At 69.1% G+C, this 55,113-nt stretch carries 54 protein-coding genes and 1 riboswitch (1 of these 55 only partly in view); of the genes, 18 read left to right on the top strand and 36 right to left on the bottom strand.

The window, feature by feature from the left end:
* From I7X39_RS18215 to ybiB, 12 genes are all read right to left on the bottom strand, one after another.
* Window positions 1–280, bottom strand: the 5' end (the start) of a protein-coding gene (locus I7X39_RS18215; RefSeq protein WP_198112599.1) for a TonB-dependent siderophore receptor. It extends 1,823 nt beyond the left edge of the window; only the first 280 of its 2,103 coding nucleotides appear in the window; its start codon is at window positions 278–280; the stop codon falls past the left edge of the window.
* A 35-nt stretch (window positions 281–315) separates the two neighbouring features.
* Window positions 316–415: riboswitch (TPP riboswitch) on the bottom strand.
* A gap of 64 nt (window positions 416–479) precedes the next feature.
* Window positions 480–2,063, bottom strand: coding sequence for a COG3904 family protein (locus tag I7X39_RS18210; protein ID WP_198112598.1), 1,584 nt, complete (start codon window positions 2,061–2,063; stop codon window positions 480–482).
* Window positions 2,064–2,155: 92 nt separating this feature from the next.
* Window positions 2,156–3,244 carry an NAD(P)/FAD-dependent oxidoreductase gene (locus I7X39_RS18205; RefSeq protein WP_198112597.1) on the bottom strand — a complete coding sequence of 363 codons (1,089 nt, stop codon included), beginning with the start codon at window positions 3,242–3,244 and terminating at the stop codon, window positions 2,156–2,158.
* Window positions 3,244–3,567 (bottom strand): ferredoxin FdxA, encoded by a 324-nt coding sequence (gene fdxA / locus I7X39_RS18200; RefSeq protein WP_127681772.1) that lies wholly within the window; start codon window positions 3,565–3,567, stop codon window positions 3,244–3,246. The genes I7X39_RS18205 and fdxA overlap by 1 nt, the downstream gene beginning before the upstream one ends.
* 40 nt (window positions 3,568–3,607) lie before the next feature.
* Window positions 3,608–4,369, bottom strand: a complete 762-nt coding sequence (gene cobA / locus I7X39_RS18195; protein ID WP_198112596.1) for a uroporphyrinogen-III C-methyltransferase — start codon at window positions 4,367–4,369, stop codon at window positions 3,608–3,610.
* Window positions 4,369–5,658, bottom strand: a complete 1,290-nt coding sequence (locus I7X39_RS18190) for a sulfate adenylyltransferase subunit 1 (protein ID WP_198112595.1) — start codon at window positions 5,656–5,658, stop codon at window positions 4,369–4,371. The genes cobA and I7X39_RS18190 overlap by 1 nt, the downstream gene beginning before the upstream one ends.
* On the bottom strand, window positions 5,658–6,623 hold the full coding sequence (cysD, locus tag I7X39_RS18185; protein ID WP_198112594.1) for a sulfate adenylyltransferase subunit CysD: 966 nt from the start codon (window positions 6,621–6,623) through the stop codon (window positions 5,658–5,660). The genes I7X39_RS18190 and cysD overlap by 1 nt, the downstream gene beginning before the upstream one ends.
* A complete protein-coding gene (locus I7X39_RS18180) occupies window positions 6,620–7,375 on the bottom strand; it encodes a phosphoadenylyl-sulfate reductase (RefSeq protein ID WP_198112593.1) in 756 nt (251 codons plus the stop codon). The genes cysD and I7X39_RS18180 overlap by 4 nt, the downstream gene beginning before the upstream one ends.
* Window positions 7,372–7,866, bottom strand: coding sequence for a DUF934 domain-containing protein (locus tag I7X39_RS18175; RefSeq protein ID WP_198112592.1), 495 nt, complete (start codon window positions 7,864–7,866; stop codon window positions 7,372–7,374). Before I7X39_RS18175 ends, I7X39_RS18180 begins: the two co-directional genes overlap by 4 nt.
* A gap of 8 nt (window positions 7,867–7,874) precedes the next feature.
* Window positions 7,875–9,596: a nitrite/sulfite reductase gene (locus I7X39_RS18170; RefSeq protein WP_198112591.1), complete on the bottom strand. Its 1,722-nt coding sequence runs from the start codon at window positions 9,594–9,596 to the stop codon at window positions 7,875–7,877.
* A 4-nt stretch (window positions 9,597–9,600) separates the two neighbouring features.
* A complete protein-coding gene (locus tag I7X39_RS18165) occupies window positions 9,601–10,590 on the bottom strand; it encodes a sulfite exporter TauE/SafE family protein (RefSeq protein WP_198112590.1) in 990 nt (329 codons plus the stop codon).
* 67 nt (window positions 10,591–10,657) lie between these two features.
* Complete coding sequence (gene ybiB, locus I7X39_RS18160) at window positions 10,658–11,599, bottom strand: DNA-binding protein YbiB (RefSeq protein ID WP_198112589.1); 942 nt, start codon at window positions 11,597–11,599, stop codon at window positions 10,658–10,660.
* A gap of 33 nt (window positions 11,600–11,632) precedes the next feature.
* Here ybiB and I7X39_RS18155 point away from each other — a divergent pair, with 33 nt between their 5' ends.
* The gene (locus tag I7X39_RS18155; protein WP_198112588.1) at window positions 11,633–12,523 is read left to right on the top strand and encodes a patatin-like phospholipase family protein; all 891 of its coding nucleotides are present in this window, start codon (window positions 11,633–11,635) and stop codon (window positions 12,521–12,523) included.
* Window positions 12,524–12,526: 3 nt separating this feature from the next.
* On the opposite strand, the gene mobA is transcribed toward I7X39_RS18155, so the two are convergent.
* From mobA to I7X39_RS18140, 3 genes are read right to left on the bottom strand one after another with little or no spacing between them, the layout of a single operon-like run.
* Window positions 12,527–13,141, bottom strand: coding sequence for a molybdenum cofactor guanylyltransferase MobA (gene mobA, locus I7X39_RS18150; protein ID WP_310739943.1), 615 nt, complete (start codon window positions 13,139–13,141; stop codon window positions 12,527–12,529).
* Window positions 13,134–14,213, bottom strand: a complete 1,080-nt coding sequence (gene moaA / locus I7X39_RS18145; RefSeq protein WP_198112587.1) for a GTP 3',8-cyclase MoaA — start codon at window positions 14,211–14,213, stop codon at window positions 13,134–13,136. Before moaA ends, mobA begins: the two co-directional genes overlap by 8 nt.
* A gap of 48 nt (window positions 14,214–14,261) precedes the next feature.
* Entirely contained in the window at window positions 14,262–14,876 is a 615-nt protein-coding gene (locus tag I7X39_RS18140) for a C40 family peptidase (protein WP_198112586.1), read from the bottom strand.
* Window positions 14,877–15,123: 247 nt separating this feature from the next.
* Here I7X39_RS18140 and I7X39_RS18135 point away from each other — a divergent pair, with 247 nt between their 5' ends.
* Both I7X39_RS18135 and I7X39_RS18130 read left to right on the top strand, forming a co-directional pair.
* Window positions 15,124–17,025, top strand: coding sequence for a propionate--CoA ligase (locus tag I7X39_RS18135; RefSeq protein WP_198112585.1), 1,902 nt, complete (start codon window positions 15,124–15,126; stop codon window positions 17,023–17,025).
* 130 nt (window positions 17,026–17,155) lie between these two features.
* On the top strand, window positions 17,156–17,767 hold the full coding sequence (locus I7X39_RS18130; protein ID WP_198112584.1) for a PEP-CTERM sorting domain-containing protein: 612 nt from the start codon (window positions 17,156–17,158) through the stop codon (window positions 17,765–17,767).
* A gap of 60 nt (window positions 17,768–17,827) precedes the next feature.
* On the opposite strand, the gene I7X39_RS18125 is transcribed toward I7X39_RS18130, so the two are convergent.
* From I7X39_RS18125 to I7X39_RS18110, 4 genes are all read right to left on the bottom strand, one after another.
* The gene (locus I7X39_RS18125; RefSeq protein WP_198112583.1) at window positions 17,828–19,450 is read right to left on the bottom strand and encodes a PhoH family protein; all 1,623 of its coding nucleotides are present in this window, start codon (window positions 19,448–19,450) and stop codon (window positions 17,828–17,830) included.
* A gap of 121 nt (window positions 19,451–19,571) precedes the next feature.
* Window positions 19,572–21,701, bottom strand: coding sequence for an alpha-amylase family glycosyl hydrolase (locus I7X39_RS18120; protein ID WP_198112582.1), 2,130 nt, complete (start codon window positions 21,699–21,701; stop codon window positions 19,572–19,574).
* A 282-nt stretch (window positions 21,702–21,983) separates the two neighbouring features.
* Window positions 21,984–22,472 carry a peroxiredoxin gene (locus tag I7X39_RS18115; RefSeq protein WP_198112581.1) on the bottom strand — a complete coding sequence of 163 codons (489 nt, stop codon included), beginning with the start codon at window positions 22,470–22,472 and terminating at the stop codon, window positions 21,984–21,986.
* A gap of 151 nt (window positions 22,473–22,623) precedes the next feature.
* Window positions 22,624–22,995 (bottom strand): Mth938-like domain-containing protein, encoded by a 372-nt coding sequence (locus tag I7X39_RS18110; RefSeq protein ID WP_198112580.1) that lies wholly within the window; start codon window positions 22,993–22,995, stop codon window positions 22,624–22,626.
* A gap of 113 nt (window positions 22,996–23,108) precedes the next feature.
* Between I7X39_RS18110 and I7X39_RS18105 the strand changes: the two genes are divergently transcribed.
* The 6 genes from I7X39_RS18105 to speD are packed head-to-tail and all read left to right on the top strand — an operon-like array spanning window position 23,109 to window position 28,903.
* On the top strand, window positions 23,109–24,338 hold the full coding sequence (locus I7X39_RS18105) for a pyridoxal phosphate-dependent aminotransferase (RefSeq protein WP_198112579.1): 1,230 nt from the start codon (window positions 23,109–23,111) through the stop codon (window positions 24,336–24,338).
* Window positions 24,339–24,346: 8 nt separating this feature from the next.
* On the top strand, window positions 24,347–25,663 hold the full coding sequence (locus tag I7X39_RS18100; RefSeq protein ID WP_198112578.1) for a homoserine dehydrogenase: 1,317 nt from the start codon (window positions 24,347–24,349) through the stop codon (window positions 25,661–25,663).
* Between the two features lie 2 nt (window positions 25,664–25,665).
* On the top strand, window positions 25,666–27,069 hold the full coding sequence (gene thrC, locus I7X39_RS18095; protein ID WP_198112577.1) for a threonine synthase: 1,404 nt from the start codon (window positions 25,666–25,668) through the stop codon (window positions 27,067–27,069).
* Window positions 27,070–28,284, top strand: coding sequence for a molybdopterin molybdotransferase MoeA (locus I7X39_RS18090; protein WP_198112576.1), 1,215 nt, complete (start codon window positions 27,070–27,072; stop codon window positions 28,282–28,284). It begins immediately after the preceding gene.
* A gap of 7 nt (window positions 28,285–28,291) precedes the next feature.
* On the top strand, window positions 28,292–28,540 hold the full coding sequence (locus tag I7X39_RS18085; protein ID WP_310739941.1) for a MoaD/ThiS family protein: 249 nt from the start codon (window positions 28,292–28,294) through the stop codon (window positions 28,538–28,540).
* Entirely contained in the window at window positions 28,541–28,903 is a 363-nt protein-coding gene (gene speD, locus I7X39_RS18080; RefSeq protein WP_198112575.1) for an adenosylmethionine decarboxylase, read from the top strand. It abuts the gene before it with no gap.
* 266 nt (window positions 28,904–29,169) lie between these two features.
* Here speD and I7X39_RS18075 read toward each other — a convergent pair whose 3' ends face one another.
* Window positions 29,170–31,239: a dipeptidyl-peptidase 5 gene (locus tag I7X39_RS18075; protein ID WP_198112574.1), complete on the bottom strand. Its 2,070-nt coding sequence runs from the start codon at window positions 31,237–31,239 to the stop codon at window positions 29,170–29,172.
* Between the two features lie 75 nt (window positions 31,240–31,314).
* On the opposite strand from I7X39_RS18075, the gene I7X39_RS18070 reads away from it, so the two are divergent.
* The gene (locus tag I7X39_RS18070) at window positions 31,315–31,632 is read left to right on the top strand and encodes an ArsR/SmtB family transcription factor (protein ID WP_198112573.1); all 318 of its coding nucleotides are present in this window, start codon (window positions 31,315–31,317) and stop codon (window positions 31,630–31,632) included.
* Here I7X39_RS18070 and I7X39_RS18065 read toward each other — a convergent pair.
* The 6 genes from I7X39_RS18065 to I7X39_RS18040 form a co-directional block, all read right to left on the bottom strand.
* Entirely contained in the window at window positions 31,607–33,157 is a 1,551-nt protein-coding gene (locus I7X39_RS18065) for a flavin monoamine oxidase family protein (protein WP_198112572.1), read from the bottom strand. The two genes, I7X39_RS18070 and I7X39_RS18065, sit on opposite strands and share 26 nt — an antisense overlap.
* A gap of 151 nt (window positions 33,158–33,308) precedes the next feature.
* The gene (locus I7X39_RS18060; protein WP_198112571.1) at window positions 33,309–34,865 is read right to left on the bottom strand and encodes a polyamine aminopropyltransferase; all 1,557 of its coding nucleotides are present in this window, start codon (window positions 34,863–34,865) and stop codon (window positions 33,309–33,311) included.
* Between the two features lie 156 nt (window positions 34,866–35,021).
* A complete protein-coding gene (locus I7X39_RS18055) occupies window positions 35,022–35,240 on the bottom strand; it encodes a DUF350 domain-containing protein (protein ID WP_198112570.1) in 219 nt (72 codons plus the stop codon).
* A gap of 24 nt (window positions 35,241–35,264) precedes the next feature.
* Window positions 35,265–36,827 (bottom strand): DUF4178 domain-containing protein, encoded by a 1,563-nt coding sequence (locus I7X39_RS18050; RefSeq protein WP_198112569.1) that lies wholly within the window; start codon window positions 36,825–36,827, stop codon window positions 35,265–35,267.
* A complete protein-coding gene (locus I7X39_RS18045) occupies window positions 36,824–37,405 on the bottom strand; it encodes a methyltransferase domain-containing protein (RefSeq protein WP_198112568.1) in 582 nt (193 codons plus the stop codon). Before I7X39_RS18045 ends, I7X39_RS18050 begins: the two co-directional genes overlap by 4 nt.
* A 65-nt stretch (window positions 37,406–37,470) precedes the next feature.
* A complete protein-coding gene (locus I7X39_RS18040) occupies window positions 37,471–38,523 on the bottom strand; it encodes an SPFH domain-containing protein (protein WP_198112567.1) in 1,053 nt (350 codons plus the stop codon).
* Between the two features lie 120 nt (window positions 38,524–38,643).
* Between I7X39_RS18040 and I7X39_RS18035 the strand changes: the two genes are divergently transcribed.
* Complete coding sequence (locus I7X39_RS18035; RefSeq protein WP_198112566.1) at window positions 38,644–39,330, top strand: response regulator transcription factor; 687 nt, start codon at window positions 38,644–38,646, stop codon at window positions 39,328–39,330.
* Complete coding sequence (locus I7X39_RS18030) at window positions 39,327–40,745, top strand: sensor histidine kinase (RefSeq protein ID WP_198112565.1); 1,419 nt, start codon at window positions 39,327–39,329, stop codon at window positions 40,743–40,745. The genes I7X39_RS18035 and I7X39_RS18030 overlap by 4 nt, the downstream gene beginning before the upstream one ends.
* Window position 40,746: 1 nt before the next feature.
* On the opposite strand, the gene I7X39_RS18025 is transcribed toward I7X39_RS18030, so the two are convergent.
* Complete coding sequence (locus I7X39_RS18025; protein ID WP_198112564.1) at window positions 40,747–41,544, bottom strand: ParB N-terminal domain-containing protein; 798 nt, start codon at window positions 41,542–41,544, stop codon at window positions 40,747–40,749.
* A 207-nt stretch (window positions 41,545–41,751) separates the two neighbouring features.
* On the opposite strand from I7X39_RS18025, the gene I7X39_RS18020 reads away from it, so the two are divergent.
* Window positions 41,752–42,390, top strand: a complete 639-nt coding sequence (locus I7X39_RS18020; RefSeq protein WP_198112563.1) for a PEP-CTERM sorting domain-containing protein — start codon at window positions 41,752–41,754, stop codon at window positions 42,388–42,390.
* A 67-nt stretch (window positions 42,391–42,457) separates the two neighbouring features.
* Here the strand turns inward: I7X39_RS18020 and I7X39_RS18015 are convergent, their stop codons facing one another.
* The 6 genes from I7X39_RS18015 to I7X39_RS17990 form a co-directional block, all read right to left on the bottom strand.
* Window positions 42,458–44,131, bottom strand: coding sequence for a M10 family metallopeptidase C-terminal domain-containing protein (locus I7X39_RS18015; protein WP_198112562.1), 1,674 nt, complete (start codon window positions 44,129–44,131; stop codon window positions 42,458–42,460).
* 142 nt (window positions 44,132–44,273) lie between these two features.
* A complete protein-coding gene (locus tag I7X39_RS18010; RefSeq protein WP_198112561.1) occupies window positions 44,274–45,116 on the bottom strand; it encodes an alpha/beta fold hydrolase in 843 nt (280 codons plus the stop codon).
* The gene (locus I7X39_RS18005) at window positions 45,113–45,817 is read right to left on the bottom strand and encodes an SDR family oxidoreductase (protein WP_198112560.1); all 705 of its coding nucleotides are present in this window, start codon (window positions 45,815–45,817) and stop codon (window positions 45,113–45,115) included. The genes I7X39_RS18010 and I7X39_RS18005 overlap by 4 nt, the downstream gene beginning before the upstream one ends.
* Window positions 45,818–45,873: 56 nt before the next feature.
* Window positions 45,874–46,875 carry an NADP-dependent oxidoreductase gene (locus tag I7X39_RS18000; protein ID WP_198112559.1) on the bottom strand — a complete coding sequence of 334 codons (1,002 nt, stop codon included), beginning with the start codon at window positions 46,873–46,875 and terminating at the stop codon, window positions 45,874–45,876.
* 137 nt (window positions 46,876–47,012) lie between these two features.
* A complete protein-coding gene (locus I7X39_RS17995; protein WP_375140802.1) occupies window positions 47,013–47,621 on the bottom strand; it encodes a TetR/AcrR family transcriptional regulator in 609 nt (202 codons plus the stop codon).
* A gap of 103 nt (window positions 47,622–47,724) precedes the next feature.
* Window positions 47,725–48,615 carry a LysR family transcriptional regulator gene (locus I7X39_RS17990; protein ID WP_198112557.1) on the bottom strand — a complete coding sequence of 297 codons (891 nt, stop codon included), beginning with the start codon at window positions 48,613–48,615 and terminating at the stop codon, window positions 47,725–47,727.
* A 97-nt stretch (window positions 48,616–48,712) separates the two neighbouring features.
* Here I7X39_RS17990 and I7X39_RS17985 point away from each other — a divergent pair, with 97 nt between their 5' ends.
* Together I7X39_RS17985 and I7X39_RS17980 are read left to right on the top strand one after the other, a co-directional pair.
* The gene (locus I7X39_RS17985) at window positions 48,713–49,702 is read left to right on the top strand and encodes an NAD-dependent epimerase/dehydratase family protein (protein WP_198112556.1); all 990 of its coding nucleotides are present in this window, start codon (window positions 48,713–48,715) and stop codon (window positions 49,700–49,702) included.
* Window positions 49,699–50,172: a DUF4188 domain-containing protein gene (locus I7X39_RS17980; RefSeq protein ID WP_198112555.1), complete on the top strand. Its 474-nt coding sequence runs from the start codon at window positions 49,699–49,701 to the stop codon at window positions 50,170–50,172. Before I7X39_RS17985 ends, I7X39_RS17980 begins: the two co-directional genes overlap by 4 nt.
* Window positions 50,173–50,445: 273 nt before the next feature.
* On the opposite strand, the gene I7X39_RS17975 is transcribed toward I7X39_RS17980, so the two are convergent.
* Complete coding sequence (locus I7X39_RS17975) at window positions 50,446–51,444, bottom strand: zinc-dependent alcohol dehydrogenase family protein (protein ID WP_198112554.1); 999 nt, start codon at window positions 51,442–51,444, stop codon at window positions 50,446–50,448.
* Window positions 51,445–51,564: 120 nt separating this feature from the next.
* Here I7X39_RS17975 and I7X39_RS17970 point away from each other — a divergent pair, with 120 nt between their 5' ends.
* Window positions 51,565–52,500 (top strand): LysR family transcriptional regulator, encoded by a 936-nt coding sequence (locus I7X39_RS17970; protein ID WP_198112553.1) that lies wholly within the window; start codon window positions 51,565–51,567, stop codon window positions 52,498–52,500.
* Between the two features lie 27 nt (window positions 52,501–52,527).
* On the opposite strand, the gene I7X39_RS17965 is transcribed toward I7X39_RS17970, so the two are convergent.
* Window positions 52,528–53,532, bottom strand: coding sequence for an integron integrase (locus tag I7X39_RS17965; protein ID WP_198112653.1), 1,005 nt, complete (start codon window positions 53,530–53,532; stop codon window positions 52,528–52,530).
* A gap of 270 nt (window positions 53,533–53,802) precedes the next feature.
* Here I7X39_RS17965 and I7X39_RS17960 point away from each other — a divergent pair, with 270 nt between their 5' ends.
* Both I7X39_RS17960 and I7X39_RS23830 read left to right on the top strand, forming a co-directional pair.
* Window positions 53,803–54,078, top strand: coding sequence for a hypothetical protein (locus tag I7X39_RS17960; RefSeq protein WP_198112552.1), 276 nt, complete (start codon window positions 53,803–53,805; stop codon window positions 54,076–54,078).
* 76 nt (window positions 54,079–54,154) lie between these two features.
* Window positions 54,155–54,547 (top strand): pentapeptide repeat-containing protein, encoded by a 393-nt coding sequence (locus tag I7X39_RS23830; RefSeq protein ID WP_198112551.1) that lies wholly within the window; start codon window positions 54,155–54,157, stop codon window positions 54,545–54,547.
* Between the two features lie 325 nt (window positions 54,548–54,872).
* Here I7X39_RS23830 and I7X39_RS23325 read toward each other — a convergent pair.
* On the bottom strand, window positions 54,873–55,113 hold a 241-nt coding region (locus I7X39_RS23325; protein WP_232352046.1), incomplete at its 5' end, for a hypothetical protein.

Below are 55,113 nucleotides of genomic sequence, written 5' to 3'. Positions count from 1 at the left end.
TGTAGTAGCCGATGCTGTTGTAGCTGTCGCTCACCGAGGCATCGAGCTTGGGCAGTGCGCCCAGGCCGTCCAGCCCGAGGTCTTGCAGGCGCTCGGCGTCGATGCGCAGGGCCTGCAGCGGCAGGCGGGCGGCGGGGGTGTCGCCAAAGCCGCCCAGGCTCACGGGGGCGTTGGCGTTGCGGCCGCTGACGGAAACGGTGGGGAGCTGCTGCTGGGCCTGCGCTTGCAGGGCCAGGGTGAGCAGAGCGAAAGGAAGGGCGTACTTCGGTGTCATTGCCATCGGTGGTGATGGCAGGGGGCGGGCAGGGCGCCGCGGGCGCCTTGGCCACGCTTCCCTGCGCGAGGATTACCTCAATCAGGTTCCAAGGGTTTGTCTCAGCCGGCGGCAAGGCCACCAGCACCCCTAGCGTGGGTCGCGCTCGGGAAGATCCCGATGCGCGAAGCCGCAGATTGTAGGGCGCGGCGTTTCCGCGCCCGGTTCAGCGCGGCTGGAACAGCAGGCGATCGACGAGATCGCGGCGCAGGGCCGGCTGGCTGGGCAGGTGGTCGAGGAGGGCAATGGTGCGGTCGCAGGACGCGGCGCCATCGCGCACCGGGGCATCCGGCGCGTCGGCCCATAGCCGGCTCAGCATGCCGATGGCGGCCGAGCCCACCGAGCGCTCCAGCACTTCCATCTCGAGCGGGCTGGGCGGCTTGGCGCGCCAGCTCTTGGCGGCGCTGCCGGCCGCGTCCAGCAGCCACTCGCTCTCACGCACCTGCAGGGGCAGGGGCAGTTGCTGGCGCACGCCCAGTCGGCCGTCCAGCAAGTCCCTGCAAGGCAGGCGCTCGCCGCGCTTGGCCGGGGCTTTCAGGGACTTCAGTTGTTCGGCCACCAGTTGCACATAACGGCGGCGCAGCACGGCATCGCTGCCGCCAATCAGCGCGGGCATCAAGGTGGCCAACTGGGGCATGGCGGCGGCTTGCACCTCTTGGTCCGAAGCGCCTTCGACATGGGCGGCTCGGACGCGCGTGGCCACTGCGGCCAGGGTGCCGGGCGCGTGTTGCTCCAGGGCCTCCCAGACCGGGTGCTGATGCAGTGCATCCTTGTACTCGGCCTCGGACGAACCGATGGGGGGCAGGTCGATGGCCAGGGTCTCGGGCAGCGGAGGGATCAGGCGGTGCAGCAGCAGGTCCTTGCGCGGCGCAAACCAGATGCTGTGCGAGGGCGTGCTCAGGGTCTGCTCGATCAGCGGCTCCGGCAGGCCGAGCTTGCGGTAGATGCGGGCTAAATCCTGGTTGGCCAGTTCGTCGATGACGGGGTTGTAGGTGCCCGTGCTGGCGCGGTGGAAGCCCAGTTGCGCCCCGTTCATCACCTGGCGCGGCTCGCCAGCCAGGAACAGCAGGGTGCAGGCGCTGGCACAGGTGCCCACCACCCGGCTGGAGTGGCCATGCTTCTTGAGCGCCTCGGCCATCTTCTCGGCCTCGCGCACACGCCCGCCGGGCGAGCTGAGCTCGATGCGGCGCAGGCCCTTGGCGCGCTCGCTGGCCAGCAGGGTGCGCAGGCGCTCGCCGTCACCCAGTCCGATGGTGCCCTCCAGCTTCAGGCTGCGGCCGTCGTCCGACAGGCTCAGCGTGGCCTGGCCGATGGGGTCGATGCCGCGCGCCATCTGCCAGAACGAGCCGACCTGGGGCAGGAAGCCGAACAGCACGGACACGATCAATTGCAGGGCACCCAGGCCCAGGGTCAGGCGCGCAAGGAAGCTCCACAGGCCCGAGCCACCGTCCTCGCGGTAATGGCCTGCCGCGCGCCAGCCGCCCACCACGCACCAGGTGTCCAGCAAGATCAGCAGGGGCACGCCGATCAGCAGCACGATGGCGCTGACCTGCAGCGAGTCACCCTTGGCGCTGATCCAGGCCATCAGGCCGGTGAGCAAAAAGGCCAGCGGCGAGGCCACCAGGATGTTGTTGACCCAGTAGCTGCGCACCAGGCTCTGCTCGCCGCGCCAGTGGCTGGCGAAGTAGCCGGGTCGCTCGGGTCTGAATGGGGTCTGCGCGGCCGGGCCGCGCGTGGAAACCGGGTTCATGTGGGCTGCAGCCTCCCTCAGGCTCTTGTGGAATCCAGAAACGGCAACGCCGCCCCTCAGGGCGGCGTGCTCTTTTTATTCTTCTGTCCGGCTCAGTCGAACACCGGCGTCTCGACGCCCAGCACCTTGTGCAGCTTCGGGCTGGTGGTCGTGTACTGCAGGTGCACACGCTTCTCGGGGTTGATGATGGGCATCGCCCCGAAGGCGGCGAGGGCCGCTTCGTGGAAGCCGCTGAGGATCAGCTTCTTCTTGCCCGGGTAGGTGTTGATGTCACCCACCGCGAAGATGCCCGGCACCGAGGTGCTGAATTTTTCGGTGTCAACCAGGATCTGCTTGCGCTCCAGCGCCAGGCCCCACTCGGCGATCGGGCCCAGCTTGGGGCTGAGGCCGAAGAACACCAGCACCTCGTCGCAAGGCACCACGCGGGTGACGCCGTCACCGCCGGTGACCTTCACGCCCTTGAGCAGGCCGTCCTCGCCCTCGTCCAAATCAGTGACCTGGCCGACGATGAATTGCATCTCGTACTGCTCGCACAGCTCGCGCATCTTGGCCACCGAGGCCGGCGCGGCGCGGAAGCCATCGCGGCGGTGCACCAGGATCACGCTCTCGGCCTTGTGCGGGTTGCCATCGGCATTGCCGGCGCAGAAGTTCAGCGCCCAGTCGAGCGCCGAGTCGCCACCACCCACGATGACCAGATTCTTGCCGGCGAACTGGCTCGGATTCTTGACCCGGTAGTGCACCTGGCTGCTCTCGTGCTTGTCGATGCCATCGACCTTCAGCGTGCGCGGCTGGAACGAGCCCACGCCGCCGGCGATGAAGATGGTCTTGGTGAGGAACTGCGTGCCCTTGCTGGCGGCGACGAAGAAGCGGCCGTCTTCCTGCTTCTCCACCGTGGTCACTTCCTGACCGAGGTGGAAGGTCGCGCCGAAGGGCTCGATCTGCTTGAGCAGGTTGTCCGTCAGTTCCTTGCCGGTGACGACGGGCAGGGCCGGGATGTCGTAGATCGGCTTGTCGGGGTAGAGCTCGATGCACTGGCCGCCCGGGTAGGCGAGCGAGTCAATGATGTGCGCCTTGATTTCGAGCAGGCCGAGTTCGAAGACCTGGAACAGGCCCACGGGGCCGGCACCGACGATGACGGCGTCGGTCTCGATGACGCCGGCGTGAGGAGTAGCTTGGTCCATTACTTGATCAACTCGGGGAGCTTCCCGGTCTTGTCCTTCCAGTCATCCGCATCGGGCAGCGGGGCCTTGCGCTTGGTGATCGAGGGCCATTTCTTGGCCAGATCGGCATTCAGCTTGATCATGTGCTGCTGGTCGCCGGGCACGTCCTCTTCGGGGACGATGGCGTTCACCGGGCACTCGGGAATGCAGACGGCGCAGTCAATGCACTCGTCCGGGTCGATGGTCAGGAAGTTCGGCCCTTCCCGGAAACAGTCCACGGGGCAGACATCGACGCAATCGGTGTACTTGCAGCGGATGCAGGCTTCGGTAACGACGTGGGTCATGGTGGCGTGGCTCGCGCTGGGTAGGGCAAAGCCGGCGATTTTAGGTGGTGGGGAGGGTTTGCCTGGAGGGCTGCTTTGACTTGGCGCAGAGGCCATGCGGGTTTGCCAGGGCCAGCGGCCTGGCGCCCACGCCCACCGTGACGACCGTGGGTCGGCCGCGGTGCAGCAGGGTGGCCGCCGGCAGGTCCTGCAGCGCGTGGCTGCTGGACAAGGCATCGGCACAGCCGGCGCGGCTGACGACCAGTGTGGGCGTTTCCGCTGCCCAGCCCGCGGCCAGCAGGCGGCGCTGCAGGGCGGCGAGCTGCTTGCCGGCCATGTAGAAGACCTCGGTGTCGGCACTCTTGCTGGCGATCAGCTCGCCAGCTTGCGTCATGGCGGTGCTCAGCGCCACGCTGCGGCCGGCGCCACGCCGCGTCAGAGGGCGCTGGGTGTGCGCGGCCGCGGCCAGCGCGGCGGTCACGCCTGGCACCACCTCGGATTCAATACCGGCCGCGGCCAGGGCTTCGAGCTCCTCTTCCAGGCGGCCGAACACCGAGGCGTCGCCGCCCTTGAGGCGCACCACCAGGGTGTTCTCCATCGCGTGCTGCACCAGCAGGGCGTTGATCTCGGTCTGCTTCACGGCATGCGCAAAGCCGCGCTTGCCCACGTCGATCCAGCGGGCGTTTGGCGCAAAGGCGCGCAGCGCGGGGTCGGTCAGGGCGTCGAACAACACCACCTCGGCGGCGCCCAGGCGCTGCACGCCGCGCAGGGTGATCAGGTCGGCGGCGCCGGGGCCGGCGCTCACGAAGGCCACACGTCCCATCACCAGTCCTCCTCGGCCGGCGCGGCGGCCGGCAGGTCCACCAGCAGGGCGCCGCTGGTGCGGTGGCTGGCGGGGTCGACGACGATGAGCGCGCCACCCACCCGGTTGAACTCGAAGGGCTCGACCGGCAACTCGTGCTGCACCTCCATCTGCACGCGGCCGATGGCGTTGACGCCGAGTTCGTGCGCGTCGCGCGCCTCCAGGCTGTGGATGTCCAGCACCGAGTCGATGGCGGCGATGCGCGCCTGCACCCAGCGGTTGCCGTGGCGCACCCAGTACTTGCGGCCGGGCTTGGCGGGTTCGGTGTCCAGCCAGGCCAGCGTGGCCGGGAAGCGGTTCTGCAGCTGGGCCTTGCCCGGGTGGGCAATCCAGTCGCCGCGGCTCACGTCGAGCTGGCGGTCCAGGATCACGCCGACGGATTCACCGGCCTGGCCCCGCGCCACGTCCTCGGCGGCGCGGCGCAGGCCGGCCACCACGGCCTTTTGGCGGCTGGGCAGCACCTCGATCTCGTCGCCCACCTTCACCGCACCGTGGGCGATGCGGCCCCAGAGCACGCGTGGCTGGAAGCCCGCGCCTTCGCTCTGGTAGGCATCCTTCTGTACGTACTGCACCGGCAGGCTCAGCGGCGCGTCCACGCGCTCCTGCACGCAGGGCAGGCCTTCCAGCACCTGCAGCAGCGAGGGGCCGTTCCACCAGGGCGCATCCAGCGGCTGGGTGACGTTGTCGCCGCGCAGCGCGCTTACCGGCACGGTGGCGGCCACCTCCAGCCCGGCGGCCTGGGCAAAGGCCTCGAGCGCGCGCTTGACCTTGGCAAAGCCGGGGCCGGGCTGCTCGATGGCGTCGATCTTGTTGATCGCGAACACGATGCTGGGCACGCGCAGCAGCTGGGCCAGCAGCGAGTGGCGGCGCGTCTGCGCCAGCAGGGTCACCTCGGGCTGGCTCAGGTCCAGCTTGGTGATGTCCACCAGCACCACGGCGGCATCGCTGCCGGCCGCGGCCGTCACCATGTTGCGGGTGTACTGCTCATGGCCGGGGGCGTCGGCAATGATGAACTTGCGGTGCTTGGTGGCGAAGTAGCGGTAGGCCACATCGATGGTGATGCCCTGCTCGCGCTCGGCCTCCAGGCCATCGGTCAGCAGGCTCAGGTCGATGGGGCTGCCAGCGGCACGGCGCTCCAGGGTGTCGAGCTGGTCGGCCAGGATGGCCTTGCTGTCGAACAGCAGGCGGCCGATCAGGGTGCTCTTGCCGTCATCCACCGATCCGGCGGTCAGGAATCGCAGCGCTTGCATCAGAAGTACCCCTCTTTTTTCCGACGTTCCATGGACGCGTCCGAGGTGCGGTCGTCCATGCGTGTGGCACCGCGCTCGCTGATGGTCACCGTCAGCGTCTCGGTCACCACTTCGGCGGCATTGCGCGCCGGGCTTTCCACCGGGCAGGTGCAGGTCATGTCGCCCACGGTGCGGAAGCGCACTTCCACGGTCTCCACGGCCTCGCCATCCTGCGGCGGGGTCACGTCCGTCAGCGGCACCAGCAGGCCCTTGCGGCGCATCACCTGGCGCGGGTGGGCGTAGTACATCGGCGGCAGCGGGATGGCCTCGCGCTGGATGTAGAGCCACACATCCAGCTCGGTCCAGTTGCTGATCGGGAAGCAGCGGAAATGCTCACCGGGGCGGATGCGCGTGTTGAACAGCGTCCACAGCTCGGGGCGCTGTTCCTTGGGCTGCCATTGGCCGAAGGAATCGCGGTGGCTGAAGATGCGCTCCTTGGCGCGCGCCTTTTCTTCGTCGCGCCGCGCGCCGCCGATCAGGGCGTCGAATCGGTGCTCCTCGATGGTCTCCAGCAGGGTCACGGTCTGGTGGCCGTTGCGGCTTTCCAGCGGGTGCGCCAGACGGATCGTGCCCTTGGCGATGCTGTCTTCCAGATGGCCCACCACCAGGCGCTCGCCCATCTCGGCCACGCGCTGGTCACGGAAGCTGATGACCTCGGGGAAGTTGTGCCCGGTGTCGATGTGCACCAGCGGGAAGGGCAGCTGCCCCTTGAAGCCGCTGGGGTGCGCCTTGTCCTTGAGCTTGAAGGCCTTCTCGGCCAGGCGCAGCACCACGCAGCTGTCCTTGCCGCCGCTGAACAGCAGAGCGGGGCGCTCGAAACTGGCGGCCACCTCGCGCAGGATGAAGATGGCTTCCTCTTCCAGCGCGTCCAGATGGGCGTTGTCGACTTCGGCGATCAGGTGTTCGGGTTTCACAGCGGCATTCATGGTTTGACGTGCAGTCCGCATTCTTTGGTTGACTCCTCCCACCACCAGCGGCCGGCGCGGAAGTCCTCGCCCACGGCGATGGCGCGCGTGCACGGCGCGCAGCCGATGCTGGGCATGAACTGGTCGTGCAGCGGGTTGGTGGGCACCTCGAAGCGCTCGACGTAGGCCCAGACCTCGGTCCAGGTCCAGTCGGCGATGGGGCTGAGCTTGCGGCGTCCCTGGCCGTCGTCCTCGTCGAACGCCACCTCGGCACGGGCGCCCGATTGCTCGCGGCGCAGGCCGGTGATCCAGGCGCTGCGGCCCTTGAGCATGCGCGCCAGCGGCTCGAGCTTGCGCACACCACAGCAGGCCTTGCGCAGCTCGATGCTCTTGAACATCGCGTCCTCGCCCTCGCGGCGCACGAACTGGATGACCTGCTCGTTGACCGGCTGGAACACTGCCACTTCGCGGCCGTAGCGCTCGGCGATGCGCGGGATCAGGCCCAGGGTCTCGGCGTGCAGCTTGCCGGTGTCCAGCGTGGCGATGTCGATCGGCAGCTGGTGGCGGGCGATCAGGTCGGTGATGACCATGTCTTCCACGCCCAGGCTGCTGCTTTGCACCAGGCCATCGCCATGGCTGATGGCGGCATCGCGCAGGCGTTGCACGGCGGCGGCGATCTTGGCGTCGAGCTGCGGGCTCCAGCGCGCGTAGAGCGCAATGGCATTGCCGGTGGCCGGTGAGTTGGCCCAGGCCAGGCTGCTGACGGCGCTCATCGCGCTGCGCTCCGCAAGTAAGCCGGGCGCGCCTCATGCACATCACCCTGGTAGAAGCCTTCGGCAAAGAAGGCCAGCGCGCGGCGTGCGGCGTCCTGGCTTTGATCACCGCGTAGCTGGGCCTCGTCAAAGCCGGTGCGGTGCAGCAGCTGCAGCATGTCCACCAGCACCTCGCCACGGGCGCGGATGGCGCCGGCGAAGCGGTGGCGCGCGCGCAGCAGGCGGGCCTGGCTGTAGGCGCGGCCATCGGTCCACTTCGGGAAGTCCAGCACCACCAGGGCGATGCGGTTCAGGTCCGGCACCAGCTGGGTGATGTCGGCATCGTTCGGGAACTCGATGGCCACCGGCACGTCGGCGGGCCAATGGCCGCGCACGGCATGCCATTGCTCCAGGCTCAGCAGGCGGTGAGGGGCGGGGTCCGGGTCGGGCTTGGGGCCGTCTTCGCCGACGGCGTGTTGCCAGAGGTCGTGATGCGGGTCGATGAACTTCATGCTCGGTCTCAGGCGCGTGCGGTGGCGACACGGACCGCATTCGCGGCCGTTTTGAAGGGGTCCAGGCCGATGCGCTTCACGGTCTCGATGAAGCGCTCGCCAGCCTGGCGCTGGGCCTTGTAGGTCTCCAGCACGGCTTCCACTGCGTCGGCAATCTCGTCGGCCGCAAAGCTCGGGCCAATCACCTTGCCCGCCGTGGCCGGTCCACTCAGGGTGCTGCCATCGCTGCCGCCCAGGGTCAGCTGGTACCACTCGGTGCCGTCCTTGTCCACGCCCAGCACGCCAATGTGGCCGCTGTGGTGGTGGCCGCAGCTGTTGATGCAGCCGCTGATGTGCAGGTCGATGTCGCCCAAGTCTTCCAGCTCGTCCAGGTCCTGGTAGCGCTCGGCAATCGCCGCGGCCAGGGGCAGCGAGCGGGCATTGGCCAGCGCGCAGTAGTCGCCGCCGGGGCAGGCGATCTGGTCGGTCAGGCGGCCGGCGTTGGGCGTGGCGAATCCTGCTGCGCGCGCGGCCTCGAAGAGCTTGGCCAGATCGGCCTCGCGCACCCAGGGCAGCACGAGGTTCTGGCGGTGGCTGACGCGCAGCTCGCCCTGGCTGAAGCGGTCGGCCAGGGCGGCGGCGGCGTCCATCACATCGGCCGAGGTGTCGCCCGGGGCGATGCCCACGCGCTTGAGGCTGAGCGTGACGGCACGGAAGCCGCTGACCCGGTGCGCGTGCACATTGCGCGCCAGCCAGCGCTGGTAGGCGGGCTCGATGCTCAGGCGGCTGGGGTCGATGGCCGGGATGGCGCGCACATCGCTCGGGTCGACGAAGCAGGCCTTGACGCGCGCCAGCTCGGCCTCGGGGATCAGCTGCTCGTGCCCGCCCAGATCGCCGGCCAGGATGGCCTTGAACTCGGCATTCACGGCATCGACGAACTTCTGGCCCTCGGCCTTGACGAGGATCTTGATGCGCGCCTTGTAGAGGTTGTCGCGCCGGCCGGCCAGGTTGTAGACGCGCACGATGGCCTCGATGAAGACGAGGATCTGCTGCCAAGGCACGAAGGCGGCCACTTCGGTGGCAATGATCGGCGTGCGGCCCATGCCGCCGCCGACGAAGACCTGGAAGCCGACGGCGCCGGTAACGTCCTTCTTCAGCTGCAGGCCGATGTCATGCCAGAGGATGGCGGCGCGGTCTTCCTCGGCGCCGCTGACGGCGATCTTGAACTTGCGCGGGAGGTGGGCGAATTCGGGGTGCAGGGTGGACCACTGGCGCAGGATTTCGCAGTAGGGCCGCGGGTCGACGATCTCATCGGGGGCGATGCCGGCGAAGGCGTCGCTGGTGATGTTGCGGATGCAGTTGCCGCTGGTCTGGATGCCGTGCATGTCCACCGCGGCCAGCAGCTCCATCACCTCGGCGCTGCGGTCCAGCGGGATCCAGTTGTATTGCAGGTTCTGGCGCGTCGTGAAGTGGCCGTAGCCGCCCTGGCCCTTGAAGGGGCCTTCGCTGACGATGTCGTACTCGCGGGCGATCTTGGCCAGCTGGCGCAGCTGCGGGCTGCTGAGCTCGCCGTAGGGAATGGCGACGCGCAGCATGGGCGCGTGGCGCTGCACGTACCAGCCGTTCTGCAGGCGCAGGGGCCGGAATTCATCCGTGCCGAGCTGGCCCTTGAGGTGGCGCTCCAGCTGGTCGCGGTACTGCGCGGCGCGCTGATGGACGAAGTGGCGGTCGAAGGCGGTGTACTTGTACATAGTCTTAAGCCAGGGCCTTCCAGAGGTTGAAGGCGCTGATCAGCACGATGACCGATCCGACCAGGGCCAGCAAGGCCTTGGTGTGCAGGCGGGCGGTCAGCAGGGCGGCAAAGGGGGCGGCGAACAGGCCGCCGATGACCAGGCCGGCCACGGTGGTCCAGGGGCTCTGGTCGCCAATCAGCACGGCGAACACGCCGGCGCTGATGAAGGTCAGGAAGAACTCGGCCAGGTTGACCGAGCCGATGGTGAGGCGCGGGTCGTTGCCGGTGCCCACCAACGTGGTGGTCACCACTGGGCCCCAGCCGCCGCCGCCCACCGCGTCCAGGAAGCCGCCGGCCAGGCCGAGCTTGCCGACATGCTTGGGCTCTTCGCGGCGCGGCTTGATCTTGCGGAAGATCTTGCTGATCACATAGAGGCCCATCAGCAGCAGGTAGCCCGCCACAAAGGGCTTGATGGCCTTGCTGTCCACGCTGGACAGCAACCAGGCGCCGCCCGCCGCCCCCAGCATGCCCGGTACCAGCAGGCGCAGGAACAGGCTCTTGTTCACGTTGCCCAGCTTGATGTGGCTGATGCCCGAAACGCCGGTGGTGAAGACCTCGGCGATGTGCACCGCTGCGCTGGCCACCGCCGGGCTGCTGCCGCTGGCCAGCAGGAAGCTGGTGCTGGTGATGCCGTAGGCCATGCCCAGGGCGCCGTCCACCGTCTGGGCCAGCAGGCCCACCGCGGCGGCGGTCCAGAACTCGCGGCTGCTGAGCGCCTGGGCGATCAGTTCGAAGCCGCCGCTGTGGCCCACCGGCTGGTTGAAGAGGCGCGTGGCCAGCGCGATGGTCAGCGCCATCAGCAAAAACACCACCGACCACATGGCGTAGCGCAGCACCGGGTGCGCGCTGGCCTGGCCCGCGTGCGTGACGGCGTTTTCCAGCGGCGGCAGGCCGAGTTCGGCGTGCTCGGCATTCACCGGGTTGTTGCTGAGGTCGAGGTCGCGGACTTTCATGGAGGTCGCGACTCTAAGAATCCGAGCTTATTTCCGAAACTACTTTTTCGTTGGCTTTATATGCTCATTAAGAATATGAGGCCAAACGTTCCAGGGTGAGTGCCATGTCGCGCAGTCGCAGCGGCCAAGCGGCCGGGCCGGCGGCCAGCAGCTCGCGCAGGCGCGCGGCGTCGGCGGCCGGGTCGCCTGCGGTTTCCCAGAGCGGGTCCTCCACCGCCTCGCCGGGCGCCAGTTCCAGCGCCTGGCCGGCCTGCCAGGCCTGCAGGCTGGCCGGACGGCGCGGGTGCGGGTAGGCCTCGCCCTCGCAGCCCTTGAGCAGCAGGGCGGCGCCGCCATCTGCCGCCGTCAGCCGGGGCAGGGCCTGGCCCAGGCGGTCGAGGAAATCGCCATGCGTCACGGCCACCACGCGCACCGAGCGCCCGGGTGCCGGGTCCAACAGCTTGACCAGGGTGTGCGCGCTGTTGCGCAGGCCCAGCCGCGGGCGCAGGGCCATCAGCGCGTCCAGGCCCGGCGCCAGCGCGGCCGTGGGCAGCACGGCCAGGCGCTGCTGCGCCAGCGCGGCCTCGGCCGCGGCCGGGTGTGCGCACAGCGGGTGGCCCAGGGCCTGCAGCAGCTCGAAGGTGGCGCCGCGGGCGGCGCCGAAGTCGCTGCGGCCGTGGATCAGCACCGGCACGCCGCGGTTCGCGAGGTGCTGGGCCAGCAGCGGCATCAGATTGAGCAGCTTGCGCACGCCGTTCAGCGCCGGCAGCAGCACCAGGCGCGGCCCCGGCGGGGGTGTGAGGCGCTGCGTGCGCGCCTGCAGCGCCTCGGCAAAGCCCAGCAACTCCTCGACGGATTCGCCCTTGACGCGCAGCGCCAGCACGATGGCGCCGAGCTGCAGGTCCTCGACCTGGCCGTCCAGCATCGCGCCGAACAGCGCGGCGGCTTGGGCGCGATCGAGGTCGCGGGCGCCACGCGCACCGCGACCGATTTCCTTGATGAGGGCGGGCAGGTTCAGGGCTTCGTTCATGGCCGGCTCAGCATAGAGACAATCGCGCCCGCCATGATTCGTCGCCTGTTCAGCCTTTCTTTGCTGCTTGCCCTGCTGGCCTGCAGCAGCCCCCATCCCGTTCCCACCCCGCCGCCGGTCGAGCCCGTGCAGCCGCCACCGCCCAAGGTGCTGCGCGCGCCCAAGGTGGCGCTGGCGCTTGGGGGCGGCGCGGCGCGCGGCTTTGCGCATATCGGCGTCATCCAGGTGCTGGAGGAGGCTGGCATCAAACCCGATCTGGTGGTCGGCACCTCGGCCGGCTCCCTGGTAGCGGCGCTGTACGCCAGCGGCAAGAACGGCACCGAGATGGCGCGCCTGGCCGAGACCATGGACGAGGGCGCCATCACCGACTGGAGCTTCCCGCTCAAGGGCCTGATCAAGGGCGAGGCCCTGGCCCGCTATGTGCGCAGCCAGACCGGCGCGCGCCCGATCGAGCAGATGAGCCTGCCGCTGGGCATCGTGGCCACGCACCTGGCGGATGGCCAGGGCGTGATGTTCCGCACCGGCGACCTGGGCACCGCGGTGCGCGCCAGCAGCGCCGTGCCGGCCGTGTTCCAGCCGGTGGAGATCGGCGGCAAGCTTTATGTGGACGGCGGCCTGGTGGCGCCGGTGCCGGTGCGCTACGCGCGCCAGATGGGCGCCGAGGTGGTGATCGCCATCGACATCAGCTCGCCGCCCAACCCGCAGACCAAGACCGACCCCTTCAGCCTGCTGATGCAGACCGTGGCCATCATGGGCCGCTCGATCAACAGCCTGGAGTTGCGCGAGGCCGAGGTGGTGCTGCGCCCCGAATTGAACGGCGTGGCTTCGAGTGACTTCAGCGCCCGCATGCGTGCCGTGGCAGCCGGTCGGGCCGCCGCCCAGGCCGCCCTGACGCAACTGAAGAAGGCCGTGGCGCCGCGCTGAGTCTCAGCCCGCCAGATCCTCGGGCCGGTTGAAGTTCGCGAAGGCTGGTGCGGCATCGGCCGGCAGTTCCAGGGCCACGGCGCCGGCCTGCTGCAGCACCTGCAGCACGCGGCGCTGGCCGTTTTCCAGCGCGCGGCGGATCGGCCCTTCCAGGTCCACATGCAGCAGCGCGTGCGCCGGGTGCCAGCGCAGGCCCTCGGGCTCCTGCACGGCCGGCAGCACGGCCGGGGCTTGCGTCGCGCGTTGCCGCTCGCACAGGCGGCCGGCCAGGTCCGGCGGCAGGGCCGGCGCATCACAGCTCAGCATCCACACCCAGTCCAAGCCCTGGCCGCGCGCAAACGCCAGCGCCTGCAGCATGCCGGCCAGCGGGCCCTGGCCGCGCAGCGTGTCCGGGTCGGTCAGCAGCGGCAGGCCGCGGCTGCGGTAGTCGTCCAGGTGGCGGTTCACGCTCAGCGCCGTCGCAGCGATGTGCACGCCGGTCTGGCTGCGCAGACGCTCCAGCACCTGGTCCACCAGCGGCCGGCCGCGCCAGGTCAGCAGACCCTTGTCGGCGCCGCCCATGCGCCGGCCCTCGCCGCCGGCCAGCACCACCGCGGCGATGCGGGGCGGATCAGCCACCAATGAAGTGCATCTCCACGCGCGGCAGGCCGCTCACGCCTTCGCCGCGCAGCTGCGAGTAGCGGTCGGCCCGGCGCTGCCAATACGCGGCGATGACGCCCTGCAGCACCGCGTCGTCGCTGGCGCCATCGCGCAGCAGATGGCGCAGGTCGTGGCCCTGGTGGGCAAACAGGCAGTGGAAGACGCGGCCGTCGGTGGACAGGCGCGCGCGGTTGCAATCGCCGCAGAAGGCCTGCGTCACGCTGGAGATGAAGCCGATCTCGCCGGCGCCGTCCTCGTAGGCCCAACGCTCGGCGGTTTCGCCGGGCTGGCAGGGGTCGAGCGCGCGCAGCGGCCAGCGCGCGTGCACCAGCTGCTGCAGCTCGCGGCTGGGCACCACCTGGTCCATGCGCCAGCCATTGCTGCAGCCCACGTCCATGAACTCGATGAAGCGCAGCACCATGCCGCTGCCGCGGAAATGCTCAGCCAGGCGCAGCACCTCGTGGTCGTTCACGCCGCGCTGCACCACCATATTGATCTTGATCGGCGCAAAGCCCAGGGCCTGCGCGCTGGCAATGCCCTCCAGTACCAGGTCGACCGGGAAGTCGACATCGTTCATGCGGCGGAACAGCGCGTCGTCCAGCGCGTCCAGGCTCACCGTGAGGCGCTGCAGCCCGGCATCGCGCAGTGCCTGGGCTTGGCGGGCCAGCAGGGCGCCGTTGGTGGTCAGGGTCAGATCCAGCGGCCGGCCCTCGGGCGTGCGCAGCGCGGCCAGCTGGGCCACCAGTTGGTGCAGCTCGCGCCGCATCAGAGGCTCGCCCCCGGTCAGGCGGATCTTCTCCACGCCCAGGGCCACGAAGGCGCGCGCCGCGCGGGTGATTTCCTCGAAGCTCAGCAGCTCGGGCTGCGGCAGGAAGCGGTAGCCGGGGCCGAAGATTTCCTTGGGCATGCAGTAGCTGCAGCGGAAGTTGCAGCGGTCGGTGACCGAGATGCGCAGATCACGCAGCGGCCGGCCCAGGCGGTCGTGGGGGCGCGGCGTGGGCTCGGGGGGAAGCCGGCGCAGCAGGTGCAGCGGAATGCGCGTCTCATGCATGACGCCGGCGATTGTGGCGGAGCCCTCAGGCCCGCAGCTTGCGCAGGGTCAGTTCGTGGCCGTGGGCGCGCGGCGGGCGCCGGTGAAGCGGCGCTCCCAGTAGCTGTCGCGCATGTCTTCCACGCGCACCACGGCACCCGCGCGCGGGGCATGGATGAACTTGCCCTCGCCCACATAGATGCCCACATGCGAGAAGGTGGCGCGCATGGTGTTGAAGAACACGAGGTCGCCGGGGCGCAGTTCGTCCTTGCGGATGCTGAGCAGGTCGGTCAGGCGCGCCTGCTCGTCGGCCCGGCGCGGCAGCACCAGGCCCAGGCTGCGCTCGAATACGTAGCGGGTGAAGCCGCTGCAATCGAAACCCTGGGCGGCCGTGTTGCCGCCGCGGCGGTAAGGCACGCCCAGGAAGCCCATGGCGGCCCGCACCATGCCGGTGGCGCCTTCTCGGGCCTGGCCCAGCCAGTGGCTGGTTTCGCCGCCTTCGCCCGGCGGGCCCATCCAGCCCTGCTGAGCCAGGAAGCGCTCGATCGCCGCGCCGCGCGGGGCGCTGGCAGCGGTGGCCGGCGTGGGGGCGGCGTCGGGATGCGGAGGGCCGGCCGTGGGCGAGGCTTGCGCAGCCAGAGCGGCGCAAAGCAAGGTGATCGCCAGGGCAGGGCGTAGACGCATCCGCAACAGGGTGGGTTGGATCCGAGGCCCGGCCGTCGCCGGGGGCGGGTCCGGGCTCGTGCGAACCCGGCTTCGTGGGGGACGGGATCCCCCGAAAAGCGGCGGAGTTTGCCGGCCGGGGTGGCCGGGTGTCAAGATTTTCGACAGATTCAGCGGGTTTGTCGGCATGCGGTAAGTCCGGGGGCGGTCAGGCTCTTGTCAGCGCCAACGGCCTCTAATGACAGTGTTTGCAGCCAGGAGAGTGCCCATGCCCACCGCCGCCGACCCGACCGGCCGTTACGCCGAGTTTCACGCCCGTTCGCTGCGCGAGCCCGAGGCCTTCTGGGCCGAGCAGGCGGCCCTGATCGATTGGCAAGAGCCCTGGAGCCAGGTGCTCGATGCGAGCAAGCCGCCCTTTGCGCGCTGGTTTGTGGGTGGCCGCACCAACCTCTGCCACAACGCGGTGGACCGGCACGCCGCCGCCCACCCCGAGCGGCGCGCGCTGATCTGGGTCTCGACCGAGGTCGATCAGGAGCGCGAGTGGAATTTCGCCGAGCTGCAGCAGGAGGTTGAAGCCGCGGCGGCGATGCTGAAGCGGCGCGGCGTGGGCCGCGGCGACCGCGTGCTGATTTACTGCCCGATGGTGCCGGAGGCCGCCTTTGCCATGCTGGCCTGCGCGCGCATCGGTGCCATCCACTCGGTGGTGTTCGGCGGCTTTGCCAGCCACAGCCTGGCGGGGCGCATCGAGGACTGCAGCCCCAAGCTCATCGTCAGCTGCGACGCCGGCAGCCGCGCCGGCAAGCTGCAGCCCTACCAGCCGCTGCTGGAAGAGGCGCTGCGCCTGAGTCAACACAAGGTCGAGCAGGTGCTGTGGATCGATCGCGGCCTGGTGCCGCTGCAGCCGCAGGCGGGCCGGGACTTCATCTACGCCAGCGAGCGCGAGGCCGTGCGGGGCCAGCGCGTGCCCTGCGAATGGCTGGAGTCGAACGAGGTCAGCTACACGCTCTACACCAGCGGCACCACCGGCCGGCCCAAGGGCGTGCAGCGCGATGTGGGCGGCTACGCGGTGGCGCTGGCGGCCAGCATCCGCCACATCTTCGACGGCCAGCCGGGCGAGACCTTCTTCTCTACCAGCGACATCGGCTGGGTAGTCGGCCACAGCTACATCGTCTACGGCCCGCTGATCGCTGGCATGGCCACGCTGATGGTGGAGGGCACACCGGTGCGGCCCGACCCGGGCATCTGGTGGCGCCTGGTGCAGAAGTACCAGGTGAGGGTGATGTTCAGCGCCCCCACCGCGGTGCGCGTGCTGCGCAAGGCCGACCCGAGCTACCTGACGCAGAGCGATCTGTCCTCGCTGCGCGCGCTCTTTCTGGCCGGCGAGCCGCTCGACGAACCCACTGCGCGCTGGATCCGCGATGCACTCAACAAGCCGGTGGTGGACAACTACTGGCAGACCGAAACCGGCTGGCCCATCCTGACCCTGGCGCGCGGTGTGGCGCCCATGCATGAGCGCCTGGGCTCACCCGGCCTGCCCATGTACGGCTACCACGCCCTGCTGGTGGACCCGGAAACCGGCGCCACGCTGGAAGGCCCGAACCAGAAGGGCGTGCTGGCGCTGGACTACCCGCTGCCGCCAGGCTGCTTGCAAACCGTGTGGGGCGATGACGAGCGCTTCGTCAAGACCTATTGGTCCAGCATCCCGGGCCGCCAGCTCTACTCCACCTTCGATGTCGCCACGCGCGATGCCGACGGCTACACCTTCATCCTTGGCCGCAGTGACGACGTCATCAATGTGGCCGGCCACCGCCTGGGCACGCGCGAGATCGAGGAAAGCATCGCCTCGGTGGCCGAGGTGGCCGAGGTGGCGGTGGTGGGCGTGGCCGATGAGCTCAAGGGCCAGGTGGCGGTGGCCTTCGTCGTGCCCAAGCAGGCCATGCCCGAGGACGCACTGGCCGCCGCGGTGATGCAGCGCGTCAACGAGCAACTCGGCGCCGTGGCACGCCCGGCGCGCGTGCTGGTGGTGCAGGCCTTGCCGAAGACGCGCTCGGGCAAGCTGCTGCGCCGCGCCATGCAGGCGCTGTGCGAGGGGCGCGAGCTGGGCGATCTCTCCACCCTGGAAGATGCGGCCACGCTACAGGCCCTGGCGGAGCGCCTGAAGCCGGCGTGACGGGATTCACGCCGCGTGCGACCTGACTCGGCACGCTGGTTCGGGCCGTGAAAGGTGCACGCCGGGAGGTGGGGCTGAGCAGGCAGAGTCGCGCGTTTTCGCCCGTCCGGGCTGCCTTCCTCCCCATCCCATGCGCCAACTCCTTGCCTCTCTCGCCCTCGTGCTGCCCCTGGCGGCGACTGCCGGTCCCGTCAACGTCCTGACGAACGGCGGTTTTGAGTCCACCAAGCTGACCAATGGCCAGTGGCAGGTGTACGGCTCGCTCGAAGGCTGGAATCTGGTCAGCGGCTCGGGCATCGAGGTGCGCCGAAACGTCGCCGGTGCCGCCAAGGAAGGGCAGAACTACATCGAGCTGGACAGCTACGGCAACAGCGCCATGAGCCAGAGCCTGACCAACCTCACGCCCGGCGCCGAGTACGAGCTGAGCTTCTGGTACTCGCCGCGCGCCGGCGTGGCGGCTGACAGCAATGGCCTGCAGGTGCTGTGGAACGGCCAGGTGCTCTCGGTCCTGACCGCCAACGGCTTGGGCCTGAATGCCCACCAGTGGGTCGAGTACCACTTCGAAGTGACGGCCCAGCAAGGGCTGAACACCCTGGGCTTTGCCAGCGTGGGCCGCAACGATTCGCTGGGCGGCTCGCTGGACAACGTCAGTCTGGTGCAGGCCGTGCCTGAGCCGGCTTCGCTGGCCCTCTTCGGTGCCGGCCTGCTGGGCCTGGGCTTCACACGCCGCCGCCGCGCCTGAGGCTTCTTCCCCAAGACAAAGGGCGCCCGCGGGCGCCCTTTGCGTTGGTGCTGCAGCAGTTCAGAGCACTTCGGAGGCGAAGTCCGCCAGCCGGGAGCGCTCACCCCGCGCCAGCGTGATGTGGCCGCTGTGCGCCCAGCCCTTGAAGCGGTCCACGCAGAAGGTCAGGCCGGAGCTGCCTTCGGTCAGGTAGGGCGTGTCGATCTGCGCCAGATTGCCCAGGCAGATCATCTTGGTACCCGGGCCGGCGCGGGTCAGCAGGGTTTTCATCTGCTTGGGCGTGAGGTTCTGGGCCTCGTCGATGATGACGAACTTGTTCAGGAAGGTGCGCCCGCGCATGAAGTTCAGGCTCTTGATGCGCACCTTGGAGCGCATCAGGTCCTGCGTGGCAGCACGGCCCCAGTCGCCGGCGGCGCCATCGCCGCGCGTCAGCACCTCCAGGTTGTCGTCCAGCGCGCCCATCCAGGGGTTCATCTTTTCCTCTTCGGTGCCGGGCAGGAAGCCGATGTCCTCGCCCACCGGCACCGTCACGCGGGTGACGATGATTTCCGAGTAGCGGCGCTCGTCCAGCACCTGGGCCAGGCCGGCCGCCAGGGTCAGCAGGGTCTTGCCGGTACCGGCCGTGCCGGTCAGCGTCACCAGATCGACCTCGGGGTCCATCAGCAGGTTCAGGGCGAAGTTCTGCTCGCGGTTGCGCGCCGCAATGCCCCAGACGGCGTTCTTCGGGTTGGTGTAGTCCTTCAGCGTGCGCAGCACCGCGTGCTTGCCGGTGATCTCGGTGACGCGCGCGTGCAGCGGTGCCTCGCCGGGCGCTTCCAGGTAGAGCATCTCGTTGATCAGCAGCGAGGGCACCAGCGGGCCCGAGATGCGGTAGTTCGTGTGGCTGCCCTGGGTCCAGCTCTCCATGGTCTTGCCATGGCGCTCCCAGAAGTCGGCGGTCAGTTGCTGCACGCCGGTGTAGAGCAGGTCGCTGTCTTCCAGCGCCTTGTCATTGCGGTAGTCCTCCGCCGGCAGGCCCAGGGCACGGGCCTTGATGCGCATGTTGATGTCCTTGGACACCAGCACCACGTCACGCCCGGGGTGGCGCTCCTTCAGCGCCTGCACCACGGCGAGGATCTGGTTGTCCGCCTTGCCCTGCGGCAGGCCCAGGGGCTGGGCGGTGTTCAGCACCTCGGTCTGGAAGAACAGACGGCCGCCGGCCTCGCGGTGGCCACTGTGGTCCAGTGGCAGGCCCTTGGCCATTTCCTCCAGGGTCTGGGTCTGCAGGGAGGCGGCCAGCACGTCCAGTTCGCGGCTGACCTGGCGCACATTGCGCGCCACTTCGCTCATGCCCTTCTTGTGACCGTCCAGTTCCTCCAGCGTCATCAGGGGCAGGAAGATGTCGTGCTCCTCGAAGCGGTAGAGCGACATCGGGTCGTGCATCAGCACGTTCGTGTCGAGCACGAAGAGCTTGGGCTTCTCGCCGGGCTTGGGGGCGCTGCGCTTGCGCTTCGGGGGCTCCTGCACCGCCGCGGCCATCGGGGCGAGGGCGGGAGGCGGCGCGGCCACGCTGAGCACCGCTGGGGTCTTGGGGCGTTTGGCCGCCGCTTTGGGCTTGGGGCTGGCGCCTGGTTTCAAGTCCGTGGCCAGGGCACTGGGGGGAACGCGATCGGCTTTCTTGGCAGGCGGTTTGGGCAGTGGCATCGGTGGGCTACGGCTACGGAAACAAAAAAGCCGCCCGGGGCCGGGCGGCTTCGTGGGATGCGGCGATTTCGCTGGGCACGAATTGATTATGCACAGCGGCGCGGGCCGCAAGGCTTCGGTGTCAAGGCTGCCAATTCACGATCACCTTGCCGGCGCCCGAGGCCGGGGTGGTCACGCTGTGGTTGCTGCCGCCCTCCCAGGTCACCGCACCGCCATTCTTCTTGATGAATTTGAACTGCAGGGTGGTGTTTGCCGGCACGCTGACATCGCAGTACCAGCTCGGGTAGCTGTGCATGATCTGGTTGAAGCAGGCCCCCACGGGGTTGCTGCTGCTCCAGTTGCTCAGCTCGAAGGCCGAGCCGGTCAGGTAGACGTTCTCGCCGAGCGCGGTGCTGGCGTTGTTGACGACGAAGCGCATCGACACCTGACTGCCGCTCAGCAACTGGAAGCCCGCGTAGCTGCCCGACTGGGCGCCCCCCGCTTGGGCCACCTTGACCGCATAGCTGCCGGCCGCCACGGCAGGCACTTTGACCTTGATCTGGCTGTCCTCCCAGCTGAGGATGTCGGCGCCGGTGACGGCGCTGGCGCCGAAGTACACCGTGCCCTTGGTGCTGCCGAAGCCACGGCCATCAAGGGTGACCGTGTTGCCGGGCTTGCCCAGCATCGGACCCACGCGGCCCAACAGGGGACTGGCGTAGCTGGCCGGCTTGTATTCCCACACGGCCACGGCGCCGGCGGCCAGCGTGAAGGTGGGCACCGCCCCGGCGCTGACGCTGATGCTGTTGCCGTTCAGCAGGCCGCCGAGCTTGTCGGTGAAGCTGCCGTTGGGAAGCGCCGTCAGCAGGCCGCTGATGCTGGCGCTGCTGCTGAGGTTGCGGTTGATGGCGACCAGCACCACCGCGCTGCCGAACTTGCGCTCGTAGATGTAGATGTCGCTGTTCTTCCAGCGCTCCTGCGTGCTGCCATAGGCCAGGGCGGGGTTGCTCTTGCGCAGCGGCGCCAAGGCCTGGATGACCTTGAAGGCGGTGTTGCTGGTGTTGAAGGCGCCGATCTTGGCGCGGTTGTTCGGGTCGCCGTTGCCCGTCATGTACTGCTCGGTGCCGTAGTAGATGGCCGGCACGCCGCGCGAGGTCAGCGTCAGGGCCAGGGCCTGTTCCAGCTTGCGGCCGCTGGCGCCAACCACCTGGAAGCGGTCCATGTCGTGGTTGTCGATGAAGGTGACCTGGTCGATCGGCTGCTGGTACTGGGTGGCACTGGCGTCCAGCATGGCGTCCAGGTCCAGCATGGTCTTGCTGCCGTTGCGCAGCACCTGGCGCACGCGCTGCCCGAACTGGAAGTCCAGCAGGCTCATGCCGCTGGTGTTGGCGAAGTCGTGGTACGCGGGGTCGGACTCGTCCGGGCTCAGGAACCACTCGCCGAAGGTGAACACCGGCTTGTAGGCGTAGATCTCGGCCATGAAGTTCTTCTGCCAGCCCTTGGGCATGTGCTTGACGGCGTCCATGCGGATGCCGTCGATGCCCAGGTCCAGCCAGGCCTTGATGGCCTGCTTGAAGTACAGGTCCATCGCCGCCTTGTTGTGGTCGATGTCGGCCAGATCGAACAGGTTGCGGTAGATGCCGTCTTCCAGGTTGGCGAAGCTGGTGCCGCCGTTGTGGTGGAAGTAGCCGCTCGGGTCGTTCGAGTAGCCGGCCAGCAGGGCGCCGTTGTCGTACAGGCGGCCGTTCTCGGCAAAGCTGGCATCGGTCTGCGAGGCTGGCGAGCTGTGGTTGGGCGCGAAATCGATGACGACCTTGATGCCCTTGGCATGGGCCGCGCTGATGAGGTTCTGGAAGTCCGTCAGCGTGCCGTAGCGCGGGTCGGGCTTCTTGAAGTCGCGCGCCCAGTAGCCGTGGTACGCGGTGCTGTTGGTGCCGCTGTAGTTGATGACGGCGTAGATGTTCTCGACCGGCTGCGAGATCCACAGGGCGGTGATGCCCAGGGTCGTGAAGTAGCCGTCGTTGATTTTGTTGATCAGGCCCTGCCAATCCCCGCCGCAGTAAAGCTTGAGCTGGGTGCAGCCGGCGCTGAAGGCCGCGCCGCTGGGGTTGTTGGCGGTATTGCCGTCGACGAAGCGGTCGGTGACGACCTGGTAGATCACGTCGGTGGCAAAGCTCGCCTTGTTGGACACATGGGTGTCCGGTGCGGCCAGGGCGGTGGCGGCGAGCGAGGCGAGGAGAAGGGCGCCGAGGCGCGAAAGCTGTGGGGTCTGCATGGCGGTTCCGGGGTGTGCCGGCCTTGCGCGCATGCGATGCGTCGGTGGGCCGGTCGGGTGGATGAAGCTGCGCCGACTGCTTTCACCTGGACTGCCCACCAAGGTGTTGGCGCATCTGTAGTTTGACTACTCGATGCGCCAAGATGGCCTCGTGTTCCTACTGATGACCTGGACTATTTGGAAACAAAAGGTTGTGGCGATGATGTAGTTTGGATACTTGTCCCCGGATCGCAGACGTAAAAAAGCCCGGCAGTGCCGGGCTTTCTGGGGAGCGGGTAGGGCTCAGGCAGCGGCCTTGGTGGCGCCCTGCAGGGTCTTGATGGCGTCAATGACCTCTTCCACGTGGCCGGCCACCTTCAGGCCGCGCCACTCGGCGCGCAACACGCCTTGGGGGTCGATCAGGAAGGTCGAGCGCTCGATGCCCTTGACCTTCTTGCCGTACATGATCTTGTTCTTCACCACGCCGAACATGTGGCAGAGCTTCTCTTCGGTGTCGGCCACCAGTTCGAACGGCAGGCCCAAGGTTTCCTTGAACTTGGCGTGCGAAATCAGGTTGTCGCGCGACACGCCGATCACCACGGTGTTCAAAGCCGTGAATTCCTTGTAGTGATCGCGGAATTGCATGGCCTCGGTGGTGCAGCCGGGGGTGTTGTCCTTGGGGTAGAAATACAGGACGACAAACCGGCCTGCGAAGCTATGCTGCGTGAACTTGAGCCCGCCGGTGGCTTGGGCCTCGATGTCGGGAAGGGCTTTGTTGAGCGCAGGCGTCATGAGGTCGGGGTCTCGCGGCTAGGGGCAAACCCATCGTGCCCTGGGTTCGCCCCGTTTGAGGGTGATCCACCAAGAGCAGCCTTGGTCAATCACGAAAACGGGCACAGCCTGCGATTATACGGGCAATGGCAAGTGCCACCCGTGGCGGGGTTCACGCGAGCAGCAAAGCGGCCACCACTTTGCGGCCTTCGCCGGCCAACACCGTATAGGTGCGGCTGGCGGCGTTCAGATCCATGGTCTCAATGCCCACGCGCGCCTCGATCAGGCTCCGATACAGGCTGGGGTGCGTGAAACGCAGCTTGGCGCCGCTGGAAAGAATCACCAACTCGGGCTGCAGCGCCAGGATGGCCTCGAAATGGGCCGGTTCGAGCTCTTCGAACCGCCGCGGCGCCCAGGCCTGTACCGTGCCGCGCCAGGGCACCAGCACCGATTGCTCGTGCAGGTGGTCCTGCACCCAGACCTGGCCGGGTGCGACCCGTGTGATGGCGTTGACGCCCTCGGCTTGATCGAGCTGGAACTTCATCGTGGGTAAGCCTGCGTGGCAGGCGAAGGCAGGCCAGGGCCCTGTGTTGAAATCGGCACCCGTTTGTTCTGTGTGCGCCGCAGCATTATCGGCAGCACCCCTGGAGTTCCGGTTTGAAGCCCCTGCAGAAGTCCACCAAGCTGGCCAATGTCAATTACGACATCCGTGGCCCGGTGCTGGAAAAGGCCCGCCAGATGGAGGAAGAGGGCACCAGCATCATCAAGCTGAACATCGGCAATGTGGCCGCCTTCGGCCTGCTGCCACCGGACGAGATCGTGCACGACATGATCCGCAACCTGCCTTCGGCTGAGGCCGCCGGCTATACCGACAGCAAGGGTCTGTTCTCGGCCCGCAAGGCGGTGGTGCACTACACCCAGCAGCAGGGCGTGGCCGGGGTGACGGTCGATGACGTCTACCTGGGCAACGGGGTCTCCGAGCTGATCACCCTGGCGGTGAATGTGCTGCTGAACGAGGGCGACGAGTTGCTCGTGCCCTCGCCCGATTACCCGCTTTACACGGCGGTCACCGGCCTGGCCGGCGGGCGCCCGGTGCATTACCGCTGCGTCGAGGAAGCCGGCTGGCTGCCCGACTTGGATGACATGCGCGCCAAGATCACGCCGCGCACCAAGGGCATCGCCGTCATCAACCCGAACAACCCGACTGGGGCGGTGTACCCGCGCGAAACCCTGCTGGGCATCATCGAGTTGGCGCGCGAGCACAGCCTGGTGATCCTGGCCGACGAGATCTACGACAAGACCCTGTACGACGGCGCCCGGCACATCAGCATGGCCAGCCTGGCCGACGATGTCTTGTTCCTGACCTTCAACGGCCTCTCGAAAAACTACCGCAGCTGCGGCTACCGCTCGGGCTGGATGGTGGTGAGCGGCGCCAAGAAGGACGCCAAGGACTTCATCGAGGGCCTGAACATGCTGGCCAGCCTGCGCCTGTGCGCCAACACGCCGGGCCAGCTGGCCATCCAGACCGCGCTGGGTGGCTACCAGAGCATCAAGGATCTGGTGGCCCCCGGCGGCCGGCTGGCGCGCCAGCGCGACATGGCCTACGAGCTGTTGACCGCCATCCCGGGCGTCTCGGTCGTCAAGCCGCAGGGCGCGCTCTACATGTTCCCGCGCCTGGACCCGGCGCTCTATCCGATCGCGGACGACCAGCAGTTCGCCTACGAACTGCTGGCCGAGGAGAAGGTGCTCATCGTGCAGGGCACCGGCTTCAACCACCGCGACACCCAGCACTTCCGGGTGGTCTTCCTGCCCCATGTCGACGACCTCGAGGAAGCGATCGGCCGCATCGCCCGCTTCCTTGCCGGTTACCGCAAACGTCACGCTTGAACCAATCTATGAAACCGATCCGAGTGGGCCTGCTGGGCTTTGGCACCGTGGGCGGCGGCACCTTCCAGGTGCTGACGCGCAACCAGGAAGAAATCAGCCGCCGCGCCGGTCGGCGCATCGAGATCGCGGCGGTGTGCCGTCGTGACCTCGCCGCCGCCCGCGCCCAGGTGGGCGAGGGCGTGCGCGTGGTGGCTGACCCGATGGAGATCGTGCGCGACCCCGAGATCGACATCGTGGTCGAGTTGATCGGCGGCGAGGGCGTGGCCAAGGACGTGGTGCTGGCCGCGATCGAGAACGGCAAGCATGTCGTCACCGCCAACAAGGCCCTGCTGGCTGTGCATGGCAACGAGGTCTTCACCAAGGCCCAGGCCAAGGGCGTGATGGTGGCCTTCGAGGCCGCGGTGGCGGGTGGCATTCCCATCATCAAGGCACTGCGCGAATCCCTCGCGGGCAACCGCATCGAGTGGGTGGCCGGCATCATCAACGGCACCACGAATTTCATCCTCAGCGAGATGCGCGCCAAGGGCCTGGACTTCGACGTCGTGCTGAAGGAAGCCCAGCGCCTGGGTTACGCCGAGGCCGACCCGACCTTCGACATTGAGGGCGTGGACGCTGCGCACAAGCTGACCATCCTCAGCGCGATTGCGTTTGGCACGCCGGTGCAGTTCGACAAGGCCCATGTCGAGGGCATCACCGGCCTGCAGGCCATCGACATCAAGTACGCCGAGCAGCTCGGCTACCGCATCAAGCTCTTGGGCATCACGCGCCGGCGCGACGAGCTCGGTGGCATCGAGCTGCGCGTGCACCCCACGCTGATTCCGACCCAGCGCCTGATCGCCAATGTGGAAGGCGCGATGAACGCCGTGATGGTGCAAGGCGATGCCGTGGGCACCACGCTGTACTACGGCAAGGGTGCGGGAGCCGAGCCCACCGCGTCGTCGGTCGTCGCCGACTTGGTGGACGTGACCCGCCTGGCCACCGCCGACCCCGACCACCGCGTGCCGCACCTGGCCTTCCAGCCGGACCAGATGGGCAGCACGCCCATCCTGCCGATGTCCGGTGTGCGTTCGTCCTACTACCTGCGCCTGCGCGTGGCCGACGAGACCGGCGTGCTGAGCCGCATCACCACCATCCTGGCCGAGAACGACATCAGCATCGATGCCGTGCTGCAGCGCGAGAGCCTGGAGGGCGAGCGCCAGACCGACCTGATCATCCTGACCCATGTGACCGTGGAAGAGCGCATGGACCGCGCGCAGGAGTTCATGCAGAGCCTGCCCTCCGTCTTGGCCCCGATCGTCCGCATCCGCAAGGAAGACCTGGCCTGACCATGCGTTACCTCTCGACCCGCGGCGGCGGGGACCCCAAGCGCTTCTGCGACATCCTGCTCGAAGGCCTGGCCGAGGATGGCGGCCTCTACCTGCCCGAGCGCTACCCGCAGGTGGACGGCGCCACGCTCGCCTGCTGGCGCGGGCTGGCGTACCACGAGCTGGCCTTCGAGATCCTCTCGCTCTATATCGACGACATCCCGGCCGCGGACCTGCAGCGCATCTGCGCGCAGACCTACCGTGCCGAGGTCTTCGGTGGCCGCACCGAAATCACGCCGCTGAACGAGCTGGAGCCGGGGCTTTACCTCGAAGAGCTGTCCAACGGGCCCACGCTGGCCTTCAAGGACATGGCCATGCAGTTGCTTGGCGCGCTGTTCGAGTACGAGCTCGGGCGCCGCGGCGAGCAGCTCAACATCCTGGGCGCCACCAGTGGCGACACCGGCAGCGCCGCCGAGTACGCGATGCGCGGCCGTGCAGGGGTCAATGTCTTCATGCTCAGCCCGCACGGCCGCATGAGTCCCTTCCAGCAGGCGCAGATGTTCAGCCTGCAGGACAAGAACATCCACAACCTGGCGGTGCGCGGCGTGTTCGACGACTGCCAAGACATCGTCAAGGCCGTTAGCAACGACCTGACCTACAAGAAGAGCCGCAAGATCGGCACCGTCAACAGCATCAACTGGGCGCGCTTGCTGGCCCAGGTGGTCTATTACTTCGCCGGCTACTTCCAGGCGACGAAGTCGAACGACGAGCGGGTGAGCTTCTGCGTGCCCAGCGGCAACTTCGGCAACGTCTGCGCCGGCCATGTGGCGCGGCAGATGGGGCTGCCGATCGCCCAGCTGGTGGTGGCCACGAACGAGAACGATGTGCTGGACGAGTTCTTCCGCACCGGCCGCTACGCCCCGCGTGGTGCCGCGCACACGCACGCCACCAGCAGCCCCTCGATGGACATCAGCAAGGCCAGCAATTTCGAGCGCTTCGTTGCCGACCTGTTTGGCCGCGAGGGCGCGCGCGTGCGTGCCGCCTTCACGGCGCCGGCCTTCGAGATCCCGGCGGCCGACCGCGAGCGTGTGGCGACGGAGTTCGGCTTTGCCTCGGGATCGAGCAGCCATGCCGACCGCCTGGCCACCATCCGCAGCTGCCAGCAACGCTACGGCCGCCTGATCGACCCGCATACGGCCGATGGCCTGAAGGTGGCGGTCGAGCAGCGTCAGGCCGGCGTGCCGATGATCGTGCTCGAGACGGCCTTGCCGGCCAAGTTCGCCGAGACCCTCGTCGAAGCCACGGGCGCGCAGCCGCCGCGCCCTGCGGGCCTGGATGGCATCGAGAACCTGCCCAAGCGTGTGCAGGTGCTGGATGCCGATGTGGGTCAGGTGCGTGCGGTCATCGATGCGGCGCTGGGGCTCTGAATGCTGAGCCTGGATGAGGCGCTGAGCAGGCTGCTGGCTGCCGCCCAGCCGGTGGACGGCATCGAGGCCCTGCCCACCGCGGCCGCGCGCGGCCGCGTGCTGGCGCAGGGCGTGGTGGCAGGCATCCACGTGCCTTCGGCCGACAACAGCGCCATGGACGGCTATGCGGTGCGCGTGGCGGATGCCGGCCAAGAGCGGCCGGTACTGCAGCGCGTGCCTGCGGGCCGCTGGCCCGAGGCGCTGCCAGCGGCCGGTGTGGCGCGCATCTTCACCGGCGCCAGCTTGCCGACCGGCGCCGAGGCGGTGGTGATGCAGGAGCAGTGCCAGACGCGCACGGACGAAGCGGGCCAGGTTTGGGTGCGCTTGCCTGAGGAACTGCAGGCCGGCCAGAACATCCGCCGCGCGGGCGAGGACATTCGCGCCGGCAGCGAGATCCTGGCCGCCGGCACCCGGCTGGACGCCGCGGCGCTGGGCTTGGCCGCCTCGGTGGGCCTGGCCGAGCTGCCCGTGCACGCCCGCGTGCGCGTGGCGCTCTTTTCCACCGGCGACGAGCTGGTGATGCCCGGCGAGCCCCTGCCTCCCGGCGCCATCTACAACAGCAACCGCTTCACCCTGCGCGCGCTGCTGGAAGAGCTGGGCTGCGAGGTGCAGGACTTCGGCATCGTGCCCGACCAGCTGCAGGCCACGAAGGATGCACTGGCCCGCGCCGCCGCCGCGGCCGATCTGGTGCTGACGAGTGGCGGCGTGTCGGTGGGCGAGGAAGACCATCTGAAGCCGGCGCTCGAAGCCCAGGGCCGGCTGGACCTGTGGCAGATCGCTATCAAGCCCGGCAAGCCGCTGGCCTATGGGCAGATCCGTCGAAGCGATGGCTCGGAAGCGCATTTCGTCGGCCTGCCCGGCAACCCGGTCTCCAGCTTCGTCACCTTCCTCCTGCTGGCCCGCCCGCTGATCCGCCGGCTGGCCGGCGAGGCCGAACCCCGCAAACTGCAGCTGCCGGTGGCGGCCGCGTTCGAGTGGAAGCGGCCGGACCCGCGCCGTCAGGAATTCCTGCGCGTGCGCCTACAGGTCGATGGTCGCGCTGCGCTGTTCCAGAACCAGGGCTCGGGCGTGCTGTCCTCGCTGGCCTGGGCCGACGGCCTGGTGGCGCTTGCGCCTGGTCAACGGGTGCAGCCCGGGGACGTCGTACCCTTTCTGCCCCTGTTGCTGAAAACGTAAAAAACCCGTGCTGACGCTGCGCTACTTCGCCCGCCTGCGCGAGGCCCTGGGCCCGCAGGAAAGCCTGCCCTTCACCGAGGGCCTGACGGCCGCCGCCGTGCGCGACCTGCTGATTGCCCGCGGCGGCGCCCATGCCGAAGCGCTGGCGCGCACGCAGCTGCTGCGCTGCGCGCGCAACCAGCAGATGTGCGCCGAAGCGGTGAGCCTGCAGGACGGCGACGAGCTCGCCTTCTTCCCACCCGTCACCGGAGGCTAGGTGCAAGGCCTGCACCTTTGTGCCGACCTGCGCGGCTGTGCGCCGCAGGCCTTGATGACCGAGCTGGCCGCGCTGCGCGCGCTGTGTGTGCAGGCGGTGAGTGAGGCCGGTCTGCAGGCCGTGGCCGAGTGCTTCCATGCCTTTGAGCCCAGCGGCTCCGGCATCACCGGCGTGGTGCTGCTGGCCGAATCGCATCTGGCCATCCACACCTGGCCCGAGCAGCAGGCGGTGACGCTGGACGTCTACGTCTGCAACTACAGCGCCGACAACCGCGCCAAGGCGCAGGCCCTGCTGGCGGCGCTGCAGGCCGCCTTTGCGCCGCAGCGGGCGCAGGTGCAGGCGGTCGAGCGCGGCGCGCTCTAGGAGGCTGTCGGGCTTTGGGCATGCCCCGCGTTCGAGCGGGAAAGGGGCCAAGGCTAGGCGGTCGGGCGCAGCCATACCGGGCGTCTGGCAAGCGCGGCCAACGACGCATTGGCCCCTTTCCCGCTCGAACCCTTCGGGCTGGGCTGCCAGGGCCGGCCATGCGTCGTTGCCGGCTCGTTGTGGGGACCCGCCACACGCCTCGCCGGCGTCTAGCCTGGCTGGCCCTGGCAGCCCAGCGCGGGGCATGCCCAAAGCCCGACAGCCTCCTAGCGCTTCTTCTTCGGCGCGGCCGGCTGGTCGTGCCGCACCACCCAGTCCAGGAACTCCTGGTACCAGAGTTTGCTGTTGCGCGGCTTCAGCACCCAATGGTTTTCGTCCGGGAACCAGAGCAGGCGGGCCTCGATGCCGCGCGCCTGCAGGGTGTTGTAGTAGGCCAGGCCGTTGCAGTCGGGCACGCGGTAGTCGCGCGCGCCGTGGATGACCAGCGTGGGCGTCTGGAAATGCTGCGCGGCGCTGTGCGGGCTTTGCGCGGCCACGCGTGCCGGGTCTTCCCAGTAGCGCGCGTGCAGGTCGCGCGGCCGTTCCATGTAGGAATCGGCCGCGAAGGTGGCCACGCGGTCGAACACGCCGGCGTGGCAGACATAGCTGCGGTAGCGCCCGGGCGTCTTTACGTGGCCGTTCATCCAGGCCACCAGGAAGCCGCCATAGCTGCCGCCGCTGGCGCTGATGCGTTCGCCATCCACCCAGGGCTGGCGCTGCAGCCAGTCGGTCACGGCCTCCAGGTCTTGCAGCTCCAACTCGCCTTGGCGACCCATGATGCTGTCGCGGAAGGTAAAGCCGAAGCCGCTGGAGCCGTGGTAGTTCACCTGCACCACCACATGGCCGCGCCCGGCCAGTACGTGCGGGTTCCAGCGGTAGTTGAAGCTGGCGCCCGCGGCGGCGTAGGGGCCGCCGTGGATGACGTGCAGCACCGGGTGGCGGCGCTTGGGGTCGAAGTCCACGGGGTAAGTGATCCAGCACTGCACGGGCTCGCCCCGCGCGCCCGCAACCATCTGTTCCTGCACCGCGCCCAGGCGGTGGCGGGCCAGCAGGGCGTCGTTCCAGCGCTCCAGGCGGCGCGGGGTGTCGGCGCCGGCTGCCGCCAGGCTGCGCGCCAGCAGGCGCGTGGGGTGCTGCGCGCTGTCGGCCGCCAGCACCAGGGTGTCGCCGGTGCAGGCGAAGGCCTGCACCCAGCCCTCGGTGTGCAGTGCGGCGGTTTGGGTCGTGGCCCGGGTGTGGCGCCACAGCAGGCGGCGGCCGCGTTGCTCGGCGCAGAACAGCAGGGCCTGGCCGGCATCGGCCCAGCGCAGCGGGGCTTCCACGTCGTGGTCCCAGTCGCGTGCCGTCAGCACGCGCCAGCTGGGGCGGCGGCCGTCCAGGCCTTCCACCAGGGCCAGCTCGTTCAGGGCCTTGTGGCTGCGGCCGGTCTCGGCCGCGCACAGCGCCAGGCTGTGGCCGTCCGGGTGGTAGCTGGGCGCACCGAAGTCCCACTGCGGGTCGTCGGCCAGGGCGCGCACGCGGCGGGTGCGCATGTCCAGCTCGGCCACGGCCAGGCGGTTGCTGGGGCGCTTGCGCGCGGCGGGGTCGTGCTGGAAGGCGATGCGCTGGCCGCTGGGGTGGATGTCCCAGGCGGTGGCGCCGGCCTCGCCGTCGCGTGGCAGCTCCAGCTCGGTGCCTTCGAAGAGGTCGGTGATGCGGCCGCTGGGCAGGTCCAGGCGCAGCAGGTGCAGCACGCGGCCTTCGGGCAGGTTGTGGTCCCAGTGGCGGTAGTAGGCCTCGCTGGTGGCGTAGCCGGTTTCCTTGCGCTCGGCGTGGGCCTTGAAACGGCGGCTCTGCGCGGCCGCACCCTTGAGCTCGGGCCAGACCCAGGCCGAGAAGACGATGCCGCGCCCATCGGGCTGCCACTTGAAAGCCTCGATGCCCGGTGCGAAGCGGCTGGCGCGCTGGGCCTCGCCGCCATCGGGGGCGATCAGGTAGAGCTGCGGCGTGGCGTCGCGCTCGCCTTCTTGTTCGCGCCGCGCCAGGAAGGCGATGCGATCCCCCTTGGGCGACCAGGCCGGCTGGCCGTCTTTGTCGCCGCAGGCGGTGAGCGCACGCGCTCGCGCACGGCCCTGGGTGGGCAATAGCCACAGCTGGCTGCGCGCCTGGTTGTCGGCCATCGAATGGCGCGTGAGCGTGCACACCAGTTGCCGCCCATCGGGTGCCAGGCTGGGGGCGCCGACGCGTTCGAGTTGCCAGAGGGCGTCCACCGTCAGCGGCGGCGCCTTGCGGGAGGGGCGGGGGGAGGAGGTGGCCATGGCCGGAGTGTCGCCGCGGGGTCTGGCCCGCGCTGCCTACAATTGGTTCGAACGCTTGAACCAAAGGACCGTGCGATGAGCACCTCGATCGAGCAACTGGCGCAGACCTTTGCCGAATGCAAGCCGCTGTTCTTTGCGCTGGCCGAGATCCCGCGCCAGCAGATCCTGCTGCTGCTGAGCCAGCACGAGGCGCTGAACGTGAATCAGATCGCCGAGCACCTGCCGCTGTCGCGCCCGGCCATCTCGCACCATCTGAAGATCATGCGCCAGGCCGGGCTGCTGGAACTGCACCCGCGCGGCACCGAGAACCTCTACCGGCTCAACAGCATCGGCGCGGTGGAGCTGCTGGCGCGCTGCGCGGCCGAGCTCAACGCGCTCGGGCCGGACGAGTGAGCAAGGTTTCGGCGGCGGCGCGGCCGGCTTCGAAGGCCTCTTCGAACACCGAGTAACCGGCCAAATCACTGTGCGCGAAAGCCAGGCGCCCGCGGCCCTGGCGCAGGGCCTGCAGCGCGGCCTGGCCGCGCACGCCGGCTGCGGGGATGGCCATGGCATGGCCCCAGCGCGTCAGGCGCGCTTCCACCAGGCGTTCGGGCAGGTCCGGGTGCACGCCGGTGTAGTGCGCCAGCAGCTCGGCCAGCCAGTCGCGCCAAGGGCGGCTCAGCAGCTCGGCGCGGCGGGCCTCGGGCAGGGCCCAGTAGGCCGTCAGCACCGTGGGGCCAGGGCGCGGGTCCAGGCTCTGGTGGCGGGCGTCCACATAGCCGAGGGCGGCGCTGCCGTGGATGACGTTGTCCCAGGCCGGTGGCGCGCCGCGGCGCTGCAGCAGCGGGCCGTCCAGGCGCAGATTGGCGATCAGCCAGGGGGCGCGCGGCAGGTGCAGTGCGTCCAGCGCGGCGTCGGGGCGCCGCAGCAGCCGGCGGGCGATAAAGAGCGGCGTGGCCAGCACCACCTGGTGAGCTTGCCACTGCTCCAGGCCTTCGGGGCCCTGGGCCAGCACGCTCACGCCCTCGCGCTCTTCATTGACGGCCAGCGCCAGGCGCTGGGGGTGGATGGCCTCCGTCAGCGGTGCGGCCAGGCGCTCCACCAGCCAGGCATTGCCCTGCGGCCAGGTCAGCACCGGCTGCTCGTGCGCTTCTTCGGCGCTGGCGGCAAAGCCATGGCGGCTGGCGAAATAGTGCAGGCCGGCCCAGGCCGAGACGCGCATGAGCCCTGCGCCGTAGTCGTCGCGGCAGCAGTAGTCGAGATAGGTGCGCAGGTCAGGCTCGTCCAGACCCTGCACCTGCAGCCATTGCGCAAAGCTCTGGGCATCCAGGGCACGGTGCCCATCCGTCCAGGGCGCACGCGTGCTGGGCAGGGCGAAACCCAGCTGCTGGGCCGCGCGCACGGCGGTGGCAAAGCGCTGGCGCTGCGCCTGCGCAGCTTCGTCTGCGGCCGGCGGCAGCAGGCCGGGCAGCCACGCACCGCGGTGGAACAGACGCTCGGACGGCGCATGGCATTGGTAGGCCTCGACCGCTTGCCAGCGCCCCTGCACGCGTGTGGCGGCACCCAGCTCGACCAGCAGGTCCTGCAGCTCGGGCGCTTCGGGCCCGGGCTGGGGTAGGTAGTGCGCGCCCAGCGGCACGGGCTGGCCGGCCAGCTCGGCGCCGCGGCTGTGGCCGCCCACGCGCTGGTCCAGCTCCAGCAGTGCCACCTCCACCCCCGCCGCGCGCAGCTGGCGCGCACACACCAGGCCCGCCACACCGCCGCCCAGCACCAGCACCTGGGCGCGGCGCTGCTGGGCCGTGCGGGCATCGGGCAGGGGCTCGCGCAGGCGGTGGGCCAGGGCCGGGTCCGGGCCCAGCCAGCCGCCCTCAAGTTCACGCGCCTTCTGCGTGCAGGCGGCCAGCAGGGGCAGGGTCAGCGCAGCTCGGCGGGTCAGCATCGCCGCCGGGCCGCCCCAAGGCGATGCGCGCCCCCTTGGGGCTGAGGCCGGACGGAAGCAGTCCAGCGGACTGCTTCTGCCTGCCGAAGGGCCGTGTCGACTGACACGGCGCGCCCTGCAAGGGTGGCGACCGCAGGGAGACTGGGGGCCATTAGTGGACCGAGCCCCACTCGCGCAGGAAGTGCTGCACCAGCACCGGATCCGAGAGTCGGTTCACGCCGCCCTCCACCCGGTCCATGTCGGGCGGGAAGCTCATCATCAGCGGCAGGGTCTCGGGCGTGAGGAAGCGCAGGCCCGCGGGCAGCGCTTGCGGCGCCCGCCAGCCGCGGTGGCCGGCCAGCACGAAGCCCCATTCACCGAAGCTCGGCACATTGGCGTGGTACGGCGTGGTCTTCAGGCCCACGGCTTCCAGCGTGTCCACTACCGTCCAGAAGCTGTGGCGCGCCACCAGGGGCGAGGTGGACTGCACGACCAGGAAACCGCTGGCGTTCAGATGCTCCAGCACGCGTTGGTAGAAGCTGGTGCTGTAGAGCTTGGCCAGCGCGTGGTTGCTGGGGTCGGGGAAGTCGGCGATCACCACGTCGAAGCTCTGGCCGGGCTGGGTCTCCAGCCAGGCATAGGCGTCGGCGTGGATGACCTTGACCTTGGGGTGGCGCAGCGCGTCGTGGTTCAACGGAGCCAGCACAGGGCCTTGCGCCAGCCGGGTGATGTGCTCGTCCAGCTCCACCAGCACCACCTCCTGTACCTCGGGGTAGCGCAGGATCTCGCGCACGGCCAGGCCGTCGCCGCCCCCCAGCACCAGCACGCGGCGCGGCGCGCCATGCGCGGCCAGGGCGGGGTGCACCAGGGCCTCGTGGTAACGGTATTCGTCGCGCTCGTGGAACTGCAGATTGCCGTTCAGGTAGAGCTTGACGCCGGTGCGCCCCTGGGTGACGACGACACGTTGGTAGGGGCTGCTCTGCTGCAGCACGATCGGCTCGCCATAGAAGCGCTGCTCGGCCCATTGCGTCAGGCGCTCGGCGCCGCCCCAGGCCAGCAGCAGCAGCACGAGGGCGATGGCGCAGGCCAGCGCATGGGCGTTGAAGGCGCGCAGCTCGTGCCGGAACATCCAAAGTGCCCACAGCGCCACCGCCCAGTTCAGCAGGCCAAAGAACAGGCCGGTACGCACCAGGCCCAGATGCGGCACCAGCAGCAGCGGGAAGGCCAGGGCCACCAGGAGGGCGCCGAGGTAGTCGAAGGTCAGCACCTGGCTGACGAGTTCGCGCAGCGAGGCGCGCTCACCGCCCGAGCGGGTCTTGAGGATGCGCATCACCAGCGGGATCTCCAGCCCCACCAGGCTGCCCACCAGCAGCACCAGGGCGTAGAGCAGCACGCGGAACACGCCCTCGCTGCCCGGAGGCAGCAGGCTGTTGGCGGCAAACAGGCCCATGGGCAGCAGGCCGCCCACCACCGCCACCAGCAGCTCGATGCGCAGGAACTGCGCCACCAGCTGGCGCTCGACGAAACGGCTGAGGTAAGAGCCGATGCCCAGTGCGAACAGGTAGGCGCCGATGACGGTGCTGAACTGCAGCACCGAATCGCCCAGCAGGTAGGAGGCCAGGGCGCCGGCGGCCAGCTCATAGGCCAAGCCGCAGGCGGCGATCAGGAAGACGCTGGCCAGCAGCAGCGCCTCGGGCAGGGAGACGCGCGCATTGGGAACTGTGGACATGTGAAGAACCAGGCCGCGCAGTCCGCGCCTCTGGCCGGAGTCCAGAGGCCTTCGGCAGGCAAGGGCAGTCCACCGGACTTCCCTAGTCCCGCCTCAGCCCGAAGCGGCCTGGGGCTGCATCGGGGGGCGCAGGCCCGCAGGGCCGAAGACTGGGGGCTAATGGATGGCGGCGGCGACGATCAGGCCGATGGAGATGCACATCGCGGCCACCACGATGGCCAACGCCAGATTGCGGTGCTCGACGATCTCTTCCCACAGCTTGTAGGGAGTGATCTTGTCCACCACGATGAAGCTGACCCAGAAGATCACCACGCCCATCAGCGAGTAGAGCAGGGTGCCGCCGACGGCGGCGGGAGTAAGCCATTCAAGGGTCATGTTGAGCTCCTTCTGGTTGATTCGTCATTTGTGCCCGCCGCCGCCGAAACCGGAGCCCCAGCTGCCGCCGCTGCCAGAGCCACCGGAGTAGCTGCGCTGGCTCAGCTTGCACTGCTTGTACTCGGGGCTTTCGGCGCCGAACTTCTGCTTGTACGGGTCGCAGTCGTCGCGCGTGCAGGCCTTGATCATCACCACCAGCAGGATGGCGATGACGATGAAGATCAGGATGCCCTTGAGCGTGTCCCCCATGCCGCTGAGCGGCTTGGGGTCGTTCTGGATGCGCGCCTGCTGCAGCTTGTCCAGGCCGAAGGCGGCACCGACCTCGGCGGAGTCGAGCGTGCGGCCCAGGCTCCAGGTGATCTCGTTGCCGCTTTGCTCGCGCGAGAGCAGGCCGCCCGGGCCGCGGTAGTCGGCCACCTCGGTGCGCTCTTCGCGCTGCACCTTCCAGTAGAACTCGCCCAGCACATGGGTGGTGATGGCGCTGTACTGCTCGTGCAGGTTGTAGGTCTTGCCCTGCCAGCGCGCGCTGTTCATCACCAGGTCGGGGCTGCCGGTCAGCACCCGCACCAGGCTCCAGCCCTCGGTGGCATCCACCAGGAAGGCGAAGCCCTGCTGCTTGTTGAATAGCAGGTACTCGCGCCAGTAGTACTGCTCGCCCTCGTCGTCGGGGGCCGAGCAGCGCTCCATGAAGCCCACCACCTGCCAGGGCAGCTTGGCGGTGTCGCGCTCCAAGCTCAGGCGGCCGGTGCGGCCGATCGGGATAGGCGGCTCGGTGCCGATGGCCTGCTGGTGGAAGCGCAGATCGCCATTGGGGTCGCCTTCCAGCTCCACCACCGCCTGGCATTGGCCGCAGGTGATGGCCTGGCTCTGCGTCAGCTCGGGCTGGATGGCGGCGCCGCAATTCGGGCATTGCAGGCTGCGGCCGGCCCAGCTGGCGGCCGATTCCTCGCGGGTGTTCGCGAGCTGCAGCGTGGGCAGTTCCACCGCCTGTCCCAGGCTCCAGCGCGGCGCCTGGCCTTGCACGTACTCCAGCGACCCGACCTCGTTGCGGCTGCTGCGCAGCTCGGCCACGAACACCGGCTCGCCCAGCTTGGGCGGCTGCGGCAGCTCGCCCTCGGCGGCGTGCAGCGTCGATTCGGTCAGCGCCGCGACGCGGAAGCCCTGGCCCTCGACCACTTGCTGCGCGCCGAGCTGCAACTCCTCGCGCTTCGGGGCCTGCTGCAGCGGCAGCGGCCAGCTCATCACGAAGCGGCCGTTGTCCTCGCTCAGCCAGGCGGACTTGCCGCTGTTGTCGAAGTAGGCATGCCACTCGTTCCAGCGCCCGCCTTCATAGGCCAGCTGCACGCGGCCCAGGATGGTGAAGGGCTCATTCTGGAAGCGGCCCTGCGTGCCGATCTGCAGCGGCGAGTAATCGGCAAAGAGCTCGGCCGACTGGCCGGTCTTGCGCAGCACCTCGCCTTCGCGCAGCAGGGTGCTGCGGCAAAAGCTGCAGACCGCGCTGGCGCTGGCCGGCGAGGCGAACTCAACCGGCGCGCCGCAGTTGGGACAGGCGGCGCGCCAGCGGCGCTGGGTGTCAGCGGCGCTCACGGCGCGGCGCGTTCCCCATCAGCGCGGGCCACGGCGATCCAGCTCTCGGCGTCGGGCAGGATCTCGCCATAGCCCAGCGCGGCCAGCTCCTGCTGGCTCCAGTGCGAGCGGTGGTTCTCCAGCGGGTTGGCCTCCACCTCCTGGGCATGGAAATCCTTGGGCGTGCTGATCAGCACCGCGCGGCTGGCGATGCGGCGCAGCTGGCGCAGCACCTGCTCGCCCTCGGGCTTGTCGAAGTGCTCGAGCACATCGATGCAGATCACCAGCTCGTAGGCGCGGTCGGCCAGCAGGGGCAGGCGGGCTTGCGCGTGCTCCCACCAGATGTGCTGGTAGGCGTGGTCGTGCACCGGCGTGCGGTAGGCCGGGAAGCCCTCGATGCCGTCGATGCGCACCTTCCACTCGCTGCGCGGGCGCTGCACGCCCTTTTCGACGTCGAAGAGGTTGATGTTCTCGAGGTTGTTGCGCAGCAGCAGGCCGTACTGGCCCATGCCGGTGCCGACATCGAGCACGGACGTGGGTTGCAGTTGTTCGGCGAAACGGACGATGGCGCTGAGCTGGCCGCTCTGACTGAAGGGCATGCTGGAAAAAACCGAAACGGAAACAAAGCCGGGGGCCGCGTGGCCCCCGGGTGGTCAGGGCAGGGTCAGAGCTTGCTGAGCAGCTCGGCCTTCTTGGCGGCGAACTCCTCGTCGCTGAGGATGCCCTTGGCCTTGAGGTCGCCGAGCTTCTCGATCAGCGCGATCACGTCCTCGCTCTTCGGTGCCGCGGCCGCGGCGGCCTGTGCCTGCGCGGCCACCACGGCCGGGTTGGTGCCCGCCAGGCCGGCCTGCATCTGCTGCGCCAGCACCTGGCCCATGGCCACGCCGGCGCCCAGGCCCATGGCATCGCCCATCACGCCGCCGCCACCGCCCTGGGCCACGCCCTCGGCCATCTTGGGGATGGCCTGCGCGGTCTGGTACTGCATGAACTGGCCCATGTTCTGGCCGATCATGCCCATGCCGATCTTCTGGTCGAGGATCTTCTGCAGCTCCTCGGGCAGCGAGACCGACTGCACGGTGATGGTCTCGAGCTTCAGGCCCAGGGCCTCGAAGAAGGGCGCGGTGGCGCCCTGCATGGCCTTGGCGAACTCGATCTGGTTGGCCGCCAGGTCCAGGAAGGGGATGCCGCTCTGCGCGATGCCGTCGGCAATGTGCTGCAGCATCAGGCCGCGCAGCTGCCCGTCCAGATCCTGCACGGTGTACTTCTCACGCGTGCCGCTGATCTCGGTGTGGAACTTCTTCGGGTCGGCGATGCGGTAGGCGAAGTTGCCGAAGGCGCGCAGGCGCACGGCGCCGAAGTCCTTGTCGCGGATGGTGATCGGCTGCGCGGTGCCCCAGCGCTGGTCGATCTGCTGGCGCGTGCTGAAAAAGTAGACATCGCTCTTGAAGGGCGACTCGAACAGCTTGTCCCAGTTCTTCAGATAGGTCAGCACCGGCAAGGTCTGCGTCGTCAGCTTGTGCGTCCCGGGGCCGAACACATCGGCCACCTGGCCCTCGTTGACGAACACGGCCATCTGCGACTCGCGCACCACCAGCTGGCCGCCGTACTGGATTTCCATGTCCTGCATCGGGTAGCGCCAGGCGAGCGTGCCGTCGCTCTCCTCGGTCCACTGCAGGATGTCAATGAACTGTTTCTTGATGAAGCTCATCAGGCCCATGGTGCTTTCCTCGTGCACAAAAAGCCGTCATGCGACGGCGCCGGGAGTATGAACCCAGTCGCGCCGGCTTTGCGGGCAAGTCCCCTGGCTGTGGGGCATTCAGCTTGTTAAGGTTCGTTCATGAACTTACTGCTGGCTGAAGACGACGCCCTCCTAGCCGATGCCCTGTGCGCGCAGCTGCGCCGTGCCGGCTTCGAGGTCGAGCACGCGCCCAATGGCGCCGTGGCCGAGTACCTGCTTCTCAAGCAGGGCTTCGACGCCGCCATCCTCGACATCGGCCTGCCCATGCTGGACGGCCTGACCGTGCTCAGCCGCGTGCGCGTGGCCCGCCCCGGCCTGCCGGTGCTGCTGCTCACGGCCCGCGACGCGCTGGAAGACCGCGTGCAGGGCCTGAACGCTGGCGCCGACGACTACCTCACCAAGCCCTTCGACTTCCCCGAGTTGGAAGCGCGCCTGCACGCGCTACTGCGCCGCGCCCGGCTGGGCGTGGCGGGCGCCGCCGGCCCGGGCGTGGGCCTGGGCCATCTGCTGCTGGAGCCCGAGGCCCGCCGCGCCACGGTGGACGGCCAGGCGCTGGAGCTGAGCCCGCGCGAATGGCAGCTGCTGGAGCTGCTGGTGACGCAACGCGACCGCGTCGTCACCAAGGAGCAGATCCTGCAGACCTGGGGGGCAGACGGCGGCGAGGCCCCGACCAACAACGTCATCGAGGTCTACATCCACCGCCTGCGCAAGAAGCTGGAAGGTGCCGGCGTGGGCGTGCGCACGGTGCGCGGCCTGGGCTATCTGATGGAAACCCAGGCCTCGTGAAAGCCTCCGCCTCGCTGCGGCGCCAGCTCTTTCTGTGGCTTTTACTGCCGCAGCTGGTGCTGTGGGCGGCCGGGGCCCTGTTCACCTACAAGCTGGCCGAGCGCTACGCCACCGAGGCCGTGGACGCCAGCCTGCTGCAGGCCACGCGCGCGCTGGCGCGGCAGATCAAGCCGCTGGGCACCGGCCTGCTGATCGACCTGCCGCGCGCCGCGCAGGACATCCTCGAGGCCGACCCCGAGGACAAGCTGCTCTACATGGTCAGCAGCCCGCCGGGCCAGTTCATCCTGGGCAACCGCAAGCTGCCCGAGCCCCCGCAGCAGGCGCGCGGCACGCCCGGCCAGCCCCTGGTGTACGACGGCGAGCTGCCCGCCAGCCACGAGGCCCCGGCCCAGCGCCTGCGCGTGGCCGCGCTGCTGCTCACCGTGGGCGAGGCCGGCGGCGCCACCCCCATGCGCGTGCAGGTGGCGCGCTCCAGCGCCAACCGCGAGGAGCTGACCCGCCGCCTGCTGCTCGACACCGTGCTGCCGCTCTCCGTGCTGATGGCCGGCCTGAGCTTCCTCGTCTGGGCCGGCATCCAGGCCGGGCTGGCGCCCATCGTCCGGCTGCGCCGCGCGGTGGAAGGGCGCGCGCCCGGCGATCTGCGCCCCATCGAGCTGGAAACGGCGCCGGCCGAGCTGCGCTCGCTGGCGCTGGCCATCAACCAGCTGCTGGACGCCGTGCAGCGAACCGTGCAGGCGCAGCGCCGCTTCATTGCCGATGCCGCCCACCAGCTGCGCACCCCGCTGGCCGGCCTGAAGAGCCAGACCGAGCTGGCCTTGGCCGACGCCAGCGAGCCCGCCCAGCGCGAGCGCCTGCAGCGCGTGGTGGAGGGCGCCACCCGCAGCGCGCATCTGGTGGGGCAGCTGCTCAGCCTGGCCCGTGCCGAGCCCGAGGCCGGCAGCAACCAAGCCTGCGAGCCGCTGGACCTGACCCGGCTGGCGCGCGACACCACCGCCGAGTGGGTGCCGCGTGCCCTGGTTGCCGGCGTGGATCTGGGCATGGACGACAGCGGCGACCCCAGCGCGCCCGCCGCCTGGGTGCGCGGCCACCCCACCTTGCTGCGCGAGGCCCTGGCCAACTTGCTCGACAACGCCCTGCAGTACGCCGGCCGCGGCGCCGAGGTCACGGTGCGGGTGCAGCGCGCGGGCGATCAGGTTCTCCTGAGCGTCAGCGACACCGGCCCCGGCCTGCCCGCGCATTGGCACGAAAAGGTGCTGGAGCGCTTCGTGCGTGCCACCCACGAGGGCGGCGGCTGCGGGCTGGGGCTGGCGATCGTCAAGGAGATTGCCGAGCGCCACGGCGGCCGGGTGGAGGTGGGCGGGCAGGCGCCGCAGGGGCTGGTGGTGCGCCTGCTGCTGCCGGCGGCGCCGCGCTGACTCAGCCTCGCAGCGCCTGCAGCTCGCGTCGTAAGGCCGCGTTCTCAGCCTCCAACTCGGCCACGCGCTGACGCAGCGTTTCCACACTGTCAGCAGGCTCGCCTTCAGCTGGTTCGGTGGTCTCCACGGGTGCTGGCGCGGCCTTGCGCTTGGCCTCGCGCACGCGCTTGGCGGCCTGCTTCAGCTCTTCGGCCCCGGCAGCTGCGGCGGCCACCTGTTCCTCGGCGGGCAGGCTGGCCACGGCGGCGGCGGCGTTCAGCGACACCATGCCCGCCTTGACGGCGCTGACCAGCTCGGGCGCGCCCTGCTTTTGGATCTTCTCGATCTGCTGCACCTGGTTGCTGCTCAGGCGCGCCGCCTTGGCCAGGGCCTCGCGCGTGGCCAGGGCCTCCTCGGCGCTGACCGGCGACGGCGTCTCGGGCGCCGCCGCCGCAGGGGCGGCCGGTTCCGGTGCCGCCGCCGCGGCGCGGGCACGCCGCTCGGCCACGATGGCGCGCTTGCGCAGGGCCAGCTCGCCGCGCTGGAAGTCCGACAGGCTGCGGCGGCCCAGGTGCTGGTCGATCATCCACAGCTGCACGTCCTCTAGGGACTGGAAGCGCGGGTTCTGCACCGTCTGGAAAGGCAGGCCGTGCTTGCGGCAGATGCCGTATCGGTTGTGGCCATCCACCAGCACATGGCCCCACAGCACCAGCGCGTCGCGGCAGCCTTCGGCCAGCAGGCTGCGCTCCAGGGCGTCGTGTTCCTCCGGCGTCAAAGGGTCGATGTAGGCCTTGAGTTCTTCTTTGACGACGATGTCCATGGCGCCGGATGGGCAAAAGGGGCGGGATTCTAGAAAGGGTGAGCCGCGCCGCTTCGTGCTGTCGGCCGATTTGACTCACCTGCCGGGCGGCTTTCCGATTGCCGCGATAAGCCGTTGATCCGAATTGCCGTTACAGCCTTCGGCCGACTTTTTGCTTGGATGCCAGGCCGCCAATCGGGCGGCGATCCTTCAGCCCAGGACCCACCCATGCGGAACACCACCCTTGCCACCTTTGCCCTTGCCAGCTCGTTGCTCGCTCCGGCGTTTGCGGCCCCTGTGCAGTACAACAACCGGGCGTTGTTCCAGAGCCAGCTCGCCGCCAGCGTGACCGACGACTACCAGAACCCGGGCTATGGCGGCAGCTTCGCGATCCTCAGCAATGCGGCCATGGGCGCCGTGTTGAATGAAACCAAGTACACGACCACCGGCTTTTCCGACTGGAACATCGTGACGGGCGGGATGTACTGCGCGGGCTGCAATGGTTCGTTCCTGCTCGACTTCACTTCCACCTCGGTGGGCGATGCCAGTGGCGTCTTCGGCGTGGGTCTGGACGTGGTGGCCTCCGACAACTCGTACTTCGCTCGCATCACCTTTGGTGATGACTCCGTCGAAGAGCTGCTGGTCAGTGGCGCCGGCTCGTTCTGGGGCCTGACCTCAAGCATGGACATCAAGTCCATCCACTTCGGCCTGGCGGGCGGGGTGGCCACGACGGGCGGCTACTTCCAGATCGACAACCTGACGGTGGGCAGCGATGCCGGTCAGCACGTGCCCGAGCCGATGTCGCTGGCGCTGGCGGGCCTCGGCCTGCTCGGCGTCGGGCTGGCGAAGCGGCGCGCGCGCGGCTGAGTTCGGTCCACCACGCCCGGCGACCCGCATCGGCAGGTGGATGCGCGAAGGGCCTTCCGGCGCCCGCTCAAGCCGGAATGAACTCCAGCCCCGTGCTCGCCAGCCCGACCAGCTCCACCGACTGCGTGTTGAACTCGATCTGGCAGGCCAGCAGCCCGAGCGAGGCCTGGGTGTAGGTGCCGTTGTCGAGCAGGCCGACAAACTGCGCCAGCGCCTCGGGCGGGGCGTCGCTGCCGATGACGTTCTTGTAGACCAGGCGCACGAAGTCGGTGTTCGAGCGCGAGCCGGCCAGCTGTTCGAAGATGGGCGTGCCAATGGCCAGCGCGACGATGTCCGCATAGCCCATGCCGGCGTCACGCAGGCTCAGGCCGATGCCGGCGAAGGTGGGATTGGCAATCGCACTCGGCCCGAAGAGGGCGCGCAGGATCTGGGCCACCTGTCCGGCATTGCCGTCCACGGCGGTATCGAAGGCCAGGGCCTTGTCGGCGAAGCGCACCCGCTCGATCGAGCGCAGCGTGTCGGTGTCGGCCGCGCCGCCCGAGACCGTCCAGCCGGCGCCGTCCCGCGCCAGGGCGTAGGTGGAGCGCGCGGCCAGGTAGACGGTGGTGTCGATGCCGGCGCCGCCGTCGATCTGGTTGGCCACTGCGTTGGCGTAGATCATGTCGTTGCCGTTGCCGCCGGTGGCGTTCTCGATCGTCACCGTGTCGTAGATGAACACGGTGTAGGGGTCGTTGAATTGCGGCTGTGCGGTGTTCACCGAGTTGTCCGCATTGCGGGTGGAGAAGGACATCGGCTGGCCGAGCTTGCTCCACTGCGCCGGGCGCAGGTCGATCTCCACCGCGCGGTTGCCGGTGGCCACGATGGTGTCGTTGCCACCGCCGTCCCACAGGGTTTGGTTGTAGCGGGCCTCGCCGTCGAAGGTGTAGACGGTGTCGCCGGCGTTGTAGGCCAGGTTGGCGCCGTACAGGTACTGCAGCGCCGCAATGTCCCAGCGCATCGGCGTGGTGGGCGCGAAGTCCGATTGCAGGGCCAGCTCGCCCAGGGTGCCGCGGCCGGGGATGTCGTTGTAGGCCATCACCATGGTCTGCGTCGACTGCGTGGTCAGCGTGTCGGTGCCGGTCTTGGGCAGCACCGTGGGGTTGTCGGGCCAGCCTGTGAGCACGCCCGACAAGCCGGTGTCATGGGGGTGCTTCAAGCCCAGCGCGTGGCCCACCTCGTGCAGCAGGGTCAGGAAGTTTTGCGTGCCGCGTGCCCAGCCCTCGGGAAAGAGGAAGGTGGAGTTCATCCAGGTGTCGCCGGACCCGGCGAAGTCCTGCGGAAACCAGGACACGCCCCAGCTGGTGGCGTCCATGCCCGGGGGCGCCGAATTGCCGAAGCGCAGCACGCCGGCATCAGGGGATGAAGCCGCCACCTCGGTGAAGCTCAGATTGGCCACATTGGCAAAGGCCTGCAGCACCTGGCGTGCGGCCTCCTGCTGGGCCGCGCTGAAGGGCGTGAAGGCGGCCAGCTTGGTGCCGAAGCCCGCACCGAGGGGTTCGTTTTCACCGTAGTTGCCGGCCACGCCGGCCTGGGTATCGAACGCGGCGATGGAGGCCGGGAAGGAGAAGGTCACCGAAGCCCCGGTGCCAGCGCCCCCGGTGCCCCATTTGGATCCACCGATCAGGGCGTCGATCAAGGTGGTGCCGCTGCGCTGAACGAGGCTGGTGGTGTCGCCGGTGTAGGTGGGCAGGCTGGTGGCCATGGGGCGGTGCTCCGGAACGGGGTGTCGGTGCGAGCCAGCAGTCATGCCGAGCGCGCGGCCACCGACGGTCCGGCGCAGCGGGCCATTTCAACCACGGCCCGCGGCAAAGTCAATCGCGCCACGGGCGGTGCGCGGGGCCGGTTCAGTTCGCCAGGAACGCGAGCGCCTTGGGGGTGAAATCGGCGTGGTGCTGGAACACGCCGCCATGGCCGGCGTCCGGGTAGATGAGCAAGGTGCTGTTCGGCAGCCGGCGCGCCAGCTCGTGCGAATTCGAGCTCGGCACCATGCGGTCCTGGTCGCCGTTGACGATCAGCACCGGCTGGCGGATGCGAGAAAGTTCTGCGGGCGGCTGGCGGCCCCAGGCCTTGAGCGCGCGCAGCTGGGCCAGGTAGGCGCGCACGGTGATCGCCCGATCCCGGTGCTGCGTGCGTTCCTGCAGGCGCGCCAGAAAGGCCTTGCCCGCGGCGATGCCCGAGGGGGTGCGCGTGAAGAACAGGAACTGCTTCGGATCCTGCCCGGTGTGAAGGCCGCGCAGCAGGTCCAGGTGGGCGATGCGGCCCACCCGGCTGATGCCCGCGCCGCCCGCCGGCCCGGTGCCCGCCAGGATCATCCGGCGCACCCGTTGCGGCTCGCGCAGCGCAATCTCCTGCGCCACCATGCCGCCCATCGAGAAGCCGAACAGATCGACCAGCGCGAAGCCGGTCGCCTGGATGAAGCGGATCGCATCCAGCGCCATCTGCTCGATCGAATCGGCGGGCGCGCCGGTGGAGGCGCCGATGCCGCGGTTGTCGAACACGATCACGTGATGCCGGGTGGCCAGGCCATCCACCACGCGCGGGTCCCAGTTGTCCAGCACGGCGGCCAGGTGGTTCAGGAACACGACCGGCGTGCCGCCATGCTGCCGGCCGAGTTCCCGGTAGGCGAAGCGCACGCCGCCCGCCTCCAGGGTCCGGTTCGGCGCCTGCGTCCAGCGCGGCGCGGTCATGCCAGTTGCGGCAGGTAGACGGGCCGCGGGGCGCTCAGGCCTTGCCTGATCTGCTGGGTCAGTTCGTCCGCCAGCACTTCGTCAAGGCCCTCTTCAAGACCGTCGAGTGCGCGCTGGACGATGAGCTCGGGGCTGGATTTCGGCACATCGAAGCCGCGCGTCAGATCGGTGTCGACGTAGGCCATGTGCAGCGCCAGCACCTGCGTGCGCTGCGCCGCCAGCTCATGGCGCAGGGCGTTGGTCAGGGACCAGGCCGCGGACTTGCTGGCCGAGTAGGCCGCCAGCTCACCGCCGTTCAACCACGACGCAACCGACAGCACGTTGAGGAAGGCGCCGCCGCCCTGGCGCCGCAGCACCGGCGCGAAGGCCTGGCTGAGGCGCAGCATGCCGAAGAAGTTGGTCTCGAAGATGCGGCGCGTGAGCGCTTCGCTATCGGCCATGAGGAAGCCGCCGGGTTGGGCGATGCCGGCGTTGTTGATCACCAGTGTCACGTCCGAGGCCAGCGCGGCGGCAGCCGCCACCTCGTCCGGCTGGTTGACGTCCAGCCGCAGGGCCTGAACCCCCGGCAGCGTGATGGTGGCCGGGTCGCGGGCGGCGGCGTAGACCTTGCGGGCGCCGCGCGCCAGCAGTTCCTGTGCAAAGGCCAGGCCGATGCCGCGGTTGGCACCGGTGATGAGGGCGACGGAGTCTTTGATCTGCATGGTGGTTCCAATCGATGTGAAGCGGAGAAAGAGTGGGATCGGACAGGGAGTTGTGGCTAGCGCATCTGCACCACCACCTTGCCCTTGGCCCGCCCTTGGGCGAGGTAGTCCAGTGCTTCCTTCGCCCGCTCGAAGGGAAACACCTGGTCGATCACCGGGCGGATGCGCTCACTGCGCAGCAGCTCGCCGATCTGGGCGAGTTGCTCGCCATCGGGGCGCACGAACAGGAAGGAGTAGCCGACGCCCCGCTGCCGGGCCAGACGCCGGATCGTTCGGCTCATCAGGCCGAACACGAAGCCCAGCACGAAGTTCAGGCCGCGGGCGCGTGCGAAGGCCGGGTCTGCCGGCCCCACCAGCGAGGCGATCGTGCCGCCGGGCTTGAGGATGCCCACGGTCTTCTCCAGCGCCTCGCCGCGCACGGTGCCCAGCACCGCGTCGTAGCCGCTCAGCACCTGCTCGAAGTCCTGCTTCTTGTAGTCCACCACCTCGTCGGCGCCCAGGCGGCGCACCAGCTCGACGTTGCCGGTGCTGGTGGTCGTGCCCACCTGGGCACCCAGGACCTTGGCCAGTTGGATCGCGAAGGTGCCGATGCCGCCGGAGCCGGCCGGAACGAAGAGCTTCTGGCCGGGCTGCAGGCGGATGCGTTCCTTCAGCGCCTGCCAGGCGGTGAGCCCCACCATCGGGATGGCGGCCGCCTGCACGAAGTCCAGGTTGGCAGGCTTGAGCGCCGCCGCGCGTTCGGGCACCACGGCCAGTTCGGCGAAGCTGCCCCGGCCCAGGTCGAAGAGGCTGGCGAACACGGCGTCGCCCGCCTTGAAGCGGGTCACGCGGCGGCCGACCTCGAGCAGCACGCCGGCCAGGTCGCTGCCCAGCGTGGCCGGGAAGGAGAACTTCAGCAAGGGCTTGAACATCCCGGTCGGGATCATGTGGTCGATCGGGTTCACGCCCGCGGCGTGAACCTGCACCAGCAACTCGTCATCCTTCAGCGTGGGCCGCGGTAGCTCGCTGAAGCCGATATCGGGTGACTTGCCATAGCGTTGGAAGGTGAGTGCTTTCATGGTCTTTCTCGGGGGCCGCGCAGGGCACGTGGGTCGGGGAGGGCGGGGAGGGCGGGGAATTGGGGCCGGTCTTGTCACTTAAAGATGATGACCGTCATATGTAAAGGCGAGCGAAAAGGGTGCTGGGTCCACGCGCGTCAGTTCGGGGTGAGTTGCTTCAGCGCCGCCCGGCAGAGGGCGTCGGAGAGGGCGGGTTCATCCACCGCGCGGGCCAGCAGCAGGGTGCCGACGAGGGTGGAGAGGGTCATCAGCGCGCGCTCATGCGCGGCGGGCTGCCCCCAGTCGGGCGACTGGCGGGCGATCAGGTCGATCATTTCCTTGATGTGCCGGGTGGTCACCTGGCGCACCTCGGGCACCTGGCGGGCCGTTTCCGAGCCCAGCGCCGCCAGCGGGCAACCTTGCTCGATCTGCGCCAGATGCTCCGGCGAGAGATAGGCCTGCAGCAGCGCCTGCAGCGCCTGCCCCGGGGGTACCGCGGCCACCACGCCCGCCACCCGCGCGGCCGATTCCGCACAGGCCTGGCCCGTGGCCTCGGCCAGCATCGCTTCGCGGGAGGGGAAGTGGGCATAGAAGCCGCCATGCGTCAGGCCGGCTTCCTTCATGATGTCGGCCACACCCGTGCCGTCAAAGCCGCTGCGGCGGATGGCCCGCGCCGCGGCATGGACGATGCGCTCGTGCGTGGCCTGCTTGGCGGCGGCGCGGGCGCTGGGTGCGGTGCTGTGTTTGGCTTTTCGCATGTTGCGCATCATATTGAAATTCGGAGGCCGGTGTTGTGATGTCTTCACGATGCCCCCGCCGGGGTTAGGGCCTGTTAACGCTACGCGGAGCTTCGCGTAGCGTTAACAGGCCCTAGAGCCGCTCCGGCACCCGTTCGGCCAGGAAGTCGAACACCCGCCGCACCACCGGGCTGCCGCGGATCTCGCGGTGCACCACCAGCCACACCGGCAGCTTCGGCGTTACCAGTTCGGGCAGCAGGGGCACCAGGCCGGGGGTGTCGCGCACCAGGAAGCTGGCCAGGAAGCCGATGCCGGCGCCCGCCTGCACCAGCTGCGTGTAGGCCACCTGGTCGTCGGTGCGCAGGCCGAAGTGCTCGCGCGTCAGCGGCAGGCCGGCGGCGGCCGCACCCTTGAGGATGGCCTCGTTCTGGTCGTAGCCGATCAGCCGGTGGCCGGCCAGCTCCTCCATGCGGCGCGGCGTGCCGGCGCGCGCCAGGTAGTCGCGGTGGGCGCAGGCCTGGATGCTCAGCTCGCCCAGCTTGCGCGCCACCAGGCCGGCCTGCTGGGGGCGCAGCATGCGCAGGGCGATGTCCGCCTCGCGGCGCAGCAGGTTGCTCACCGCGTTGGTGGCCACCAGCTCGATCTGGATGCCGGGCTCCTCGCCCTGCAGCTCGGCCAGCAGGGGCGGCAGCAGGTGGCTGGCCGCCACCTGGCTGGCGCTCAGGCGCACCTTGCCCTGGCTGCTTTGGCTGCGGCGCAGCAGCTGCTGGCCCAGCTGCTCGGCCCCGGCGGCCATCTGGCGTGCGGCCTCGGCCAGGGCCAGGGCGGCGGCGGTGGGTTGCACGCCGCGCCCGGTGCGCTCGAACAGGGCCACGCCCAGTTGCGCCTCCAGCTGGGCGATGTGGCGCGAGAGCGTGGGCTGCTGCGCGTCCAGCGCGCGCGCCGCGCCCATCAGGCTGCCGGCATCCAGCACCGCCAGAAAGCTCGGAATCAGCGACCAGTCGAAGCGGGGCAGGGTGCTCATACGGTTTTGCATGGCTGGGTTGCGGGGCTCGTGGATTGTGGAATGGGCTGGGCCTGCCCACACTGGCGCCCTGTTGTGATTGACCCGCGAGCACGCCATGTCCCTTCCCACCGTATTGATCCTCGGCGCCAGCGGCCGTCTGGGCCAGGCGGCCAGCACGGCCTTTGCGGCCTCGGGCTGGCGTGTGCTGCGCCAGGGCCGGCAGGCCCGAGCCGGCGGCCCGCCCACGCTGGCCTTGCCGTTGGCCGAAACCGCCGCGCTGGCCGAAGCCGCTGCCGGCGCCCGCGTGGTGCTGCACGCGGCCAACCCGGCCTACACGCGCTGGGGCCAGGAGCTGCTGCCCATGGCCCGCCAGGCCATGGATCTGGCCGAGCGCCTGGACGCGCTGCTGCTCGTGCCGGGCAATGTCTACGCCTTTGGGGCGGACATGCCGGCCCTGCTGAGCGAGGCCACGCCGGTGCGCCCCAGCACGGCCAAGGGCGCGCTGCGCCTGCAGCTGGAGCAGGAACTGCAGGCCCGTGCCGCCGCCGGGCGCCTGCGTGTGCGCCTGCTGCGCGCGGGGGACTTCTTCGGCGCCGGCCTGGGCAGCTGGCTGGACTTGGCCATCGCCAAGCAGCTGCCGCAAGGGCGGCTGCAATACCCGGGGCCGCTGGACCGCCCGCATGCCTGGGCCTATCTGCCGGACTTGGCCCAGGCCCTGGTGGGCCTGGCCGAGCGGCGCGGCGCCCAGGGCTTTGAGAGCTGGACCTTCGAGGGCCACACCCTCACCGGCGAGCAACTGCTGGCCGGCCTGGCCCAGGCTGCGCAGGCCCTGGGCTGGCCCGTGCCCACCCGGCTGGAGCGCATGCCCTGGTGGCCCTGGCAGCTGGCCGCGCCGCTGGTGCCCCTGCTGCGCGAGGTGCTGGCCATGCGCTATCTGTGGGAGCGCCCGCACGCGCTGGACGGCGGCGCGCTGCGCCAGCACCTGGGCGAACGCCTGGTGCACACCCCGCTGGAATGGGCCCTGCAGGCCAGCCTGGCGGATCTGGCCCGCCAGGGCCTGTGGAAGGGCTGGCCGGCGCTGCCGCAGCGCGAGGCGCTGGCATGAGCACCGCCATCCTGCCCGGCCGCCACACCGCCCGCCCCGAGCGCGATTTCGTGCTGTTCCTGATCGGCATGCGCGTCAACCAGCTCTGGCGGGTGGACCGCTGGCTGCCGGTGGCGCGCGCGATGCCGCGCATGCTGCAGGAACTGGCCGCCCAGCCCGAGCGCGGCTACCTGCACGGCGAGCTGTGGGGCGGCCGCACCACCGTGATGCTGCAGTATTGGCGCAGCCTGGACGAGCTGCTGGCCTACGCCAAGGACCGCGAGGCCGCGCACCTGCCGGCCTGGGCCGACTTCAACCGCCGCGTGGGCAGCAGCGGCACGGTGGGGGTCTGGCACGAAACCTATTGCGTGCAGCCCAGCCAGGTGGAGTCCATCTACGTGAACATGCCGCCCTTCGCGCTGGGGCGGGCGGCGCCACTGCTGCCGGCCCAAGGGTCGCTGGCGCATGCCCGCGGCCGCATGGGTGCCTAGGGCCTGTTCCCACGACAGGAAGCCAGCGCGTTGCCACCAAAAAGGGCGCCAACGAGGCGCGAAGCCGCAGGCGTGGTGGGCCCACGGCCAGGCTTCGCAACGAAGTGGGCGCCCTTTTTGGTGGCAACCCGGAGGGAAAGGGCTTGGCCGGCCGGCATCCGTCGTTGCCCGGCTCGCCCAGGCGGCCAGCCTGTGCGTTCGCCGTGCGCCTAGGCTGCCAGCCGGCCAAGCCCTTTCGCGTGGCTTCCTGTCGTGGGAACAGGCCCTATACGCTCAACCGTGCGTGGGGGTGATCAGGATCTTGCCCTGGCGCTCCCCGGCCGCCGCGGCGGCCACGGCTTCCTGGATCTGCGCCACCTCGTAGCCGGCCTGGATGGGCGTGTGCAGCTTGCCGGCGGCAATCAGCCCGGCCAGCTCGCCCAACAGCTTGAACTGCTCGGCCTGCGGGGTGACGCGGAACCAGCGTGCCAGCCAGAAGCCCTTGAGCGTGACATCGCGGAACACCAGCTCGCGCGGCGTGACGATGCAGGGCTCGCCGCTCAGCGCGCCGTAGTTGACGATGGTGGCGCTCTCGGCCAGCGCGGCGGCCATGCGCATGGTGGCCTGGCCGCCCACGGCGTCGATGCCGAGCTTGATGGCCGCGCCCCCGGTGGCGGCCTTGACCCGCTCGCTCAGGCCCTCGCCATCCACCAGCACCACATCGCCGCCCTGGGCCAGCACACCGGCCACGGCTGATTCGCGCCGCACCAGGTTGATGGTCTTCAGCCCGCGCAGCTTGGCCAGCTGCACCACATAGCTACCCACGCCGGAGTTGGCGCCGTTCTGGATCACCCAGTCGCCCGGCTGCAGATCGGCGAAATCGCTCAGCAGCAGCGAGGCGGTGGGCGGGTTCACCGTCAGCATGGCGAGTTGGCGCGGGTCGGCCTCGTTCGGCAGCGGCACCAGGCGCGCAGCGGGCGCCACCACATGCGTGGCCCAGGTGCCGATGCCCACCGGCAGCAGCACCGTTTGGCCCATGCTGGGGCCCTGGGTGTCCGGGCCCAGCTCCACCACGCGGCCCACGCCTTCGCTGCCGCCCACGGCGGGCAGCGGTGGCAACTGGCCGTACTGGCCAGTCAGCATCAGCACATCGCTGGGGTTGATGGGCGCGGCCAGCACCGCCACCAGGGCCTGGCCGGGCTGCAGCACCGGGCGTTCGAAGGGCACGGCCTGGATCACGGCCTGCGGCACCGGGCCGCGTTCGCTGTACTGGGCTTTGAGCATTTGGGTCATGGTGGGCCGCCGTTCTGGCGCCTGGGGTTGGAATGGAACGAATGCTAGGGAGAACCCAGTCCTGGCGGAATCCATCGCAGTCAGCAAAATCTTTTGCTGTTTCGACAAAGATTGGCTGCCATGGACAAGCTGCGCGCCCTGCAATACCTGCTCAAGGTGGCCGACACCCTGAGCTTTTCCGGCGCGGCCCGCGCCTTCGGCGTGCCGGCCTCGTCCATCTCGCGCCGCATTGCCGATCTGGAGGCCGAGCTGGGCGTGGAGCTGCTGCACCGCACCACCCGCACCGTGCGGCTCACCGAGATCGGCGCGCTCTATCTGGAGCCCGTGCGCGCCGGCCTGGCGCAGCTGGACGACGCCACCGAGCTGGTGGGCCGGTGCAGCCGCACGCCCAGCGGCACCCTGCGCATCAGCGCCATGCCCAGTTACGGCCAGCTGTTGCTGATGCCCGCCCTGCAGGAATTCAGCGCGCTGTACCCGGACATCGTGCTCGACGTGCACCTCAGCGACGGCCTGGTGGAGCTGGGGCGCGACCAGATCGACCTCGCCATCCGCGGCGGCCGCCAGCCGCAGGACCGCGTGGTGGCGCGCCGCCTGGATGACAACCGCTTCCTGCTCGCCGCCTCGCCCCAGTACCTGGCCCAGCACGGCCGGCCGCGCACCCTGGCCGATCTGCTCCAGCACAAGGCCCTGCTGTACCGCGGCCCGCATGCGCTGATCCGCTGGCAGGGCCGGGACGAAGAGGGCTGGCGCGAGCTGGCGGTGCCGCCCGCCTTCATCAGCAACGACGGCGCCAGCCTCATCGCCATGGCCTGCCAGCACCGCGGCCTGGTGCTGCTGCCCGAATGGGGGCTGCGACCCTACCTGCAGCGCGGCGAGCTGGTGGCGCTGGAGCTGGAGCAGCCGGTGTCGGTGAACCGCGGCGGCGAGGCCGGCATCTACCTGCTTTACCTGCAGGCGCGCTACCAGGTGCCCAAGGTGCGGGTGGCGGTGGAGTTCCTGATGAGCAGGCTGGGGGCGGGCCCACCGCGCGATGGCGCTGCCGGCGCGGCCGGGTGAGGCGCCGGGCAGCCTGGAAGCGACGCTTCAGCCGCTGTCGCTTCGCGGCGCGCTGTGGCGGCGCAGCGCGTCCAGCGGGCTGCGCACCGCGCCGCCGCCCAGCTTCAGCACATGGGTGTAGATCATGGTCGTGGCCACATCCGCATGGCCCAGCAGCTCCTGCACGGTGCGAATGTCGTACCCGCTTTGAAGCAGATGCGTAGCAAAGCTGTGCCGCAGCGTGTGCGGCGTGGCCGGCTTGTGGATGCCGGCCGCGGCCACGGCGCGCTTGAAGGCGCGCTGAAAGGTTTGGTCGTAACGGTGGTGGCGGCGGATGACGCCGCTGCGCGGGTCGGTGCTGTGGTGGTCCTGGGGAAAGACCCAGAACCAGGCCCAGGATTGGCCCGCGCGCGGGTACTTGCGCTCCAGCGCGTGCGGCAACTCCACGCCGGCCCGTTCGGCTTCCACATCCGCCAGCCAAAGCTGCCGCGCCGCCGCCAACTGCGTGCGCAGCCCTGGCAGGAGCGACTGCGGCAGCATCACCACCCGGTCCTTGCCGCCCTTGCCCGAACGCACGATGAGTGCGCCATGGCCGAAGTCGAGGTCCTTCACCCGCAGCTGCAAGGCTTCCGTGATGCGCAGGCCGGTGCCGTACAGCAGTTGCGCCAACACGCGGTGCTCGCCCTCCAGTTCGCCCAGGATGCCCGCTACTTCACCTGGCGTGAGCACCACCGGCAGGCGTGCAGGCTTGCGCGGATGCCCGATCTGCTGCAGCCAGGGCAAATCCATGCCCAGCACGCGGGTGTAGAGAAACAGCAGGGCCGACAGCGCCTGGCTGTGCGTCGAAGCCGCCACCTGCCTGCGCACGGCCAGGTCCGTCAGAAAGACCTCCACCTCGGCCGCCCCCAACTCGGCCGGGTGACGCCGCCCGTGAAAGCGAATGAACAACCGGCACCAATACAGGTAGCACTCCTCGGTGCGCAGGCTGTAGTGCAAGTAGCGCAGGCGCTCCCGCATCTGGTCCAGCAGGCGCACCGAGCGCAGCGGCGGCATGGCCGGCAAACTGGCGCGCGGCCGCTGCTGGCCGCGCCCTCCCAGCCGTTCTGCAGGTGCTGGCATGATCGTCCTCCGCTTCGACGCGCCGTCTGGAAGATGTAACAGCGCGCCGCTTTTTGCGGATTTTTAGTACTGGATGCACATCCAGTCAAGCAAGTGATTCAGCGCGACACATCAACCACTTGCAGGATCGACAGGGGACTTTCTTATGCAGCACCATGCGGTCTTATCCGGCGGCGACTGTCGCCCCAAAACACGTTAGCCGTCATGGAAATTCGGTCTGCGCTCATCCATATCGCAGTGGCAGCCATCGTTGGCGCAGCCGTCGCTGTTTTCAGCCCGGCCAAATGGCTGGCGGCTTCACTCTGGGTGTCGTCGGCAATGCTGCTCAATGGCGCGGTAGCCACGGTCGAGGACGCTCAACCCGGCGGCATTGACGCACCTTCCGGGGCCGGGGCGCTGGCTGCCAAATGTGCAGTTGCGGCACTTGTTATAGCCGTCCTCGGCTTTGCGGTTCAGTTTCTTCAGTGGCCATCACCATGATGGCTAACCTTTCGCTGCAGCCGACCCGCGCCAGCTGCGCTGGCTTGGTCGGCTGAGCTCAAACGTTAAGGCGCTAGTGCCAGTCGTCAGTGAATCAATAGTTGGGACGCATGCCGTCAGGAAGGCGCTTGCTGTCAGCGATGAATTCTTCCGCTATTGCGAGTTCTCGGCTGCGTCGCTGGAGGGTGGCGAATTTGACGGTGTTTACGTCGCCAGTTCATTTGCGAATATCGAATGGTATTGGGGGCTCTTCAACATCGCAGTGCTGGTGGATTGCGTATTCGAAAATTGCACGTTTCGCGGAACTTCCTTTTCGGGCTGCCGCTTTGTAAACTGTGAGTTCAAGAATTGTCGATTCCTGCGTGACAATTTGAACGGATCGTGCACGGCACCGGATACGAATGTTTATGGGTGCAAATCGGTCGAGTGCGAGGGATTCAATGAGCTCTTTGCCAACCAAGCGCCTTAACCTCTCATTGCAGCGGACCTGCGCCAGCTGCGCTGGCTGGTCCGCTGAATTCAAACGTTGGCCAGCATGAAAGTCCTACGTCCAGGACTGGCGGCGGCACTTGGCTTCACTGCCGCAGCCTTGTTTTTCGTTGGGTTGATTTTTCGGTTCGCTGTTTACAGCCGCTTGTACATCGGGCCCAACGACCCTTATGGAATTTCGGATGTCATCGAATTGATTCTGGGGGTTCTTCTCTTACTGGTCTTGGCGGTCTCCGTGGTTGCAGCTTTTGCGCTTGCTATGCAGGGCTCCCCAGAGAATCGAAAAGCATCCAAGTGGCTGGCACTCACTTGCGCTGTATTGATTTTGCTGCTTCAGCCACTTCATCACCTTGCAGCACGTTTTTCGCTATGAGCACAGTGCTGGCCAACCCTTCATTGCAGCGGACCTGCGCCAGCTTCGCTGGCTGGTCCGCTGAATTCAAACTACAAGGGCTTCCCCACTGATTGCAAGCAATATCCAGCCCTGATGAATGGCGCAGCCATTCATCAAGGGAATGGGTTTTGAATTCCTTCGCGTTCGTGGCC

Source organism: Inhella proteolytica (assembly GCF_016093275.1).
Taxonomy (GTDB): Bacteria; Pseudomonadota; Gammaproteobacteria; order Burkholderiales; family Burkholderiaceae_C; genus Inhella; species Inhella proteolytica.
Note: the sequence above shows the minus strand (reverse complement) of the source record. Positions and strands in the feature narration are given on the sequence as shown.

Coding starts and splice junctions, on each gene's coding strand:
- I7X39_RS18065 (WP_198112572.1), bottom strand. CDS start 33,157: ATGCTGACCCGCCGAGCTGCGCTGACCCTGCCCCTGCTGGCCGCCTGC.
- I7X39_RS18020 (WP_198112563.1), top strand. CDS start 41,752: ATGCGGAACACCACCCTTGCCACCTTTGCCCTTGCCAGCTCGTTGCTC.
- I7X39_RS17985 (WP_198112556.1), top strand. CDS start 48,713: ATGTCCCTTCCCACCGTATTGATCCTCGGCGCCAGCGGCCGTCTGGGC.
- I7X39_RS17975 (WP_198112554.1), bottom strand. CDS start 51,444: ATGACCCAAATGCTCAAAGCCCAGTACAGCGAACGCGGCCCGGTGCCG.
- I7X39_RS18130 (WP_198112584.1), top strand. CDS start 17,156: ATGCGCCAACTCCTTGCCTCTCTCGCCCTCGTGCTGCCCCTGGCGGCG.
- ybiB (WP_198112589.1), bottom strand. CDS start 11,599: ATGAACGAAGCCCTGAACCTGCCCGCCCTCATCAAGGAAATCGGTCGC.
- I7X39_RS18175 (WP_198112592.1), bottom strand. CDS start 7,866: ATGAAGTTCATCGACCCGCATCACGACCTCTGGCAACACGCCGTCGGC.
- I7X39_RS18205 (WP_198112597.1), bottom strand. CDS start 3,244: ATGGACCAAGCTACTCCTCACGCCGGCGTCATCGAGACCGACGCCGTC.
- I7X39_RS18120 (WP_198112582.1), bottom strand. CDS start 21,701: ATGCAGACCCCACAGCTTTCGCGCCTCGGCGCCCTTCTCCTCGCCTCG.
- I7X39_RS17960 (WP_198112552.1), top strand. CDS start 53,803: ATGGAAATTCGGTCTGCGCTCATCCATATCGCAGTGGCAGCCATCGTT.
- I7X39_RS18110 (WP_198112580.1), bottom strand. CDS start 22,995: ATGAAGTTCCAGCTCGATCAAGCCGAGGGCGTCAACGCCATCACACGG.
- I7X39_RS18040 (WP_198112567.1), bottom strand. CDS start 38,523: ATGGGCCTGATGAGCTTCATCAAGAAACAGTTCATTGACATCCTGCAG.
- I7X39_RS17970 (WP_198112553.1), top strand. CDS start 51,565: ATGGACAAGCTGCGCGCCCTGCAATACCTGCTCAAGGTGGCCGACACC.
- I7X39_RS17980 (WP_198112555.1), top strand. CDS start 49,699: ATGAGCACCGCCATCCTGCCCGGCCGCCACACCGCCCGCCCCGAGCGC.
- I7X39_RS18170 (WP_198112591.1), bottom strand. CDS start 9,596: ATGTACAAGTACACCGCCTTCGACCGCCACTTCGTCCATCAGCGCGCC.
- I7X39_RS18075 (WP_198112574.1), bottom strand. CDS start 31,239: ATGGCCACCTCCTCCCCCCGCCCCTCCCGCAAGGCGCCGCCGCTGACG.
- cobA (WP_198112596.1), bottom strand. CDS start 4,369: ATGGGACGTGTGGCCTTCGTGAGCGCCGGCCCCGGCGCCGCCGACCTG.
- I7X39_RS18025 (WP_198112564.1), bottom strand. CDS start 41,544: ATGGACATCGTCGTCAAAGAAGAACTCAAGGCCTACATCGACCCTTTG.
- I7X39_RS18180 (WP_198112593.1), bottom strand. CDS start 7,375: ATGAGCGCCGTCAGCAGCCTGGCCTGGGCCAACTCACCGGCCACCGGC.
- I7X39_RS18135 (WP_198112585.1), top strand. CDS start 15,124: ATGCCCACCGCCGCCGACCCGACCGGCCGTTACGCCGAGTTTCACGCC.
- I7X39_RS18055 (WP_198112570.1), bottom strand. CDS start 35,240: ATGACCCTTGAATGGCTTACTCCCGCCGCCGTCGGCGGCACCCTGCTC.
- I7X39_RS17995 (WP_375140802.1), bottom strand. CDS start 47,621: ATGCGCAACATGCGAAAAGCCAAACACAGCACCGCACCCAGCGCCCGC.
- I7X39_RS17990 (WP_198112557.1), bottom strand. CDS start 48,615: ATGAGCACCCTGCCCCGCTTCGACTGGTCGCTGATTCCGAGCTTTCTG.
- cysD (WP_198112594.1), bottom strand. CDS start 6,623: ATGAATGCCGCTGTGAAACCCGAACACCTGATCGCCGAAGTCGACAAC.
- I7X39_RS18045 (WP_198112568.1), bottom strand. CDS start 37,405: ATGCCCTTCAGTCAGAGCGGCCAGCTCAGCGCCATCGTCCGTTTCGCC.
- moaA (WP_198112587.1), bottom strand. CDS start 14,213: ATGCATGAGACGCGCATTCCGCTGCACCTGCTGCGCCGGCTTCCCCCC.
- I7X39_RS18005 (WP_198112560.1), bottom strand. CDS start 45,817: ATGCAGATCAAAGACTCCGTCGCCCTCATCACCGGTGCCAACCGCGGC.
- I7X39_RS18125 (WP_198112583.1), bottom strand. CDS start 19,450: ATGCCACTGCCCAAACCGCCTGCCAAGAAAGCCGATCGCGTTCCCCCC.
- I7X39_RS18000 (WP_198112559.1), bottom strand. CDS start 46,875: ATGAAAGCACTCACCTTCCAACGCTATGGCAAGTCACCCGATATCGGC.
- I7X39_RS18015 (WP_198112562.1), bottom strand. CDS start 44,131: ATGGCCACCAGCCTGCCCACCTACACCGGCGACACCACCAGCCTCGTT.
- I7X39_RS17965 (WP_198112653.1), bottom strand. CDS start 53,532: ATGCCGCCGCTGCGCTCGGTGCGCCTGCTGGACCAGATGCGGGAGCGC.
- thrC (WP_198112577.1), top strand. CDS start 25,666: ATGCGTTACCTCTCGACCCGCGGCGGCGGGGACCCCAAGCGCTTCTGC.
- I7X39_RS18155 (WP_198112588.1), top strand. CDS start 11,633: ATGATTCGTCGCCTGTTCAGCCTTTCTTTGCTGCTTGCCCTGCTGGCC.
- I7X39_RS18100 (WP_198112578.1), top strand. CDS start 24,347: ATGAAACCGATCCGAGTGGGCCTGCTGGGCTTTGGCACCGTGGGCGGC.
- I7X39_RS18140 (WP_198112586.1), bottom strand. CDS start 14,876: ATGCGTCTACGCCCTGCCCTGGCGATCACCTTGCTTTGCGCCGCTCTG.
- I7X39_RS18090 (WP_198112576.1), top strand. CDS start 27,070: ATGCTGAGCCTGGATGAGGCGCTGAGCAGGCTGCTGGCTGCCGCCCAG.
- I7X39_RS18070 (WP_198112573.1), top strand. CDS start 31,315: ATGAGCACCTCGATCGAGCAACTGGCGCAGACCTTTGCCGAATGCAAG.
- I7X39_RS18060 (WP_198112571.1), bottom strand. CDS start 34,865: ATGTCCACAGTTCCCAATGCGCGCGTCTCCCTGCCCGAGGCGCTGCTG.
- fdxA (WP_127681772.1), bottom strand. CDS start 3,567: ATGACCCACGTCGTTACCGAAGCCTGCATCCGCTGCAAGTACACCGAT.
- I7X39_RS18115 (WP_198112581.1), bottom strand. CDS start 22,472: ATGACGCCTGCGCTCAACAAAGCCCTTCCCGACATCGAGGCCCAAGCC.
- I7X39_RS18210 (WP_198112598.1), bottom strand. CDS start 2,063: ATGAACCCGGTTTCCACGCGCGGCCCGGCCGCGCAGACCCCATTCAGA.
- I7X39_RS18190 (WP_198112595.1), bottom strand. CDS start 5,658: ATGCAAGCGCTGCGATTCCTGACCGCCGGATCGGTGGATGACGGCAAG.
- I7X39_RS18035 (WP_198112566.1), top strand. CDS start 38,644: ATGAACTTACTGCTGGCTGAAGACGACGCCCTCCTAGCCGATGCCCTG.
- I7X39_RS18010 (WP_198112561.1), bottom strand. CDS start 45,116: ATGACCGCGCCGCGCTGGACGCAGGCGCCGAACCGGACCCTGGAGGCG.
- I7X39_RS18165 (WP_198112590.1), bottom strand. CDS start 10,590: ATGAAAGTCCGCGACCTCGACCTCAGCAACAACCCGGTGAATGCCGAG.